The organism is Nonomuraea sp. B19D2 (assembly GCF_040137845.1).
Classification (GTDB): domain Bacteria; phylum Actinomycetota; class Actinomycetes; order Streptosporangiales; family Streptosporangiaceae; genus Nonomuraea.
In genome coordinates, this window is sequence record NZ_JBEFAK010000014.1 from 224,944 (window position 1) to 270,744 (window position 45,801).

Below are 45,801 nucleotides of genomic sequence, written 5' to 3' on the forward strand. Positions count from 1 at the left end.
AAGGAGGGGGTTACATGCGGGCGTCGCAACAGATGGCACTGCGGACACGCTGGAGGTCGACGTGGCGTCGACCGACGAGCATGGGGTCCGCTGGCATACCTAAGAAGATACTCGGGCCGTCCCGTATGTCCAAGACGGGGTCCAGAGTGTGGGACTGTCCAGTGTTTCATGGCCTTTCATGGCGTGCGCGCGCCGGTAGAGTGCCGGGCATGCCAGAAGCCGCGCCGTCGCCCGTGACCGCCGAAGACCTCGACGAGGCCGTACGGCTGGCCGTCGCCACCCTGCGGGAGGCGCCCGAGAGCGCCTGGGACGGCAAGGCCGGATCGCTGGAGTGGACGTGCTGGGAGACGGTCGAGCACCTGGCGGACGACCTGTTCGCCTACGCCGCCCAGCTCGGGATCAGGACGCCGCCGGTGGACACCTACGTCCCGTTCGTCCTGGAGGCCCGCAGGCCGGAGGGCCCCGCGAACACCATCCACGCCGACCGCGAGGCCGGGCCGGCCGGGCTGCTGCAGGTGCTGGAGGCGTGCGGCGCGCTGCTGGTCGCGATGGTACGCACCGCGCCGCCGCAGATCCGCGCGCACCACGGCTTCGGCGCGGCCGACCGCGAGGGCTCGGCCGCGATGGGCATCGTGGAGACGCTCGTGCACACCCACGACCTGGCAGAGGGCCTCGGTCTCGCCTGGGCTCCACCGGCGGGCATGTGCGCGCGGGTGCTGGCCCGGCTGTTCCCCGACGCCCCGCGCGACACGGATCCGTGGACGACCCTGCTGTGGGCCACCGGGCGCGCCGAGCTTCCCGGCCGCCCGCGCCTCACCGAATGGCGCTGGTACAGCGCGCCGCGGCCGTAGGGGTCACGGCCGCGCGCGCCTCAGGCAATGAGGTCGTCGAACTCGCCGTCCTTGGCTCCGAGGACGAACGCGGTGATCTCCGCCTGCGTATAGACCAGCGCGGGACCTTCGGGAAAACGTGAGTTACGCATGGCTATCTCCCCCGTGGGCAAGTTCGCGACTTCGACGCAGTTGCCGTTGGGGTTGCTCCGCTTGCTCTTGCGCCAGACGACAGGAAGGCGGCCGGCGGGCGTTCCGTTCCGGAACTCATGCATGGGGGGCAGCTCCTCGCGATCTTACGGATGCACGTGCATCCGCGTTTGCGAGGAGACAATACGGTAACGCGTGGATCTCCATATAGCGGACGACCAAAAAACCCTGTATTGGGTGGCTCGCAAGGATGTCGGCAGCTCATCGGGAAAGCAGGTGTTCCAGGAAGCGCCTGGTCTCCTTCGGCTCCTCGGCCTGGAGGCTGAGCCGGTCCATGACCTCCATGTAGTGGTCGGAGTCGGCGGGTTTGTCCAGGTAGAGGGCGCTGGTGAGCTGCTCCATGTAGACGACGTCGGGCAGCTCGGGCTCGGGGAAGCGCAGGATGCTGAACGGGCCGCCCGCCGCGGCGTGGCCGCCGCGGTCGAACGGCATGATCTGGATGGTGACGTTGCGCTCCGCCGTGAGGTGGAGGAGATGGGCGATCTGCTCGCGCATGATCTCGGGGCTGCCGAGTGTGCGGCGCACGACGGCCTCGTCGATCACGGCCCAGACCATGAGCCCGTTCTCCAGCCGCTTCTGCCTCGTGGTGCGCACCGCCACGCGCCGGTCGAGCTCCGCCCTCGGGGCCTTCTCGTGGGCCAGCTCGATCACGGCCCTGGCATAGGCGGGGGTCTGGAGGAGGCCGGGCACGAACTGGTTCTCGTACGTCCGCATGCCGGAGGCCGCGCCCTCGAGGCCGATGTAGACCTCGAACCAGGACGGCAGCACGTCGCTGTACTTGTGCCACCAGCCCGGGGCGTTGGCCTGCTTGGCCAGGGCGAGCAGCGGCTCGCGCTCGGCGGGGTCGGTGACGCCGTACAGGGTCAGCAGGTCGGCCACGTCCCGCTGCTTGAAGCTGACCTGGCCGAGCTCCAGCCGGCTGATCTTCGCGTGAGATGCGCGAATCGAGTATCCGGCGTCCTCGCGCGAGATACCCTTCTCCGTGCGGAGCCTGCGCAGCTGGGTTCCGAGCAGGATCCGCAGCACCGTCGGGCTTCCCGGCGCATGGCTGAGAAGTTTCCCCTCCGCGCGCTCTGCGCTCACTGCACCGCTCCTAGATCATCTGCACGTGCAGATGCGATCGGCATCCGTAAACGACGAAAAGTCTTGCATCGGTAAGCACTCCCCGTAAAGATGGGCATTGGATCACCAGACCGCGCTTCGGGGGCCAGAATGACGACTTTCGACGCTCGGCCGCAAGCCGCCATCGGTTCCCGGCCACCAGGATGGCTCTCGTCCATCCTGGTGGAGGGACGCGCTTGGGAGTGCGACGCGGTGTTCCCCTTCCATCAGCGCGTCGCGCTGGAGCCGGCGTGCGTGGCGACGGCCCGGCGGTTCGTCGACCAGACATTGGCCGCCTGGGACGTGCTGGGGCTGGCCTATGACGCTCAGCTCGTGGTGTCGGAGCTGGTGACGAACGCGATGCGGCACGGCGGCGGGGCGGCGCAGCTGCGGCTCCTGTCGCATGAGGCCGAGCTGGCGTGCGTGGTGACCGACCACAGCTGTACGGTGCCGGTGGCCGCGGCGCCCGACGTGTTCTCGGAGTTCGGGCGGGGGCTGCGGCTGGTGGACGCCCTCTGCACCGCCTGGGGCTGGCTGTCTCCTGGCGGCGCCCGCAAGCTGGTCTGGGCCGTACTCGCCGGCTGACGCCGTCCCCCTCAGCGCCCCGCCTTGCTCAACAGCTCCAGTACGTCGGCGTCGCTGAGCTGGTCGAAGCGCTCGTACCACTGGCCGACCGCCCGGAAGTCGACCGGCGTGCGCAGCACGACCACCTCGTCGGCCTCCTGCCGCAGTGAGGTGACCGTCTCGCCGGCGCCCACCGGCACGGCCAGCGTCACCTTGGCCGGCTTGGCCGCGCGGACCGCCCTGAGCGCGGCCCGTGCGGTGCCGCCGGTGGCCAGACCGTCATCGACCACGATCACCTCCCGTCCTTCGAGCGGGGGCAGCGGGCGGTCGCCACGGTAGGCGCGTACCCTGCGGGCCAGCTCGGCCCGCTCCCTCTCGACCACGTCGGCGACGGACTCGGGCGTCATGCCCAGGCGGCGCAGCAACGTGTGGTCGAACACCGGCTCACCGCCCTCGGCTATCGCCCCCACGCCCAGCTCCGGGGTGGGCGGATAGCCGATCTTCCTGGTCACGAGGACCTCGAGGGGCACGTCGAGCCTGCGCGCGATGGGCTCGGCCACCGCCACGCCGCCGCGGGGCAGGGCGAGCACGACGGGGTCGTGCGCGTCCTTCAGCCGCTCGGCGAGCAACCCCCCTGCCTCGGCCCGGTCTCGAAAGAGCTCCATGACCTGTGCCTACCCGCTCACACGCGCTACTCGCCTCTTCCCCTGCGCCGGTCCCTGGCCGGTCCGTGAGCCCGGATCCGTGGCCGTCCCGGTGACGGCCACGGATCCGGTCAGCCTGGCCGCCATCGGGCGCACGGCGTCCTCACGCGTGAGGCGTCAGGGGCGGGGGCGGCCTGTGCGGCGCATCTCCTTGGTGATGAGCTTCCACCGGTTCTCCTGCTCCTTGCGCAGCCGCGCATCGGTGCGTGAGGCCATCCAGGCCGCCTCCCGCTGCAGCTTGCGCCAGCTCTCCAGCCGCCGCTCCGGCAGTTCCCCGCTCTCCAGGGCGGCCAGCACCGCGCACCCGGGCTCGCTGGAATGCCCGCAGTCGCCGAAGCGACACTGCGCCGCCAGTGCGTCGATGTCGGAGAAGACCCGGTCAACCCCTTCGGCCATGTCGTAGAGGCCGATGCGCCGGATCCCGGGCGTGTCGATGACCAGCCCGCCGCCGGCCAGCGGGATGAGCTCCCGGTGCACGGTGGTGTGCCGGCCGCGCCCGTCGGCGGCGCGTACCTGCTGGGTCTCCATGACGCGGTCGCCGGCGAGCGCGTTGACCAGGGTGGACTTGCCGGCGCCGGACGGGCCGAGGATGACGGCCGTACGGGAGCCGTCGAGGTAGTCGGCGACCAGCAGCACCCCGTCCCCATGCAGGGACGAGACCGCGTGCACGTCGACGCCGGGCGCGGCCGTCCGGACGTCGGCGAGGAGCTGGTCGAGGCCGTCTTCGAACAGGTCGGACTTGGTGATGAGCACGACGGGCGTGCCGCCGGACTCCCAGGCCAGCGCGACGAGGCGTTCGATGCGGCCGAGGTCGGCGAAGTCCGTGGAGTGCATGGACGGCTCGGCCACGAAGACGACGTCGACGTTCGCGGCGAGCACCTGGCCCTGGCCGTCGCCCGACAGGCCGCCCACCGAGTCGCGGCTCACGCCGCCCCGGATGAACGCGGTCGTCCGCGGCAGCACCTCGTCGAGCTCGTACCGCCCCTCGGGCAGCCATCGGAGCGCGACCCAGTCGCCGACGCAGGGCAGCGCGACGGGATCGGCGGCCGACGCCCTGCGGACGCGGGCGCCGTACTTGACGTGATGCTGGCCGTCCGCCGCGATCACCTCGGCGGCGCCGCGGTCGACGCGGGCCACGCGGGCGGGGACGGTGTCAGCGGGCAGCTCGGCGGCGCGCAGGTCGGTCCAGCCGAGCAGGGAAAGATCATGAGACAACGGAGTGAAAACCCTTTGATCGAGAAGGAGCCGGGCAGCTCAGCGGAGCCCCCGGAGGTGGAGGAACGGCACGGTGAACAGGACGACCCGCATATTCCTCACCTCCTCGATCGGTTGCAGCAGCGACTCTACGCACCCTGTCCGCAGGGATGCAATCGGATTAAGTATCGCGATCTGTTGAACCGTGCCACGGCGGCCGGCCGTACCACCTGCCGACGGACGCGAGAAAGGGGAATGATGCACACCAGCACGTATCCCCCGCCCTCGGCCGAGGGAGCCGCCCCCATGGGCAAACCGCGCTTTCGACACTGGATCCGCCGCGTGCGGCCGGATGACGGGGTGCCAAATGACGAGGCGGCAGTGTCCGCGCTCTACCGGGAATATCACAGGCCGCTCCTGGCCTTCGTGATCAGGTTGACGGCGGGCGATCGGCAGTGGGCGGAAGACGTGGTGCAGGAGACCATGATCCGGGCCTGGCGCAGTGCGGAGCACCTGGACCACGAGTCGGTCTCGCTGATGCCCTGGCTAGCCACGGTCGCCAGACGTATCGTGATCGATGACCGGCGGCGCCGGGACGCCCGCCCCCAGGAGTCGGGTGACGGGCCGCTGGAGAGCATGCCCGTGCCTGACGAGATGGAGGGACTGCTGCACCAGGTGGTCGTGTCAGAGGCGCTGAAGGCGTTGTCACCGGCACATCGCGAGATCCTGAACGAGACGATCTTGCGGGACCGGTCCGTCAACGACGCCGCCGAGGCGCTCGGCATCCCGGTCGGCACCGTGAAATCCCGGGTCTATTACGCCGTTCGCGCGCTGCGGATCGCACTTGAGGAGAGGGGGGTGACGGCGTGACTTCGAGAGTCGAGCACACGGATGTGGGCGCGTACGCGCTCGGCCTGCTGGAGGAGGACGACAGGCAGGCCTTCGAGGCCCACCTTCTCGGCTGCGCCCCCTGCCGCTCCGAACTGTCCGACTTGTCCGGCATGGCGAGCGTGCTGAGCGGGATCGGCCCGGTGGAGGAGTACGACGTGCCGTCCTCCGAGCCGGTGATCGACCTGCTCCAGCGCAAGAAAGCGGCCGATCGGCGGACGCGCAGGGGGACGTTCGTGATCGGGATGGCGGCGGCGGTCACGCTGGTGGCCGGCGGGCTGACGGTCGGCACGCAGCTCACCGCGGACTCCGCGCCCCTGATCGCGCAGGGCCACGGCGACCATATGGGGCCCGCCGAGCAGTTCTACGCCGACGGCGTCCCCATCGAGGGGAAGGGCGTCGACGGGGTGGGCGGCGGGCTGGTGGTCGAGTCCAAGGCCTGGGGCACGCACGCGGCGCTCAAGCTGGCCGGGGTGAAGGGGCCGCTCGAGTGCGAGCTGGTCTCGGTCGGCAAGTCGGGCGAGCGGCGGGTCATGACCGGGTGGTCCGTACCTCCAGCCGGGTACGGAGTGCCGGGTTCGCCCGATCCGCTCTACATGCACGGCGGCAGCGCGACGCCGCTGAAGGACATCGACCACTTCGAGGTGGTCGCCTCGACAGGTAAGAAGTTGCTCACCATCAACGCCTGACCGCCAGGCGCTCCGAGCCCTCCCGCCGCTGGTGGGAGGGCTTTTTTTGGGCCTCCGCCCTTGTGTGTAAATTTACGGATTCCTGGGTTGAACCTCCACCGGTCCCGGCCGCGTACTGCCTGCCGTACCCACCGGAGTATCAAACCGTTTAAGAGGTTTAGCCATGTTCATCCGAAAGTTCGGGATTCCCGGCACGCTGCTCGCCGCCGCCCTGCTCGCCTCGCCGGCACCTGCCCACGCCTCCGGTGACGAGGTCTATCTCGCGGCCGGCCTGCGCGGTGCGAACGAGGTGGGGGTCAAGGGTGACGCCGACGGCCGCTCGACGGTCGTGCTCAAGATCAGCGGGAACGAGGTCACGTTCGCGGTCCGCTGGAACAAGATCGACCCGCCCACCGCCGGCCATGTCCACCTGGGTGCCAAGGGCGTCAACGGGGATGTCAAGCTCGAGTTCTTCACCAAGCCGCTGCCCGCGACCGTGCTCGGCGTCACCGGCACCGTCAAGGCCGACAACGAGCTGGTCAAGTCGCTCATCGACCACCCCGGCGGCTTCTACGCCAACTTGCACGACGCCGAGCACCCCAAGGGCGCCGTACGCGGCCAGTTCCACCGGCTGAACAGGCCGGTCGACCTCAACGGCGTGCTGCAGGGCAGCAATCAGGCCACGCTCTCGGCGCGCGCCGACGCGGCGCAGGAGGTGCAGGAGAACGACGGCAAGAAGCGCGGAGACCAGGACGGCCAGGCCGTTTGGTGGCTGCGCCCGAACGGCTCGTCCATCGCCTACACCGCCTTCTGGTCGGGGCTCGGCCAGGTGAGCAACGGGCACCTGCACAAGGGCGCGACCGGCAAGAACGGCCCGGTGGTCGCGGACCTGTTCGCGGGCGCCCTGCCCGGGAACCTCACCGGCGTCGCCGGTGAGACGCCGGTCGCCGCCGCCGTGGTCAAGCGCATCGCCGCGAACCCCGGCCGCTACTACTCGAACCTGCACACGCTCGACTTCGACGGCGGTGCCGTACGCGGCCAGCTGTCCGGCCGGCCGTTCACCCACCCGCGCGCGCTCACGGCCGAGGTGCTGCGCGGCTCGCAGATCTACTCCTGCACGGCGCAGCCGTCGGGCGGGTACGCCTTCACCCAGCTCGGCGTGGCGGCCAAGCTGCGGCGCGGGATCGACCACTCCTTCGTGACGCCCGCCGCCGGCCCGCCGCAGTGGATCGCTCCAGACGGCAGCGCGGTGCGCGGCTCGGTCGTCACCAAGACGCCCAACGGCGACGGCAACATCCCCGAGCTGGTGCTCGACGCCACCCAGGCGGGCAACGAGAGCGGGCTGCTCGCGCACGCCACGCAGATCCTGCGCCTCAACACCACCGGCGGCGTCGCCCCGTCCGGCTCCTGCACCCCCGGCTCCGAGGCCAAGGTCCCGTACGGGGCCGACTACCTCTTCCTCGGCTGAGGCTCCTGGCTTCCCGAGGGGCGCTTCGGTCCCGTCCCCTCGGCAGGCCTTCCCCGGTCGCCCCCGGTCCAGCGTCCCCCGGGCCGCCGGTCGACCACGGCGAGCGAGGCACTCCGGCCCGCCCCGCTCGCCCAGAACGCCCCGCCGCACCCGGAGCCCGTGCGGCGGGGCGTTCCCGTGCGCCCGCACAGCTCAAGGAGAGCCGCCGCACAACGGTCACGGCCCACAGCGCGCCGTGATGGCGTGCTGTGGGCCGTGACCCTGGAAGCGCCGATCCCTGCTTCGTTTACAGGCCGGGAGCCGGGAACTGGGCGGTGAGCTCGCTCACCTCGCGGTGGACGCGCGTGATGACGTCCTCGGCGTCGCCCTTGGCCAGGGCGGTGACGACCTCGTCCATCCAGGCGCCGATCTGCCGCATCTCCGTCTCACCCATCCCGCGGGAGGTGATGGAGGGCGTGCCGATGCGGATGCCGGACGGGTCGAAGGGCTTACGCGGGTCGAAGGGGACCGTGTTGTAGTTGGTCTCCAGCCCGGCCCGGTCGAGCGCCTTGGCGGCCGGCTTGCCCGCGACCCCCTTGGAGGTCAGGTCGATGAGGATCAGGTGGTTGTCGGTGCCGCCGGAGACCAGGTCGAAGCCGCGGCCGGACAGCTCCTCGGCCAGCGCCTTGGCGTTGGCGACCACCTGGTGGGCGTAGGCCTTGAACTCCGGCTGCGCGGCCTCGTGCAGCGCGACCGCGATGGCGGCGGTGGTGTGGTTGTGCGGGCCGCCCTGCAGGCCGGGGAAGACGGCCTTGTTGAGCGCGGTGGCCTTGTCGTCGTCGTCGGCCATGAGCATCGCGCCGCGCGGGCCGCGCAGCGTCTTGTGCGTGGTGGTGGAGATGACGTCGGCGTGGCCGGCCGGCGAGGGGTGGGCGCCGCCCGCGACCAGGCCCGCGATGTGGGCGATGTCGGCGGCCAGGATCGCGCCCACCTCGCGGGCGATCTCGGCGAAGGCGGGGAAGTCGATGGTGCGCGGGATGGCGGTGCCGCCGCAGAAGATCACCTTGGGCCGGTGCTCCAGGGCGAGCTCGCGGACCTGGTCCATGTCGACGCGGCCGGTCTCCTTGCGCACGTTGTAGGAGACGGGCTTGAACCACTTGCCGGAGACCGACACGGGCGAGCCGTGGGTGAGGTGGCCGCCGGAGGGCAGGTTCATGCCCATGAAGGTGTCGCCAGGCTGCATGAAGGCCAGGTAGATGGCGAGGTTGGCGGGCGAGCCGGAGTAGGGCTGGACGTTGGCGTGGTTGACGCCGAACAGCGACTTGGCCCGCTCGATGGCCAGGCTCTCGATCTGGTCGATGACCTGCTGGCCCTCGTAGTAACGCTTGCCTGCGTAGCCTTCGGAGTATTTGTTGGTCAGGACGGTGCCGGTGGCCTCCAGCACGGCCTTGGACACGTAGTTCTCTGACGGGATGAGCTTGACGGTGTCGGCCTGGCGCCGCTCCTCCGCTTTGACGAGCTCGGCGATCTGCGGGTCGACGCTAGCGAGAGAACTCATGACTCTCCTGTCATCGTTGACAATCTGCGAAGACCCAGGCGCACGGCCTCCGCTCCTTTCGCTCCCCGGTGGTCGATCCCACCCAATGCGCCAGTCGCGTCTCCCACTAGACGATAGCGGATGTCACAGGGCCTTTTTCGCTGTGATCAGCTGTGTCATGACGAGGTGACGGGCGCGTTCGTGTCACCGATGTTCTTGACCGTCCATTGCAGGCGCAGCTCCGGCCGCATCGTCTTCAGCGCGACCCGCCGGCCCGCGCCGTCTTCCGCGAGGTAGACGAATCCCATGCCGCCCTCGCCGAGCTTGCGGACGAGGGTGTAGGGCCCGACCCTCTGCTGCGCCTCCATATCGGGAGGACTCTATTTGGTACGGCTCACACCCGGCCAGAGGCGATCGACTTCGGCATTCAGGATCGCCCCGATGAGCACGGCCAGCGCGGTGATGTAGAGCCAGAGCAGCAGGGCTATGGGCGCCGCCAGCGAGCCGTAGACGGAGACGGGGGAGAACCACGCGGACAGCACGGCCCGCAGCACCGCCGCGCACACGATCCACAGGATCAGCGCCAGGATCGCGCCGGGCAGCTCCCGGTACCACTTCGTCCGCACCGGCACGCTGACGTGGTAGAGCACGGTCAGGAACAGCACCGAGCCGATGATCACGACCGGCCAGTAGAGGATGTCGATGAGGACGCCGTACTGGCCCGGCAGGGCGTCCCTGAGCAGGGTCGGACCGATCACCAGGATCGGCATGACGATGATGCCGATGATCAGGCCGACGATGTAGAGGCCGAAGGACATCAGCCTGGTGCGGATGATGCCGCGCTCCTCGCCGAGCCCGTAGGCGACGGAGATGAGGTCCACGTACACGTAGAGGGCTCTGGAGCCCGACCAGAGCGACAGCAGGAAGCCCAGCGAGATGATCGACACCTTGCCCGCGTCGTCGCTGAGCACGTCGGTGATGAGCGGGTTGATCACCTTGTTGACGGCCTCGTCGGTGAACAGCAGCCCCGACTGCTCGATCACCCACGTCTTTACCTGTCCGACCACCGTGGAGCCCAGCCAGGTGCCGAGCTTGGCCAGCACGCCGATCAGGCCCAGCACGAACGGCGGCAGCGACAGCAGCGCGAAGAACGCCGCCTCACCGGCCAGGCCGGTCACCCGGTAGGCGACGCCGGCGTTGGTCGACGCGCGGACGATCGCCCACGACTTGGTGTCGAGCACCCAGCTCAGCCTGGCCCGGGCGTTGGAGACGAGTCCCCTTTTCGGCCGGGAAGGCGCATCGGTGGACGTCATGGCACCCAACGGTATTCGCAGTGACTCTTCGGCACAGCTTACGTTGGGGAACTGTCCTAGTCGTTATCGACGATGCGCGCACCCAGCGGGAGCAGGGAGACGGGGACGAGTTTGAGGTTCGCGACGCCCATCGGGATGCCGATGATGGACAGGAACAGCGGGATCGAGGTCACGACGTGGCCGATGGCGAGCCAGACGCCGGCGACCACGCACCAGATGACGTTGCCGATCAGGGAGAACGCGCCCGCGCCCGGGTCGCGTACCACGGTCCTGCCGAAGGGCCACAGCGCGTACGCGGCGATCCTGAACGAGGCGATGCCGAACGGGATCGTGACGATCAGGATGCAGCAGATGATCCCGGCCACTGCGTATCCGATGGCCAGCCAGAGCCCCGCGAAGACCAGCCAGATGACGTTCAGGATTGTGCGCATGTTCACAGCATGTCACCGGATGCGCCGTACGCGTCATCCGGCAAGTCCCTGACTTCACCCTGACCTGGGCGCCCTGCCCTTCCCCGGGGGCCCGGCGAACGCCTGGGCGATCTCCATCCAGGCCCGCGCGGGCTCGCCGGTCAGCTCGAGCGCGGTGTCGGACAGGTGGATGCGCTGGGTGACGACCAGGCAGAAGTCCAGGATCGAGCCGCGTACGGCGCTGCCGGAGTCGTCGGGCCCGGCCGTCCACAGCGTCCCGTCGGGCATGGCCAGCTCGGCGCGTACGGGGTCGGCGGGCACGGGCAGGCCGCGCACGGCGAAGCTGTAGGGGCGGGCGCGGAACCCCATCGTGGCCACGTGCCGCAGCCGGACCGTGGGCTCCCGGGTGACGCCGAGCGCGTCGGCCACGTCCTGGCCGTGCGCCCACGTCTCCATCAGCCGGGCGGTCACGAACGAGGCGGCCGACATCGCGGGCCCGAACCACGGCACCCGTTCGCGCGCGTCGAGCGCGGCGAACGCCTCCAGGCTGCGGGCACGCGCCGCCCGGAACCACTCGCGCAGCTCGGGCGGCGACATCCCGCGTGACTCCAGGGCGACGTGGTCCACGGAGCGGAAATCCTGCAGGGACGCCCGGTAGGCGTCGGGGTCGGCGGCCGCCAGGCCGGCGGCGTCGTCGAACCAGGCCAGATGGCTCACCTGGTCACGGATCGCCCACCCCTCGGCGGGGGTGGGCCGCTCCCAGTCCTCGTCCCGCAACGGCTGGAGCAGCGCTTCGAAGGACGCGGTCTCGGCACGCAGGTCGTCGAGTAACTCGGCCATGAGGTCCACGCGCGCCAGCGTAACCCGAACAACGTTCTAGGAGAATAATGCAGGCGTGATCTGCGAAAGCTGCAAGGAGAAACGTCACGAGGACTGCCGTGGCGGCTCCTGGTGCGACTGCCAGCACCAGGCGGCTGACGCGCGCAGAAAGCCGGACGAGGCGCAGACGGAGAAGCCGGAGCCGACGGTGAACTGGCTCCGTCAAGGTTGAGTGCCGCTCTGACGCTCGCGGTAACGGTGACGAGCGTCCGGGCTTCCGGTTTCGGGGGTAGGGATGTGGCGCCTGATCAGGCAGTTGTCCCGACCGGGTTCGCCAGAGCCTGGGCGTGGAGGGCCAGGCTCCGGTTCATCGGGACAACTGCATGATCACGCGATGATGGTGAGCTGCCGGGTGTGTCAGGCGGCGGAGATGCCGGCGCTGGCCGCGCGGCGCATGCGACGACGACGCTCGGAGGCGCGCTCGTCTTCGTTGAGACCGCCCCACGTGCCGTACTTCTCGGGACGGGACAGCGCGTAGTCAAGGCACTCGGTGCGGACGGGGCACTGGGCGCAGATCGCCTTGGCCTTCCGCTCACGTACGTCACGCTCGGGCTGCCGCTCCCCGTCGGGGCCGAAGAAGAGCACGAGGTCCTCACCCCGGCACGCGGCATCATCCTGCCAACCCCAGCTGGGGCGCGGGCGGGCGAGCTGCCGACGTACCTGAGACATGAGAAAACCACCTTCGTGAGAGGTATTTCGGTAATTGAGCCGCATTGGACGCTTTTGGCGTCACTGTTCCAACGCAAGGTAGGGCCGCGATGTTCCCTGTTCAGGCAAGGGCGGGCGTGGCGTACCGCACAGGCGTGAGCCTGTCCAGCGAAACCAGCCGGTAGGTGGTGATCTTCTCGGCGCAAACCGTGCCACACGGCGCTGTGAACGCCGATGGCTCAACCACAACCTGGAACCGGACGTCGCCGCAGCGCACAATGGCTTCGGTGACGTCACCGTCCGACCTGGAGGATTCCACGGCCACCGCGCCGACGGCGCACTCTCCCGTATGGGCTCGGGCGAAGTGCTCCACGGCTTGCAATGGCTCAGGGATGCCTGCGCGTCCCCGGTAGCGGTCGAGGATGACCTCGCCCGACCGGTACGCGTTAGCCGCTGCCAGTGCAGCAGCCTGAGACATGCTGCCGTAGAAAATTCCGTGTGGCAAGCACACGAGGTTGGCGGCGTAGCGATCGCCGCCAACGTGTGACGTTTCCCATACTCTGTCCGGCAGCGAATCGGCCAGCGACCGAGCGAGGGGTAGTCCAATGCGGGCGCAGCACGCATTGCGCTTGGCGTGCGTGCAGACCAGAAATACCGGCTCGTCTTCAAGTATGCAGGACTCCGGGACCACTCCCGCCGCGAGCGCGTCCAGGTCAAGATCGTCAGGACCTGCGACGACGCCGCTCGCCAACCAGGGGCGCTCTCCAACCGCGTACGCCAATAGCACCCGGATGCCCTGCTCCCGCGGGCGGGTTCGCCTTCCCGGCCGGCGGATCAGCTGGGGCCTGATACCGCGTTCGAGCGCCCGGCGCACGAGTTCGGAGATTTCTTCAGGAAGTTCGAAGCTTTCCAGGTGTGACGGCCAGGCGCCGGTGTATTCGATGAGCAGCCAGAGCCTGGCTCCCACGGTGGCGCTGGCCAAGGTGGGTACACCTCCGGTGTGGCACCCGACCGGATGCTCGCAGCCCCTCGCCAACGCCCGTTCTCCTCCCCGATCCGAATTAGGTAAGACTAACCTAACGGATAGGTGGGGTCAGGGGCGGCCCGTTCGGTCCAGAACCTCCCGTGTCGCCGCCAGCGCGCGCTCCCTGTCCTGCTTGACCAGGCCGATCCTGGTCCTCCTGTCCAGCAGGTCGCCCTCGTCGAGCGCGCCCTCGTGCCGCACCGACCAGATCAGCTCGCCCTCGGTGACGCCGAGCCCGACCTCCTCCGGGTACGCCTTGACGAGCTCGTGCACGGCCTCCGCCTCGCTGCCGTACCGCTCGGCCAGCCGGTGCGGCACCCCTGACGGCCGCGGCCCCGCCCCGACGAGCGGGATCTTCCTGGTACGGCACCGCCCCGCCGGCAACTTCGCGGACGAGACCGCTCGATCCACCGCGTCCTCGGCCATGCGCCGATATGTCGTCAGCTTGCCCCCGACGACCGTGACGAGCCGGTCATGCGACAGGACGGCGTGCCTGCGGGAGATGTCCGCCGTGCGGCCGTCGGCCGCCAGAAGGGGCCTGAGGCCCGCGTACGCGCCCGCGACCGCCTCTCTGGTCACCGGAGTCTCAAGAACGCCGTTCAGCACCTCCAGGAGCGTTCTGACGTCCTCCTCGGGCACTTCCGGGACGTCGGGCACCGGCCCGTCCACCGGTTCGTCCGTGAGGCCGACGTGGACGCGGCCGTCACGCTGGGGGAGTACGAGCGCGAATCGGCTGGTCTCTCCGGGAATGGGCACGTGCATGCCGGCGATCAGCCCGGGGAGCGTGCCCGGCGCCAGCACGAGGTGGGTGCCGCGGGACGGCCGCAGCGTCACCTCGGGGTCCAGCGTTCCCGCCCACACCCCGGCGGCATTGATCACCACCTTGGCGCGGACGTCGAACTCCTCGCCGGTCAGCTCGTCGCGTACCAGCGCGCCCCGGTCCGTCAGCCGCAGCGCGCGGCAGCGGGTCAGCACGCGGGCCCCTCGCACGGCGGCCGTCCGCGCGAGGGCCACCACCAGGCGGGCGTCGTCGAGCAGCCGGCCGTCCCACGACAGCAGCGCGCCGCGCAGGCCGTCGCCCTCCAGCACGGGCGCCAGCGTGCGGGTGCGGGCCGCGTTCAGCCGCGTGGGCCCCGGCAGCAGCCTGCGCGGCGTGCGCGCGCTGGCCCGCAGGCTGTCGCCGAGCCGGTAGCCGCTCATCACCAGGGCCGCGTGCCGCCGCGAGACCTGCTTCGTGAGCGGCATCAGGTACGGGTGCGCGGAGACGAGGTGCGGAGCGGTCGTGCGGAGCAGGATGCCGCGCTCGACCGCGCTCTCGTAGGCCACGTCCACCTGGCCCTTGGCCAGGTAGCGCAGGCCGCCGTGGATCATCTTGGAGCTCCACCTGGACGTCCCGAAAGCCAGGTCGTGCGCGTCGATCGCCGCTACGCTCAACCCCCGGGACGCGGCGTCGAGCGCGGCGCCCGCGCCGGTCGCGCCGAGCCCCACCACCAGCACGTCAAGCGGCTCCTCCGCGACCTCGCGGAGCTCACGGGACCGTCTGCGGGCGTTCAGCGAGCTGTCCAAGGTGCCTCCACGCGAGCTATCCAAGGTAGGCCTCCAGCATGGCGGCGAGCTCGTCGTCGAGCTCGTCCAGGGTCACGGGGTCGAGCATCGTGGGCGCCGACAGCAGGAACGACTGCGCCACCAGCAGCACCGCCCGCGCCTTGCGGGGGTCGCCGACCGCGCGCTCGAGTACGTCGAGCACGGCCTCCTGGCTCGCGCCCCGCCGGTCGAACAGGTACGGCAGGAGCAGCTCGGGATCGGCCTCCACGATCTTCCGCCACAACGGGTGCGCGCGCAGCCCCCGTACGCCGGCGACGACCGCGCGCACCGGGTCGGACAGGTCGAGCCCGTCGACCACCCGCACCCACTCCCTGGTCATCAGGTCCGCGACCAGTGTGCGCACGTCGGGCCAGCGGCGGTAGATCGTCATGCGCGACACCCCGGCCCTGCGCGCCACGTCCGTGAGCGTCGTCCTGCGCACCCCGTACGCCAGCACGCAGTCACGGGCCGCGTCCAGCACGTCGTCATTGTGACGATTCGACGTCATGTGTCACAGTGTAAGCGTGACTGGAGAACCGATGCTGTGGTCCGGCTGGGGCGACCCCGCCAAGGCCCGCGAGCTGCCCGAGCAGGTTCGCCGGCTGCTGCGCGACTTCCTCGGCGTGCGCGCGCCCGACACTCCGGCCGTCGCCCTGGAGTCGGTGCGCCTGCCGCCGGTCGCCCTGCCCGCACCGCTGCTCGGCGCGCTGGCCGAGGTCGTCGGCGCCGCGCACGTGCTGACCTCCCACGAGGCCCGCGTACGCCACACGCGCGGCAAGTCCACCCCCGACCTGCTGCGGATGCGCGCGGGGGACGGCTCCGACGCCCCTGACGCGGTCGTGCTGCCCGGCTCGCACGAGGAGGTGGCCGAGCTGCTGCGGGTGTGCTCGGCCGGGCGCGTCGCCGTGGTGCCCTTCGGCGGCGGCACCTCCGTGGTGGGCGGGCTCGCGGCCGCCCGCTCCGGCTTCGCCGGTGTGATCGCGCTCGACCTGGGCCGGCTCGACCGGTTGCGCTCCGTGGACATGGAGTCCCTCGTGGCCACGTTCGAGCCGGGCGTGCGGGCGCCTGAAGCCGAGCGGCTGCTCGCCGCACGCGGGCTGACGCTGGGGCACTTCCCCCAGTCCTTCGAGTACGCCACGCTCGGCGGCTTCGCGGCGGCCCGCTCCAGCGGCCAGGCCTCGGCCAGGTACGGGCGCTTCGACGACATGGTCGTGGGCCTCACGGTGGCCACGCCGTCGGGCACCCTGGACCTGGGACGCGCCCCCAAGTCGGCGGCCGGACCGGATCTGCGGCAGCTCGTGCTCGGCTCCGAGGGCGCCTTCGGCGTGATCACGTCGCTCCGGCTCCGCGTGCGGCGGGCTCCCGCCGAGCGCCGGTACGAAGGGTGGCGGTTCGGGACGTTCGCGGAGGGATCGGCGGCCGTGCGCGCGCTCGCCCAGGACGGGCCGCTCCCCGCCGTGCTCCGGTTGTCGGACGAGACCGAGACCATGATCGGCCTGGCCGAGCCGGACGCGATCGGCTCAGGCGGCTCCGGCTGCCTGCTGATCGCGGGCTACGAAGGCACGTTCGCGGCGGAGCGGCAGGCGGCCGCCTCGGCGGTCCTGGAGCGGACCGGCGGCGAGCCCTTGGGCGCGGAGCCGGGCCAGGCGTGGGAGCACGGCCGCTTCTCCGCCCCGTACCTGCGTGACTCGCTCCTCGCCGCCGGGGCCACGGTCGAGACGCTGGAGACCGCCGGCTTCTGGGCGAACCTGCCGCGGCTCAACGACGCGGTCCGGCTGGCTCTGGCGGGCGCGCTCGGCTCCCCGCTGGTCATGTGCCACATCTCCCACGTGTACGAGACCGGCGCCTCGCTCTACTTCACCGTCGTCACCGCGCAGGAGGGCGACCCCGTGGCGCAGTGGGAGCGGGCCAAGGTGGCGGCGAGCGCGGCCATCGTCGCGGCGGGAGGCACGATCACGCACCATCACGGGGTCGGGCGCGACCACCGTGACGCCTACGCGGCCGAGCTGGGGCCCGTGGGGGTCAGCGTGCTGCAGGCGGTCAAGGCCCGGCTCGACCCGGCCGGGATACTCAACCCCGGCGTCCTCGTCCCGCCGGACGGCGCGGCTCCCGGCGCCTGACGGCCGCCCGCGACGGCGCGGGTTCAGTGAGCTTCGGGCGGGGGGATCTGGTCGGCCTCCGCCATCGCGGCGGCGGCCTCGCTGTAGCGGTGCAGGGCCTCGTACACCTCGGCCAGGCGCATCAGCGAGGCCACAAGCGGCGCGCCGCCCATCGCGCGGGTGAGCGCCGCCGCCTCCCGCGCCACCGGCAGCGCCTCCACGGCCCGGCCCCGCTTCAGCAGCAGCTTCGCCATCGTGCGCAGGCTGCGTGCCAGCAGCGCCGTGTGCTCGGGGGACTCCTCGGCCAGCGCCCTGCTGCGCGCCACCGCATCGCGGGCCCTGCGGAGTGCCGCGCCGCCCCACCGGGAGCCGGTTTGTGCATATGCCAGCAGACCCTCAATTGCCTCCACATCGGAAGTGCCTCTTCGGGTGGCGTCGTCCGGGCTGTTACGGGTCATGGGAGCCTCCCCTCGGTGGTCCCAACCGCTTGCTTGGGGGGTGAGGCTACACCATTGCGAACCTTCTGTGTTTCCTGCGGTACGGAGCGTTCATGATGCGCGAAGTGAAGATCGCGGTAAAGATGTTGGCATGGTGGAAGTCGCGGCTGAGCGTGGAAAGCAGCTTTCGTCACGGGTGTCGGAGGAGGGCGCGGGATGGGCCTGTACGCAGACGGGGACGTTCGCGCAGCTCAGGCCGGATAATCATGGGTTTTCGTGGTTGAATTTGGCGACGCTGTGGCGCTCGCGTAACGACATCCTCGCCGGGTTGTTCGGGGATCCGTCAGGTCAGGTTCGGGCGCGGTGGGCGGCGGCTCAGGAAGCGCGGGGGATTGATCCGGAATTTCGCATCAAGCTACCCGTAGGGGGAAATTTCAGTTTCCTTCTGCTGGGTGATACGGGAGAGGGAGATGCGTCGCAGTATGCCGTTGTTCCGGGGATGCTGAAACTGGGGGAGGACACGGCGTTCGCCGTCATCGCCAGTGATGTGATCTATCCGACCGGATCGGGCAACGAGTACTGCGACAAGTTCTTCCGTCCGTACAAGGACTATGACGCCCCGATCTTCGCCGTTCCCGGCAACCACGACTGGTACGACGGGCTCGGCGGGTTCATGCGGGTCTTCTGCGACTCGCCGCCGCTCAAGCCGAAGCCGGACCGTGGGCTGCGCGGGCTGCTGTGGCGCAAGCCGGAGACGATCGACGAGGAGCGGCTGGCGAAGGCGCGCGAGCTCAGGGGCAAGCCGTCCCAGCAGGCGACGCAGCCGGGACCGTACTGGGCGATCGAGAGCGACAGCCTGCTGATCGTGGGCGTCGACACCGGCATCAGGAACGTCATCGACAAGGGGCAGACCGCGTGGCTGCGGCGCGTCTCGCTCGATCCGCGGCCGAAGATCCTCGTGACGGGCAAGCCCATCTACACCGGGAACGCCTACAAGCCGTCGCCCCTGGAGGAAGGCGGCACGATCGACGACATCGTGCGCGACCCGGCCCACCGGTACGTCGCGGCCATCGGCGGAGACGTGCACAACTACCAGCGTTATCCGGTCAAGGTGGGCGACCGGGTCATCCAGTACATCGTGTCCGGCGGCGGCGGCGCGTTCATGCACGCCACGCACACCATCGGCAGGGTCGGCGTCAAGGGCGTGCACGAGGACGACTTCAAGTGCTACCCGCTGCGGGGCGACTCGCTGTCCTTCTACAGCCAGCTGTACGCCCGCCGCCTGCGCATGAAGTGGATGTACCTCACGCCCTCCGAGGCCCTGTGCATCATGTCCGACCAGATCAAGAACCGGCCCGTCAGGACCCCCGAGGGGCCGGTGACGATCACCCGCAGGATGCGGTGGGCGGCCCGGCTGCTCGGGGCCTGGCCGTGGCCGTTCAGGCTGCCGGTGGACAAGGTGTTCCACCGCTACCTGTCGGAGCTGTCCGACTGGGACACCCCGCCGTTCTTCAAGCAGTTCCTGCACGTGTCCGTCACCCCGGAAGCGCTGACCCTGCGCTGCTTCGCCGCCACCGGGTGCCTGGCGCAGGAACTCGATCCGCCGCTCGAGGACGAGGTGCGCATCGCTTTGTCGTAGCCGTTTGGCACTCTTGACCCCGTGTATGTAGTGGTCGCCGGAGAGGCGCTGCTTCCGGTCGGTGGCCCGCCCCGCCGCCCCGCCGGCCTGGCGGGGGCCGTGCGCGAGCTGGAGGCGGCCGAGCGCCCGCGGTGGGTGTGGGCCGACGCCCGGGAGGTCTACCCCGGCCTGCTGAGCGCGGGCGTGCGGGTCTCGCGCTGCCACGACATCGCGCTCACCGAGGGGCTGCTGCTCGCGTACGAGGGCCGCTACGGCGAGCCGCGCTCGGCCAGGGCCGCCCACGCCAGGCTGCACGGGCTGCCCGTGCCCGAGGAGCAGCCGAGCGCGCCCGACACGCTGTTCGCGCCCGAGCCGCTCGAGGCCGAGGCGGTGGCCGCGGTGCTGGCCGACCAGCTGCGCCGGATCGAGGCGCTGCCGGAGCCGGGCAGGTTCAGGCTGCTGGTGGCGGCCGAGTCGGCGGGGGCGCTCATCGCGGCCGAGATGTCGCACGACGGCATGCCGTGGCGGCGCGACGTGCACGACGCGCTGCTGACAGAGCTGCTGGGGCCGCGGCCCGTGCACGGCATGCGGCCGGCCAAGCTGCAGGCGCTGGCCGACGAGGTGGCCGCGGCCTTCGGCCATCCGGTCAATCCCGACTCGGTGCAGCAGCTCGTCAAGGCGTTCAAGGGGGCGGGTGTGGCGCTGAAGACCACCCGGTCCTGGGAGCTCAAGCAGATCGACCACCCCGCCGTGGCCCCGCTGCTGGCCTACAAGGAGCTGGCCCGGCTGTTCAGCTTCCACGGGTGGGCGTGGGCCGACCAGTGGGTGCGGAGCGGGCGGTTCCGGCCTGAATACGTGGTGGGCGGCGTGGTGTCCGGGCGGTGGGCGACCAGCGGCGGCGGGGCGCTGCAGATCCCCAAGGTGATGCGGCGGGTGGTGGTGGCCGACGACGGGTGGGTTCTGGTAGTCGCCGACGCCGCCCAGCTCGAGCCGCGGGTGCTCGCCGCGATGGCCGGCGACGTCGGGCTGGCCAGGGCCGCCGGGGAGATCGACCTCTATTCGGCGCTGGCTCAGTCGTTCGGGGGCGAGCGGGCCAACGCCAAGATCGCCATGCTGTCCGCCATGTACGGCGGGACCAGCGGTGACGCGCCCAAACTGCTGGCGGTGATGCGGCAGCGCTTCCCCAAGGCATACCAGTTCGTGGAGGACGCGGCCAAGGCCGGGGAGGAGGGGCGGCTCGTGCGCTCGTGGCTCGGCCGCACCAGCCCGCCTCCCTCGCCCCGGTGGAAGGAGCTGGTGTCGGGGCCCGAGGGCGGCCGGGCGGCTCGCGACCGGGGGCGGTTCACGCGCAACTTCGTGGTGCAGGGCACCGCGGCCGAGTGGGCCCTGGCCCTGATGGCGGTGCTGCGCGGGCTGCTGCCCGAGCCGGCCCGGCTGGTGTTCTTCCAGCATGACGAGGTGATGGTGCACTGCCCGATCTCGCAGGCGGAGGAGGTGATCGCCGCCGTCTCGTCGGCCGCGTCGGAGGCCACCCGGCTCCTGTTCGGGGCTACGCCGGTGCGCTTCCCGATGGAGGCCGTGGCGGTCTCGTCGTACGCCGACGCGAAGTGACGGGGTTCCCGGCCGGGGCGGTGGCGGCGCAAGTGTCGCTTGGCGGGGCGGCGTTGCGTGCGGGCGGGATCAGCGGTCGGTGGCGCGCCAGGTGGCGGTGAGCCAGACGCCGGCGAGGGTGACCATGACGCCCACGACCAAGCCGAGCATGCCGTAGCCGAGCACGCCCACGATCGCGCCGGCGACGATCGTGCCCGTGGCGCCGCAGACGTTCATCAGCAGGTCCGACAGCCCCTGGACGGCCGGGCGGCGGTCGAGCGGGACGGACTCCGTGACCAGGGCGGAGCCCGCCACCAGGCCGCATGACCAGCCGAGCCCCAGCAGCACCAGCGCGGCCGTCACCTGCCACACCCGGTGCCCCGACGTGCCGGCCAGGGCGGCGGCGGCCAGCAGGAGCGCCATGCCGAGCACGAGTACGGGCACCTTGCCCGCCTTGTCGGCCAGCCAGCCCACCACCGGCGACAGCACGTACATGCCCGCGATGTGCAGGCTGATGACGAGGCCGATGACGTCCAGGTTCGAGCCGTCGTGATGCAGTTTGACCGGGGTCATGGACATGACCGACACCATCGCGGTGTGGCTGACCGCGATCATGACCAGGGCGCGGCGGGCGGTCGCAGTGGTGCGGAGGGTCTGCCAGGCGGTGCGAATCGTCCCTTTGGGGGTTCGGCCGGCGCTCGGGGAGTCGTCCAGGGAGCGGGCCAGCTTGAGCGGATCCGGGCGCAGGAAGACGAAGATGACGATCAGGGCCAGCGCGAACGCCAGCGCCGCGAACGCGAACGGCCCCGCCTTCTCCACCAGTCCCAGCCGCATGCCGATCTGGTCGGCGGGCTTGGCCAGGTTCGGGCCGGCGACGGAGCCGATCGTGGAGGCCCAGACGACCAGCGACAGGTGCCTGGCCGAGCGGCCCTGCGGCGACAGGTCCGTCGCCGCGTAGCGCGCCGCCAGGCTGCCCGCGCTGCCGCCGCCCACCAGCACCAGCCCCGCCAGCAACAGCGGCCAGTTGCCCAGGCCGATCGCCAGCACCGAGATCGCGCAGCCCGCCAGCGCCGCCACGTACGCCACCGACAAGCCCGCCCGGCGGCCGCCGCGGCCCGCCGCCTTGGCCGTCGGCAGGGCCAGCAGCGCCGCGCCGAGCACGGTGGCCGTGCCGGCGAAGCCGCTGATCACCGTGGATCCCGACAGCTCGTCCACGACCACCGAGCTGAGCGCGAGCCCGACGGCGACCCCCACGCCGCCCACGATCTGCGTCGCGGACAGGACCGCCAGGGTCCGGCGCTGGACGAGGTGAATTCGGTCAGGGGACGAGACGGCGGGCGTTGTGGGGGCACTGGTCACCTGTGAAGTCTCGCATAACCCCCAACACCGCCCCAAAGCACGAAATATCAGAGAATGGTGACTGAATCCCCTTGAGCAATGCGACCGGGCGTGTCCGGGATCAGATTGATGCCGAACCACACCTTCCCGTCCCGCTTGCGATGCCGGGAGAGCGTCCTGATGGGCTCCTTGCCCTTCGTGTACGTGGCCGTGTCGATCGTGGTCAGCACGCACCGGTCGCAACCTTTGCTGACCCGGAAGTCGACCGCGCCGATGCGTACCCGCTCCCACTTGTCCTCGGCGAACGGCGTGCCGACCCCGTCGATCACCACGTTCGGCCGGAAGCGGTGCATGGGCAGCGGCTCGGGCGCCTGCTCGCCACGCTCCAGCGCGGTCTCCACGATCCAGTCGTTCAGCTGCGCGAGCGAGGCGCCGGACGTGAGCAGCAGCGGGTAGCCGTCGGCCAGGCTCACACGGTCATCGGGCCGCCCGTACTCGGGGTTGACCGGGCGGCGGGTGGGGTCGTCCAGCCACTTGAGCCTGACCGGCCGCCCCACCAGCCCGGACAACCACCGCGCCGCGTCGTCGCCGCAGTCGGTGAGCTCCACCGGAGTGCGTCCCACGGTGACCGTGGACATCGCCTCGGCCGGCGTGACCCGCAGCGGGGCGGCGTGCGGGCCGGTCAGCGTGAGTCCGTCGCCGTCCAGCCGGGCGACGCAGGCCAGCAGGCGGGGCTCCTCACGGGCGGTGAGGACGTCGCCGCGCTCGTCGGTGACGAGGTGGCGGCGGTCCCCGGCCAGCCCCCACGGCTGCACCTCGGCCTCGCCGACCTCGTGTCCGGCGGTGGACTTGACGGGATAAAAGTGGATGCTCGCCAGCTTCATACGCGCGACGGTATCTCACTGGTCACCGCGGCCGTGGAGCGGTGCAGGGCGGCGGAAAGGGCCACGGTGGCCAGGGAGAGCACGCCGATGGCGGCGCCGATCCAGGCGACGGACGGGTAGCCGAGTCCCGCGTCGATGGCCACCCCGCCGAGCCAGGGGCCGAGGGTGATGCCGATGTTGAAGGAGGAGACGTTCACCGCGGCGGCCAGCGTGGGGGCGTCCTTGGCCAGGGAGAAGACGCGGGTGTTCAGCGCGGGGTTGGTGCCGAAGCCGAACGCGCCGAGCAGGAAGATCAGCGCGATGGCCAGCACGGGGACGGACGCGCCCAGGGCCAGCGCCACCGAGGTGACGACGAGGCCGGCCACGCCGACGTACAGGGTCGGGAACGGCCGCGCATCGGCGATCCGGCCGCCGATGGTGATCCCGATCAGCGAGCCGACGCCGTAGACCGCCAGGACCGCGGGCACCCAGTTCGATGCCAGGCCCGTGGTCTCGACCAGCAGCACGCTCAGGTAGCTGAAGGAGGCCAGCAGGGCTCCCGTGGTCAGCGCGGTCGTGCCGTACGAGAGCCAGAGCCTGGGGCTCGCCATGGAGCGCAGTTCGACGGAGACGCTCGGCGCGGTCCCGGAGGGACGGCCGCCGGGGATGGTGGCGAGCACGCCCAGGCCGGCCAGCACCGACAACGCGGCGACCGCCCAGAACGCCGCCCGCCAGCCGAGGTGCTGGCCGATGACCGTGCCGAGGGACAGCCCGATGATGGTGGCGACCGTCAGCCCGCCGGCGAGCACGCTCATCGCCTTGCCGCGGGCGTTGGCCGGCACCAGGCCGACCGCGGTGCTCGCCGCCACGGCCCAGAAGCCGGCGTACACGAAGGCGCCCACGACGCGGGTGGCGAACACCAGGCCGTAGCTCGACGTCAGGGCGCCGGCGACGTGCGACAGGACGAAGACCGCCATGAACGTCAGCAGCGCCGTACGCCGCGGCCAGCGCAGCGTGGCGACGGCCAGCACCGGAGCCCCCACCAGCATCCCCATGGCGAACGCCGAGATCAGCAGCCCCGCCTCGGGCACGGACACGTGCAGGTCGGCGGCCATCTCGGGCAACAGCCCGGCCAGCATGAGCTCAGAGGTGCCCTGAGCGAAGATTGCGAGTCCCAGTATGTAGACGGCCAACGGCATGGTCACACTCCTTTTGGATTGATCGGTTCAAAATGAGGGCGCAAAAAAGTCAGAAGACGCTCAGTGCGGTTTTCGCGATCGACTCGAGCCCGTCCCGGTCTGTCCCGCCCCGAGCGGCCACGCGCAGGCCGCTGACGGTGGCGAAGACGAAGTGCGCCAGGGCGAGCGGGTCCTTGTCCGGGTCGATCTCGCCCCGGGCGCGGCCGGTCTCGATGGCGGCACGCACCATCTGCCGCCGCCGGTCGTTGTCGCGCCGCAGCAGCGCGGCGATCTGCGGGTCGTGCGGGGCGAGCTCGGTCATCGAATTGACCACCAGGCACCCGGGCGGCTCGCCGGGATCCGGGTCGACGGCCCACCACAGCACGGTCCTGATCTTCTCCTTGAGCGGCAGGTCGGCATCCAGCAGCTCGGCGAGTGCGGCGTTGCGCTGCTCCATGTAGCGGCGCAGCGCCTTCTCGAACAGGTCGTGCTTGCTCGCGAAGGTGTTGTAGATGCTGCTGCGGCCGAGCCCGGTGGCCGCGCACAGCTCCTGTGTCGAGGTGGCCTCGTAGCCCGCGCTCCAGAACGCGCGCATGGCCGCCTCGATGGCGCGGTCCTCCTCGAACTTCCGCGGTCGCCCCATGTCCCGAACGCTAGCACGTTTTGGAACGAGCGGTGCAATACGTCAGTCCGCCCGCCGGAACGTGTCCAGGAACACCTTGCGGGCCTCCGCCTGGTCGTCCCACTTGAGCTCGGGCATGTCGAACGTGATCTTGAACGCGGTGTTGTCGTCGATCGTGACGTACCTGGTCAGCGCGTGCATGGGGACGCCGCTGGAGGTGGTGTAGGTGTACTCCCAGTCGGCGGCCCGCCAGCCGCGGTAGTCGGCGGCCTGGAGCTGCACCTGGATGTAGCCGTCGACGCCGCCCTTGGCCTCCTGCTTGCCCAGCTCGGCCAGCCCCCCGTCGGCCTGCGGGGCGGCCTTCTGCACCATGATCCGGATGCCGGAGTCCTTCGGCCCGCTGAACGTGGTCACGCCGCCCGACGTCCCCGGCTTCCAGCCCTCGGGCACGGCGGCGGCGAACCCGGCCGTGCCGTGCTCGCTGTAGCCGCTGGGTATCACCGAGGGCTCGGCGTTCAGGACCGTGGCGGGCGAGGAGGTCGCGGCCTGAGGGAGAGGCGCCACCGGCGTCGAGCCGCCCGACAGGACGACCAGCACCGCGCCGACGACCACGGCGATCCCCACGAGCGTGCTGACGATCAGGAGCGGCGTCGGCCGCCCGCCGCGCATCCACGCGCCGTCGTCCTCGGCGGGCCTGCGCCGGCCCTTGCCCGGGCGCGGCGCCGCGCTGGGCAGCGTGGCCAGGCGGCTGTGGCCGGTGTCGCGGGACAGGTGACGCGACTGCTCGCGCAGGTCGTCGGCCGAGGCCAGCGGCCACGGCGTGGGGCCGGAGGAGGACGTGCGGCTGTCCGTGGTCAGCGGCAGGATCGGCGCGGGCTGCGGGCCGGAGTCGTCCTCGTGGTCGCCGGCGATCCGGTGCGGCCCCGGCGGCGCGCTGAAGGGCTGAGGCCCCGAGGAGCTGCCGAACGCGTCGAACCTGCCGGGCGGCGGCGACAGCTGGTCGGTCCTGTGGCCGCCCGACGGGCTGTTCAGCGAGTCGTACGGCGTCGGGTGGCCGCCCGATGGGCTGTTCAGCGGGTCGTACGGCGTCGGGTGGCCGCCCGATGGGCTGTTCAGCGGGTCGTACGGCGTCGGGTGGCCGCCCGATGGGCTGTTCAGCGGGTCGTACGGCACGCGTACCGGACCCGAGGGGGTCTCCACGATCCGCGAGGGCATCGGCCCCGACGGGTGCTCCAGCGGCGGCAGGTTCCCCTGGGCGGGCAGCGTCTCGGCAGGGCGCGGCCGGACCGAGCCGTGCGCGCGCAGCACCGCTTCCAGCATCTCGATGACCTGGTCGGAGGTCAGCCGCTCCGCCGGGTTCTTGCGCAGCAGCCCTTCGATCACCGACCGCAGCGAGCCGGCCCGCTGCGGGCTGATCGGGTCCTGCGTGAGCACCGAGCCGAGCACCGCCACGGGGTCGGGCCCCTCGTACGGAGGCCGCCCCTCGACGGCGGCGTACAGCGTCGCGCCGAACGACCACAGGTCGGCCGCCTGCGTGATCGGCTGCCCGGACAGGCGCTCCGGCGGGATGTACGCGGGCGACCCCATGAGCAGCCCGGTCTGCGTGATCGTCACGTCGCCCTCGATGGCCGCGATGCCGAAGTCCGTCAGCACCACCCGGTCCGAGGTCAGCAGCACGTTGCCGGGCTTGATGTCGCGGTGCAGGATCCCGGCGGCGTGCGCGTGCCTGAGCGCGTCGAGCACCCGGATGCCGATCTCGGCCGCCTGGATCACCGGCAGCGGCCCGCTCTGGCGTACGGCCTGCTCCAGGGACCACGCGCGGACCAGCTCCATCACGATCCACGGGCGGCCGTCCTCCTCGACCACGTCGTGCACGGTCACGATGCCGGGATGCGTCAGCCGCGCGGCCGACCTGGCCTCGCGCAGCATGCGCCGGTGCGCGACCTGCATGCCCGCGCGGTCGAGCCCGTACGGGAGGATCAGCTCCTTGACCGCCACGTCCCGGTCGAGCAGGACGTCGTGGGCGTGCCACACCATGCCCATGCCGCCCCTGCCGACCGGCGACATGAGACGGTACCGCCGGCCGATCAAGCGGCCCTGGCTCTGTGGGGCGCCGCGAGGGGCGCCTCCCTCCGGGCCGGGTCCGCTGAGCAAGCGGTCGGCTGCCATCTTCCCGCCCCCATCCCGCACTACAGCAAATTAAAGTGGTTCGTCACGATATCGGCGGGAAATGCGCAAGGGAAGCTGATCAGCCCTGACAAGGGTCCCGACCTGCGGTTACGTCGCCGTTCAACTGGCCTGTTCGGCCAGCGCCAGCAGGGCGGCGGTGAACGCCTCCACCGGCGGTTCAACCAGGCCGGCGCCCACCTGTCCGGTCCCCGCGACGCGGCCCGCTATGCCGGTGTTGACCACGGGCGGCAGGCCGGTCCTGGCGACGAGCGTCACGTCGATGCCGACCGGCGTGCCGCGGAAGCCGAGCCCCGGGATCTGGTAGGCGGGGTGCTCGGCGAGCGTGATCTCGTACATGGAGCGGGTGGCCCGCACCGCGTCGGACACCTCGCCGCCCACGAACCGCACGATGGCCGGTGAGGCCGCCATCGCGAACCCGCCCAGCCCCGACGTCTCGGTGATCGTGGAGTCGCCGATGTCCGGGTTGGCGTCGTCCGGCCCGTACGTGCCCAGATAGAGCCCGTCGGGCACGCCGGCGGGGCCGGTGAACCAGCGCCCGCCCAGCCCGGAGACCTGCACGCCGAAGTCTGTGCCGTTCCTGGCCATGGCGACGACGAGGGACGAGCCGGGCACGTCGCGGGCCGCGTCGGTGCTGACCTTGGCGGCGGCCATGGCGGGGTTGAGGAAGAAGTGGTCGTTGCCGTTGATGAAGCGCAGGATCTCCGCGGCGGCGCCGGGGACGGCCTCGACCACGGCGGGGGCCAGCTCGCGCAGCAGGAGCGAGGTGGCGGCGCGGTTGCGGTTGTGCAGCTCGTCGCCCATCTGCAGGGCCTGCGCGATCAGCGAGCGCAGGTCGACGGGCCCCGTGCGCTCCAGCGTCGCCTTGAGTGCCGGGCCGAGCACCGTGTCCATCCAGCGCAGCCGCTCCAGCACCTCAGGTCCGTAGGCGCCGTACCTGAGGACCTTGCCCAGGCCCTCGTTCAGCGAGCAGTAGGCGGTGCCGCCGTGCTCCTCGTCGCGTACCTCGAACAACCACATGGACGGGCTCACGACGCCCGCCATCGGGCCCACGGTGGCGTGCTCGTGGCACGGCCGCAATGCGATCTCGCCGGCCGCCAGCCGGCGCGCGGCGTCGTGCTCGTCGGCTGCCAGGCCCTCCAGCAGCATCGCGCCGATCAGCGCGCCGCGCATCGGGCCCGACGCGCGCTCCCAGGTGATGGGCGGGCCCGCGTGCAGGAACGTCCCGTCCTCCAGCACCTCCGACGCCCGCCGCACCCCGACCAGGTGCGGGCGCGCGGAGGTGAGCCTGCCCACGGCCAGCTCGTTGGCGGCCTGCCTACGCGGGTCGGCGAGCACCTTGGCCAGGGGCTCGGCGGTGCCGGGCAGCGGCGGGCGCCAGCTGACCGGGGTGGTCTGGACGGCCTGCGCCCTGAGCGCCTCGTCGAGCAGGCCCGCGCCGACCGTGATGACGTGGGGCCCAGCGGGTGATTGGGCGGAGAGCAGGCTCATAGGAGGCTCCTGGCGTGCCTGGCGGCCTGTGCGTTGGACGTGAACACGGCCGCGCCCGCCTCCCTGAAGGCGGCGGCCTGCCGGTGCAGGTCCTGAGGGTCGCCCTCGGTGCCGATGAGAGCGATCACGACAGTGGCGGGGGTGCGGGCGACGGCGTGCGCGAGGGAGGCGGCCGGATCGGGGTCGGCGCCGTGGCCGAGCACGACGTCCATGAGCACCAGGTCGCTCTCGTGGGCGCGGGAGAGCGCTTCCACGCGGAGCGTCGGGTCGATCATGGGGTGCGCCCGGCCCCTGGTGTAGGCGTCGTCGCCGTAGTCGACGAAGTCGCCCTGGCCGGCGACCAGCGCGGCCTCCGTGCTGAGCGTCCCGCCGGAGTAGACGCCCTTGATCGTCTTGGCCCGGCTCTGCTTCCCCGACCACGCGGGCCAGGCCGGCCACTCGGGCACGGACCTGCCGAGCGCGTGCAGGGCCCGCTCGGTCGCCTCCGTGAGGTCCATGTCCGGGAGCAGCGCGAACAGCACCGGCGTGCGCAGCCGGGCAACGGAGTCCCGTACGGTCCGCGCCACCTCGGGGGACGGCGGCTTGGAGATGAGCACGATCAGCTCGGTGGCGGGGTCCTCGTCCAGCATGCGCAGGGCACGCAGCGTGGACAGGCCGCCCACCTCGGCCGACAGGTCCCGGCCGCCCACGCCCAGCACGTGGCTGACGCCGGTGCCCGCCCAGTCGAGCAGGCACGTCACCTGCTGGGCGCCGGTGCCGGAGGCGGCCACCACGCCGACGGGGCCGGGGGTGAGGACGTTCGCGAAGCCCAGGCCGACGCCGCCGATCACGGCGGTGCCGCAGTCGGGGCCCATCACCAGGACGTCCCTGGTCTCCGCGAGCTCCTTCAGGCTGCGTTCCTGAGCCACGGGGACGCCGTCGCTGAAGATCATGACGGGGAGCCCGGCCTGGATGGCGTCCTGGGCCTCGGCGAAGGCGTACTCACCCGGGGTGGAGACGAGTACCAGGTCGGCCCCGGTCCTGGTGGCCGAGCGGGTGGTCAGCGGGGGCTGGTCCGCCGGGGTGCTCTCCGGTTGCCGGACGACGGTCAGCCGGCGGTTGGCCTCTTCGACGGCGGCCTTGGTGTCGTGTGCGCGTACGGCTATGAGGAGGTCGCCCGGGCCGGCGTCCGGGAGGGTGAAGCCCAGGTCGCGGAGGATGCCGAGGTTCAGCTCGGTGGCCATGGCGACCATGGCCGCCTCCACGCCCGACATTTCGGTCAGCGCACGACTTATGCGCATGAGGGAAACGGAGTCGTGGTACGTGCCCTTCCGTACCAGCACCGTGTCGCTGCTCATCGCGGCCCGCTCAGCGCGAGGACGGCGGACACGCCGATGGCGATCCCCTGGGCGAGGTCGGCGCCCGAGGTGTGGCCGAGGCGGTGGAGCCGGCGCAGGGCCGGCTCGAGCGCCTGCCCGCCGGCGATCCCGCGCAGCACCGCGGTCACCTCGGGACTGGCCTCGCCCCTGGCGGCGCAGTGCAGGAGCGTGGCCGAGATGGGAGTGGTACGCGTGCGCGCGTCGAACGTCACGGTCGCCGCCAGCCAGTCGGCCAGCCAGACCGCCCGGTCCGCCCCGGCCGCCGCGCCCAGGTGGCGCAGCGTCACCAGCAGGCCCGCCAGGACGTCGTCGCCGCTCGGCGTGAGCCCCGGCCCCAGGCCCACGAGCTGCTCGGCCGCCGTCACCGCCCCCAGCAGCCAGCCCTTCGCACAGCTGCCGGCCAGCAACTCGACAGCCCCGTTGCCCGTCAGACCGGGTTGCGGAGGGGCGCCGAGCCGGTTTTCGCCGGGTTCCGGCGGGTGACTCAGCTGCGCGACGGCGTACTCGAGGTCTGTCCGATCGATCCGGCCCAGCGGCGGGGCGGGATCCCACCAGCGGCGGACGCTCAGGCTCAGCGGGCCCAGCTCGATGGTGCGCTCGCCCACCGAGGCGTCGTCACCCACCGTGACGTGCGGTAGCTGGGTGGCCAGCAGCACGGAGTTGGGCAGCCGCGTGGCCGCGCCCGTGATGACGGCGATCACCGAAGGCTCCAGCTCGGTTCTGACCTCGAGATACACCCCCGCCGGGAACGCGGCGAGCACGCGTGCGGGGCGGCGCGGCGACTCCAGGACGGGGCGTACCGCCGTGCTGGCCGCCCCCGTGACGTGGATGCGGGTACGCCTCGCATGAATACTGACGGTCACCTGGCCTCCCATCCGACCTTGGACCTGACCGTAGAACGGGCGGGGAACCCTCCGTACGGAGAAATTTGCCAACAGTCAGCGGGAAGGTTGGCTCTTCCTGACAGACCGCTTCTGGAGTCACAATCGTCCACATGGAACCCCCCGTCCGCCTCGCCAGCACAGGGACGATCATTCACGGTGTCTCCGTAGGAGAGGTGCTCGGCGTCTCCACCCTCGCCGACGCCAGGCTGATCGCGGGGGAGAGCGGTCTCGGCCGCATCGTGCAGCGGCTGAACGTCATGGAAGTGCCCGACATCCTGGCCTGGGTCAAGCCGCACGAGCTGCTGCTCACCACGGGCTACCCGCTGCGCAACACGCCGCAGTCGCTCGGGCGGCTGGTGGCCGACCTGGACGAGCGCGGGCTGGCGGCACTGGCGATCAAGCTCGGGCGATACGTGGACGAGCTGCCCGAGGAGATGGTCGAGCAGGCCGACCGGCTCGGTTTCCCGCTCATCCTGCTGCCGAACGACGTCGGGTTCGACGACATCCTCAACCAGGTGCTGACGGACATCCTGAACCGCCAGGCCGCCGTGCTGGCCCGCGCCGAGGAGGCGCACCGGGCGCTCGTGCAGGTGGTGCTGGCCGGCGGCGGGCTCAACGAGGTGACCGCCGAGGTGGCGCAGCTGCTCGACGTGTCGGTGGCCGCCGTGGACGGCTCGGGCCGCGTCCTGGCCACCGCGGGCGCCGCCGAACACGTGCCGGTCCTGCGCGAGTCGATCTTCCGCGAGGGCCCGCCCCTCACTGCCGCCGCATCGGGGGCGACCGAGCCGGTCGTACGGAGTGAGGCCATGAGCACGCGGTCGTTCGCCTCGGTGCCCGTGCTGGCCGGGGGTCATCACCACGGCAGGATCGTCGCCTACAGCCCGTCCGGGACGATCAGGGACAGCGACGTCGGCATCCTCGAACGCGCCGCCACCGTCGCCGCGCTCGTCGTGACCCGGCAGGAGGCGGTCAACGCCGTCGAGAGCAAGTACCGCGCCGACTTCCTGCGCGACGTGCTCACCGGCCGGGCGGGCACGGCGGAGCGGGTCACGGCCAGGGCGCGGGCGTTCGGGTGGGACCTGTCGCGCCCGGTGACCGTGCTGGTGGCCGAGCTGGACCCGGACGGCGACGAGCGCAGCGCGCAGGACCGGCTGGTGGCGTGCTGGACGGCGGCGATGCGGCGGCACGACCCGCGCGGGGCGGTCGCGGGGTTCTCGCACGAGGTGGTGGCCGTGGTGGACGCCGCGATCGACGCCACCCGGGTGGCCAAGGACGCGGCCTCGGCCTTCGCCGACGTGCCGCCCGCCACGTTCTCCACCGGCACCTCCCGGCCGAGCCCGGGGGCGGAGACGCTGCCGGAGGCGTACTCGCAGGCTCTGAAGGCGGCCCGGGTGGGCCGCCAGCTGCACGGCCCGGGGGCGGTCGCCCACTTCGACCAGCTCGGGGTCTACCGCCTGCTGTCCCTGGTGAACGACACGGAGGAGCTGCACTCGTTCGTCCGGGAGACGCTCGGGCCGCTGGCCTTCGACGACGACGCCGAGAACGCCGACCTCCGGCGCACCCTGCAGGTGCTCCTGGAGACCAACCTCAACGTGGCGGAGACGGCCCGGCGGCTGCACTTCCACTACAACACGCTGCGCTACCGGATCGGCAAGCTCGAGCGCCTGCTCGGCAACTTCACCGACGACCCCCACCTGCGCCTCAACCTCACCCTGGCCCTGCACGTGCTGCGGATGCGGGGGATCTAGGGTTGGGGCTGTGGACTTCGAACTGCGCTCCGAGTACATCCCGCTGTGTGACCTGCTGAAGTACTGCGGGATCACGGAGACGGGCGGGATGGCCAAGCAGCTGATCGCCGAGGGTCTTGTGCTGGTGGACGGCGAGGTGGAGCTGCGCAAACGGGCCAAGATCCGCGCGGGTCAGGTCGTCAGTGGAGAAGGCTTCTCGATCCGGGTGGAGTAGCGGGGACCTGTTTACTCGACGGGTCCGTTTACCACCGGCCGCAGCACTGGAACTGACCTCACACCCAAGCCGATCTCGAGTGCGCGAGCTTTTCACTGGTCCTGCGCGTAGATTTGGCAGATCATGCCCGTGTAGCACCGTCCCGGCGGGCCTAATGTGCCCGCAACGGAACGTGTCGCCAGCGAAACGCCCAGTACAAGAGGGGCTCTCATGGTTTTGGGATGGACCAAACACGGTGATGGCAAGCACCTGGCGCCCGGAGAGGTGGTCAGGCCGGACGAACGGCTGAGCTGGCCCAGGATGGTGGGGTTCGGGGCGCAGCACGTGATCGCCATGTTCGGCGCGACGTTCGTCTTCCCCCTCGTGATGGGGCTGGACCCGAACGTCGCCGTGATGATGTCAGGCGTCGCGACGATCCTGTTCCTGCTGATCGTGAAGGGCAAGGTGCCCAGCTATCTCGGCACCAGCGCGTCCTTCGTGGGCGGGGTGTTCGCCATCAGGGCGGCGGCGGGCGGTGACACCGCGGGCGCGGACGCGATCGTGACCGGCGCCATCCTGGTCGCCGGGTTCGTGCTGGCGCTGGCCGGACTGGCCATCCACTTTCTCGGCGTGCAGATCATTCACCGTATCTTCCCGCCGGTGGTCACCGGCGCGGTCGTGATGCTGATCGGGTTCGGGCTGGCGTTCGTGGTGGCGGACGTCTACTGGCCGCAGGACCACTGGGTCGCTTTCATCACGATGCTGGTCACGTTCCTGGTGATCGTGCTCTTCAAGGGGTTCACCGGGCGCATCGGGATCCTGATCGGGCTGGTCTTCGGGTTCGTGCTCTCGTGGGTGCTGGACAGGACCGCGGGGCCCATCACGTCGGTGCTGCCGGGGGCCAATCTGCGGGACGCCGCCGGGGCCAGTTGCCCCGTCGAAGGTACGTACTGCGTGGCCACGGCCTTCCCGCATGATCGGGTGGACTTCGCGTCCGTGGCGAGGGCGGAGTGGTTCGGCCTGCCGGACTTCCACGCCCCCGACTTCAAGACCTCGGCCGTGCTGCTGGTGCTGCCCGCCGTCATCGCGCTCATCGCCGAGAACATCGGGCACGTCAAGGCCGTCGGCGAGATGACCGGGGCCGACGTCGACCCGTACGTGGGCCGGGCCGTGGTGGCCGACGGCGTGGGCACCATGGTCGCCAGCGCGGTCGGCGGGTCGCCCACGACCACGTACGCCGAGAACATCGGCGTCATGGCCGCCACCAAGGTCTACTCGACCGCCGCCTACTACATCGCCGCCGTCATCGCCATCCTCTTCGGCCTCTGCCCCAAGTTCGGCGCGCTGGTCGCGGCCACGCCGGACGGCGTGCTGGGCGGCGTCACGGTCATCCTGTACGGGATGATCGGGCTCCTCGGCGCCAGGATCTGGATCGAGAACAGGGTGGACTTCGCCGATCCCGTGAACATGGTTCCGATCGGTGCGGGCATCATTCTGGCCATCGGACCTGTGAACCACTTCATCGGCGGCGACTTCACCCTGGAGGGGATCGCGCTCGGCACCATCGTGGTGCTGGGCGGATATCACCTGCTGCGGGCCATCGCCGGCCGCGCCGCCGAGCCGGTCAGGAGCGAGGCCGGGTGAAGCCGCCGCCGTTCGAGTACCACGCTCCCCGCGACCTCGGCGAGGCGCTCAGGACGCTCGCCGAGGTGGGCGGGAAGGTGCTGGCCGGAGGGCAGAGCCTCATCCCCATGCTCAACATGCGGCTGGCGGCTCCGGCGCATCTCGTCGACATCAACCGCCTCCAGGAGCTGCGGGTCCTGGAGACGACGGAAGACGGTGTCCGGGTGGGGGCGGCGGTCAGGCACGCGGAGGTGGAGCGGGCCGAGGCGCATCCGCTGCTCAGCCGGGCGCTCAAGCTGGTCGCGCACCCCGTGATCAGGAACCGGGGGACCGTGGTGGGCAGCCTCGTGCACGCCGATCCGGCCGCCGAACTGCCCGCGGTGCTGGCCGTGCTGGGCGGATCCGTACGAGTGGCCCGCTGGGAAGGCCCGGTACGCGACGTGGGCGCAGAGGAGTTCTTCGTCGGGCCCATGGAGTCGGCGGTCCAGCCGGGCGAGCTGGCCGTGTCGGCATATTTCCCGGCATTGGGGGCGCGTACCGGGGCAGCATTCGAGGAGGTGGCCAGGCGGCACGGCGACTACGCGCTGGCGGGGGTCTGCGCCGTCGTGACGCTCGACGAGGACGGCGACCTCGAAGCCGCCAGGCTCGCCTGCATCGGCGTCGGCCCCGTGCCGGTCGTCGTGGACGTGACCGACAGCCCCGCGGACGCGGCGCGGGTCGTACGGGAACGGGTCGAACCGGAGGACGACATCCACGCGTCGGCCCACTACCGCCGCCACCTCGTGGGCGTGCTGGCCGAGCGGGCGCTGCGGAACGCGACCAGGGAGGCTGGGGCTCGTGGAGCATGAGATCACGCTCGTCGTGAACGGCACCGCGAGGCGGGTCCGCGTGCCCGCCCGCCGCCTGCTGTCCGACTGCCTGCGCCACGACCTCGGCCTGACCGGCACCCACGTCGGCTGCGAGCACGGCGTCTGCGGCTGCTGCACCGTGCTGCTCGACGGCCAGCCGGTACGGTCGTGCCTGACGTTCGCGGTCAGCGTGGACGGCGCCGAGATCACCACCGTGGAGGGACTGGCTCGCGACGGGTCTGAGCGACCGAGCCGCCCCCACGGAGTGGAGGCCATGAGCGCAGTGCAGCGGGCGTTCGCCGAGTGCCACGGGCTGCAGTGCGGGTTCTGCACGCCGGGGTTCCTGTGCACGGTGACCGCCATGCTGCGGGACAACCCGGCGCCCACCGACGAGGAGGTGCTCGAGGGCATCTCCGGCAACCTGTGCCGGTGCACCGGCTACCAGAACATCGTCAAGGCCGTCCACCGGGCCGCCGAGCTGCTGGCGGAGGAAGCATGACGACGAGGCTGTTCGGGGAGCCCGTGCAACGGCGGGAGGACCCCAGGCTGCTCACCGGGCAGGGCCGCTACCTCGACGACCTCGGGCGTGACGCGCTGGCCGCCGCGTTCGTGCGCTCGCCGCACGCGCACGCCCGCATCCGGGACATCGACGTGGCCCCCGCGCTCGACGTGGAGGGGCTCGTCGCCATCTACACCTGGGAGGACCTGCCCGAGCGGGTCGGCAGGGCGCTGCCGCTGCTGATCCCGCACCCGGCGCTCACGCACGGGCGCACCGCGTACCCGCTGGCCAGGGACGTCGTCAGGCACGTCGGCGAGCCGGTGGTCATGGTCGTGGCCACGGACAGGTACGCGGCCGAGGACGCCTGCGCGCTCATCGAGGTCGACTACGAGTCGCTCAAGCCGGTCGTCGGCCCGGAGGAGGCGGTGCAGGGCGCCCAGCTCGTGCACGAGGACGTGCCGGGCAACGTCGGCGCGCACCTCGTCCAGGAGGTCGCGGGGGCCGACGGGCGCGGCGCGCGGGAGGCGATCGAGACCGCGCCGCACACGCTCGCCTTCCGCCTCGACATCGAGCGCAGCGCCAGCATGCCCCTGGAGGGGCGCGGCGTGTACGCCCGCTGGGACGGCAGGGACCTGCGCGTCTACTCCAGCACCCAGACCTCCACCAGCGTCCGCATGGCCGTGGCCGCCGCCCTGGAGCTGCCGCTGCCGCAGGTCGAGGTGATCGCGCCCGACGTGGGCGGCGGCTTCGGAGTGAAGATCGTTCACCCGTGGCCCGAGGAGGTGCTGGTGCCGTGGGCCGCCATGGCGCTCGGGCGGGAGATCAAGTGGACGGAGGACCGCAGGGAGCACTTCGTCTCGTCCGCCCACGAACGCGGCCAGGTGCAGTACGTACGGGTCGGCTTCGACGACGACGGCCGCGTGCTCGGCCTGGACGTGACGATCCTGCACGACCATGGCGCCTACACGCCGTACGGCATCATCGTGCCGATCGTCACCTCGACGCAGCTCCTGGGGCCGTACAAGATCGGGGCATACCGGGTCGAGTTCACCGCCGTCTACACCAACACCGTGCAGGTCACGCCCTACCGGGGAGCCGGCAGGCCGCAGGGCGTGTTCTGCATGGAGCGGACCATGGACAAGATCGCCCGGCACCTCGGCAAGGACCGGACCGAGGTGCGCGAGGCCAACTTCATCGGGCCCGACGAGTTCCCGTACGACCAGGGGATGACGTTCCAGGACGGGCGGCCGCTGATCTACGACAGCGGGAACTATCCGGAGATGCTCCGCATGGTCAAGGAGCTGATCGGCTGGGACTCCTTCGAGAGACGCCCCGGCCGGGGCATCGGCGTCGGCTGCTACGTCGAGGGCACCGGCGTCGGCCCGTACGAGGGCGGGCACGTGCAGGTGACCTCCGACGGGCGGGTGCACGTGTCCACCGGGCTCACCTCGCAGGGGCAGGGGCACGAGACGGCGTTCGCGCAGATCGCCGCCACCGAGCTGGGGGTGCCGATCGAGCGGGTGAGCGTGGTGACCGGCGACACCCGCAGGTTCGGGTACGCGGTGGGCACGTTCGCCTCGCGGGCGGCCGTCGTCAGCGGCAACGCCATCGCGCTGGCCTGCAGGAAAGTACGCGAGAAGGCGCTGCGGATCGCCGCCGACGCGCTGGAGGCCGACCCGGCCGACCTGGAGATCACCGACGGGATGGTGCACGTCACGGGCGTGCCGACCGCGTCCATCCCGCTGTCCACGGTGGCGGTGCTGGCCAACCCGCTGCGGTACGCCTTCGACGACGAGACCGCGAAGGCGACCCAGTTCGCCGGCACCACGTCCCCCGACCGGCCGCCGGTCGCCGAGGGCGAGGAGCCGGGGCTGGAGGGGCGCGGCTACTACTCGCCGATCAGGTCCACGTTCGCGTCCGGCATGCACGCGGCGATCGTCGAGACCGACCCGGAGACCGCTGAGGTCAAGGTGGTGCGGTACGTGGTCGTGCACGACTGCGGCCGGCTGATCAACCCCATGATCGTGGAGGGCCAGATCCACGGGGGAGTGGCGCAGGGCATCGGCGGCGCCCTCTACGAGCGCATGGTGTACGACCCGCACGGCCAGCTCGTCAACGCCTCCTTCATGGACTTCCTCATGCCGTACGCCACCGAGATCCCGCACATCGAGACCGCCCACCTGGAGACGCCCTCGCCGCTCAACCCGCTCGGCATCAAGGGCGCGGGCGAGGCCGGCGTGATCCCCGTCTCGGCGGTCATCGCCTCGGCCGTCGAGGACGCCGAGGGCATCCCCATCGACCGCATGCCGATCTCGCCCTCCGAGCTCTTCGACCTGCGCGGCTCCCGCGCGGAGTGACGTGTACGCCCTCAGCGGCTGCGAGACGAGCTGCAACCCGGGACGATGCCGCTGACCGGCTCAAGGGCGCGGGCTGGATGCTGCCGGTGACTGCGAACCTCGCCGGCGACGGGGTTCGGTCCGGGCGCGAGACGGGGCCGGACCGACGCCCTGATGCTTGTAGTGCCCCATCCTTCCGTTCCCGCTCATCCCGCCCTGCCTGGCGCCTGATGTCGGGCATCAGATCATGAAGTCAGCTGAAGAACTTGCACAAAGCGTGTCCCATCTCCGATCATGAGGACTTGTCAGACGTGATCGACAACCGGTGGATCTGGTTGGTCGAGATGCAGGGTGACTCTGTTGGGACCAATTCCCGCTAAGTGTGTGGTCCCGTCGCAGGCCGGACCGCACTTTCTCGCTTTCGTATCGTGAGAGGAATCGAGCGCTCGTGGACGAGCAGGAGGTCGAAGGCTCTCCAGGGAAGGCGGCCCCGGCTGCTCGGCCCGCGACATTCCGCGAGGTCTTCGGCGTCTCGGAATACCGCTATCTGTTCACAGCGGCAGTGTTGTCCTGGATCGGTGACTACTTCGCCAGGGTGGCTGTCGCCGTTCTGATCTTCAGTGACACCGGCTCCGCACTGCTGTCCGCCGCAGGCTTCGCCGTCAGCTACCTGCCCTGGGTGGCGGGAGGGCCCGTGCTGGCCGCGCTCGCCGAGCGGTACCCATATCGGCGCGTCATGATCCTTTGTGATGTGGGCCGGCTCGCCCTGGTCGCCCTCATGGCCCTGCCCGGACTGCCGTTGCCGGTGCTGCTCCTCCTGTTGCTCACCTCCTCGCTGCTCACGCCCCCGTTCCAGGCGGCCCGTTCGGCGATGTTGGCGCAGATCCTGACCGGAGACCGCTACGTCATGGGTCTTTCGGTGCAGAACACGGCGGGCCAGGCGGCTCAGGTGGCGGGGTATGCGCTCGGGGGAGTGATTGCCGCCGTCGATGCGCATGTCGCGCTGCTGATCAACGCGGCGACCTTCGGGGCTTCGGCGCTACTGCTATGGCGCGGTGTGCGGCCCCGTCCTGTGGGCACGACCGCGGCGCCTCGCCGGTCGCTGCTGAAGGAGACGGGTGACGGCATCAAACTCGTGTTCGGGCATCGGGTCATGCGGCCGATCGCCCTGGTGGTGTTCAGCATGGTCGCGATCCAGATCGTGCCGGAAGGGCTGGCCGCCGCATGGTCGGCAGAGCTCGGCGGCGGCTCGCACACCGCGGGCCTGCTGATGGCGGCGATGCCGATCGGCAACGTCATCGGTGCCTTCTTCGTACGAGTGATGGTGCCGGCGCGGCGGCTGAAGCTGATCAAGCCGGTACTGCTGATGAGCCCACTTTTCCTGATACCTGCCCTTGCGGATCCTCCGGCCATTGTCGTGTTCTTCCTGGGGGTCTGTACCGGTGTCACCGCCACGGTGATGGTGCCACTCAACGGGCTGTTCACGAGTGTCCTTCCGAGCGACTTCCGCGCCCGCGCGTTCGGGATCATGCAGGGGGGCATACAGATCTCGTTCGCCACCGCCGTGCTCACCTCGGGCGCACTGGCGGAAATCTTTCCGGTGCCGGTCGTGGTGGGAGTGTGGGGCGTCTGCGGCCTGGTCCTGATGGCTGTCGCGGTACGAACCTGGCCGCGGACCGTAGTCATCGACGCCGAGGTGTCCCGCGCCGCAGACCTCAACCGCCAGAGCTCTTCCCTCCCGGTCGCGTAGCGAAGCCCTGACCTCTTGCGCCGTCCGGTTGCCGGACCTCCAACCGGTACGACGAGGAACCCACGAGCCGACCACCTCGTCGGGGACGGTGGGCCAGGCCGCCAACGCGGTCCTTGCGCCTTGGCTGCTGCCGTCGACGATGAGTTCGCGGATGATCTCGTCCAGGGCGGCGAAGACGGGTGAGAAGGGCTCGAACGGCACCTTCACGGCGCGTTTCTCACCGTGATGCCAGGCAGGGGAAGGACCGATTCACCGCCCTGCAGGGCGAGCCGGCGGAAGAACCCTAGGATTCCGGCCAGCCCGGTCGCCAGCGAGGCGCCGCCAGCCTCGCCCGGATCCTTGATGAAGACCGGATGGTCGACCGGACCGGCGCTGCGCAGCAGCATCTGCACGGCAACGGCGTATGCCGCGTCCCAGCGCCGTGGATCCCCGTCGAGAACGGCGAGATCGATGAGCGCGTTGCCGATGCCGGCCGCGCCGCAGCACTGATCGAGTACGCCGATCCGGGGCAAGAAGAGCTCCATCGCCGTGCCGATGCCTCTTGCGAGGTCGGCCAGAGCCGGATCGTTGACCGCCGCGCCTGCGCGGAGCAGCGTGTGCGCTATGCCGGCCAGGCCCCGGCACCAGGAGAGAGCGAGCGGCGGCGCGGATCGCTCGCGCGCATGCCGTGCCCACATTTCGGCGTGTTCGGCCAGCCGGTCGGTGCGTTTGACGGCCTCCGCCAGCAGACGATGGTCTCCGATACGCGCACCAGCGCTGATCAGCAGCTCGATGACGCCCGCCTGGCCGTACGCCAGCCCCATTGATGAGTCGACGGACGCCCAGCGGCGCGGCGGGTCACCGTCGGCCTTCGGGCCGAGTCCGCCGTCGCTCATGGCAGACTCCGCGCATCGCCGGACGACGGCAAGATGGGCTGGGTCGGCGTCGTGCTGCGACAGCAGTAGGTGGCCGATCCCGACACCGGCGGCCCCGGTGATCAGCCCGGGCCCTTCCGGTTTCCACTCCACGCCCGGCACGTACGGACCGCGATACTCATCGGGTGGTGCGATGCCGTGGTCGCGCGCTCGGATCAGGAAGACGTCGACTCCTGTCCGGCCGTGAAACAGACCTGGTGGCAGGTGAGGAGGCATGGCACGGACAGTGACGGCCGCCAGATCGTGCACGCAGTCGGCGACACCTGGCACGTCCAGATGTTCCAGCAGTTCAAGGCCGATGCCCGCAGTCCCGTCGTGGACATCGGTGCTGTACGCGAGTGTCGGCGGGTCGGCCAGGATTCGACGTGTCTGGGCGAGCAGGTCGGTGAGAACGCTTCCGGCGATGTCCGCGGCGAGTTCGGGGGTGACGTTCGGCGGTGCAGGCAGGCGCCGGGATCGTTTCGCGCTGTCCTCGGTGGTGCGCCGGATGGAGATCTCCCCGGTCGCGAGCCGCCGCAGTGCGGTTCGGGCGGCGGCTCCGTCGCCGAGCAGGTCCGCGATGATGCCGATCAACCCGGTCGGCTCCTCGCCATAGGCGGATCGAATGGCCTGGAGCGCGCGCCGACGAGGCAGATCGAAGTCATCGCCCAGCGTGACCGGCCGCAGGAACCGCGTCGCGAACAGCAGCGTCATGGCGAGGGCGTGAAGGTCGTCGGTGTCTCGTGGCGGCTCGTCGCGCCGCTGCCGCGCCGGCGCATAGCCATCTGTCCCGCCAGGGAGGTGCAGGCCGTCGTAGCCGGCCACGCCGAAGTCGACGACGCTGACCCGGTCACCGTCGATTACCACGTTCCTCGGTGAGAGGTCGCGCATGACGACGCCGCGGGCATGAAGATCGAGGAGGATCTCGGCGAGTGGCCTGGCGAGCGTTTCGAGGGAGCGCCGATCGCCGGTGCCATGATGCGAATCGATCGGATAAGGACCGTTCTGGGCGACGTCCTCAAAGAGATTGACCGGGCCGACGTCGGAAGTCACCAAGAACTCGTCCTGGCCGTGCCGGAAGTGATCCAGAAATCGCGGGACACCAGGGCAATCCTTGAGTGCCTGCAGGACGCGGCGTTCGTTGCGCAGACGCATGCGGATGTCACCCGAGGTCGCATGTTCGTCCACCAGAGCGCGGGCCTGCTTGACCACGACGTTCGTCCCGTCGCGCTGATCGACGGCGCGGTAGACGTTGCCGCGCGCGGATTCGAAGATTCCCGTGACGACCCGGTAGTGGTGGCCGAGAACGGTCGGTTCCTCCAGGGTGGTCTCTTCACCCGCGCGCAGGCCGGTGAACGGATCGACGACCCAGGTCGGCTGTACATAGCGCAGGGCGGCGATCCCCTCGAACTCTTCGCCGCCGGGCCCATCGATCCGGGCGACGAACCGTCCTCGCGCGTCAGAATCCCCGGCCCTTTTGAAGGGGCCATATCGGTAGTACACAGGTGAGGCCTGGTCCACTCGCCGGTCGCTGAGCACTCGCGGCCCCTGGTGGCCGCGCAGGAGTTCGGCCAGCTGGAGGCCGAGCTCACGGACACGTCGCTGGTCGGGATAGATCGTGAACGCCTTGCCGACGCTCGCCGGAGCGGCGTATCCGTCGTTCAGCCTGTCGAGGACCCGGTGCGAGCGTGCGAGCTTGAACACGCAGCCCTCGGCGAGAAGCACGGGAATAAGTTTCTCGACCAGCTCCGAGTAGGTTGCCGACCGAGAGGAGACATGCAATTTCCAGCCGTGCTCGAGCAGGGGGACACCATCGGGATATACCGTGAGCCACGTCGGTCCGAGGTGTATTCGATGGCCGGTCCGTACATGCTCTCCGACGATCTTCTCGATGGCTTCGGAGTCGCCTGCCGCCATATCAGACATTGACGCCAATACGCCAGGAAAGCATGCCGGACCTCTTTCGCTAGGAGTTCAGCACGGCCTCGTCGGCCACACTCGGCCAGGTGCTGTCATCCGCTCTTGACCAGCTGCTGTCGGCTGCCAGCGACCAGCCTGAGTCGGCCTGCAGCCGCCCGTCCTGCGCCGTGACGGTCTCAGGGAAGTCGACGGTCGGCTCCAGCACGTGGCTTCCTGCTTCACGGGGTTCCAGAGTAAGCAGTTCGTTCAACGTAACTCCGTCCTCATCTGCGCCGCTCTGGCGATTTAGGCGATCTTAGCTTGTTTAGCATGTGATGATCTCTGTCTCAACGCTTGACTTTTGGAAGTCGACGTGGCGCCGCTCTCGTCACCCGCCACAGTGAGCGACCGGCCGCTCGTAAACGGCCCCCACCGCACCGGTCCCGACCGCGGGAACAGCGCTCGGGCAGCTCGTGCACACCTCTTCATGTCGCCTCGGTCATCGAGGACGGAAGGCATCGAGATCGACCACATCTTGATCTCCCCGTCCGACGTTCGAGTTGCGTACGATCAACAAGTGACCCGCGCTCCCGATACCGGTCTGACCGCTTTCCCCGCCGTCCCAGCCGACGTCCGGTTGATCGACCTGGCCTGGAACGCGCTCACCGAGGTCCCGGAATGGGTGGCCGGGCTCGCCTCACTGGAGGAGCTGCGGCTCGACGGCAACCGCCTGCGCCGGCTGCCTGATCTGTCCGGGCTCGCCGCGCTGCGGGCGCTGCACCTCGACGGCAACGAGCTGACGTCCTTCCCGAGCTGCCCGCCGCAGCTGGAGACGCTCTTCCTGTACGGCAACCGCGTCGCCACGCTCCCCGACCGGCTGCCGCCGGCGCTCCGGCACCTGGCCGTCGGCGGGAACGGGCTCACAGAGGCGCCCGCGGCGCTGTGGAAGCTGACCGGACTGCAATCGCTCAACCTGGCCGAGAACGCGCTCACCGAGATCCCCGCGGCCATCGGCTCGCTGACCCGCCTGCGCATGCTCGACCTGGGCCACAACCGGCTCACCGAGATCCCGCCCGAGCTCGGCGACCTGCGCCTCACCGACTACCTCTACCTCAGCGACAACCTGTTCACGCAGGTCCCCGAGTCGATCGGACGGCTGGACCGGCTCGCCTATCTCAACCTCACCGACAACCGGCTCACCTGCCTGCCCGGCATGATCGGCGGCATGGCCTCGCTGGTGGAGCTGCGGCTCTACAACAACCGGCTGGAGGATCTCCCCGGCACGATCGGCGGGCTGGCGCGGTTGCGGGAGCTGCACCTGCAGGGCAACCGGCTGACCAGGTTGCCCGCCGAGGTCGCCGGGCTCGGCGAGCTGCGGGTGCTGGATCTGCGCAACAACCGCCTGCGAGAGCTGCCCGAGGCGATGCCGCCCAAGCTCAGCCACCTCGACCTGCGGAACAACCGGCTGCGCGAGCTGCCGGAGTCCCTGGCCGGGCTGACCGCCCTGGAAAAGCTCGACCTGCGGTGGAACAAGCTCGACGGCGATCCCGAGGTGCTGCGGACGTTGACCGCGCGCGGTTGCGTGGTCCTGCGCTGAACCAGGACGGCAGGTCGCTGAACCGGCCCGGCAGGCCCTGCGTACCTCCGCACATGACGACATTTCCACGTCTGGCCGCTTTCGCGCTGCTGGCCGGACTGGTCGCCGGCTGCTCCTCAGAGGGCTGGGGCGACTACGTCGCAGCAGGCGATAACCAGAAGGCCGCCGCGCCCCTGACCGTCGAGCAGTTGTCCGCCAAGGTCGGCTGCAAGCCGAAGATGCAGGTCGAGGCCGCCGACCTGCGTACCGGCTACTGCAAGACCAAGGCCGGGCAGTTCTTCGTCAACACGTTCGCGAGCGAGAAGCTCAAGGACGAGTGGATGGACCGCGCGCCCGAGTACAACCCGCACCTGGTCGGCCCGCGCTGGACGGTGCTGGGGCCGCTCGAGGTGCTGGAGCAGCTGAAGGATCCGCTCAGCGGCGACCTGCACCTGATGGACCACAGGGTCTCCCAGACGCCGGCGCCGAAGTAACCAACCGGTATGGGCTGAACCGGGGTCGGGAGGCCTGCGTACCTCCGCACATGACGACACTTCCACGTCTGGCCGCTTTCGCGCTGCTGGCCGGACTGGCCGCCGGCTGCTCCTCCGAGGGCGGAGGCGGCCATGTCGCAGCACAGCGGGGCGACGCCGCCCCCCTCACCGTCGAGCAGCTCGCCGCCAAGGTCGGCTGCAAGCCGAAGATGCAGGTCAACGCCGCGGAGATCCGTACCGGCTACTGCAAGACACCCGACGGCGAGTTCTTCGTCACGACGTTCAAGAGCCAGGCGGGCAAGGACGCCTGGATGGACGCCGCCCCCGAGTACAACCCGCACCTGGTCGGCAAGCTCTGGACGGTGCTGTCCAGCCGCAAGGTGCTCGACCTGCTCAAGGAGCGACTCGGCGGCGACCTCCACCTCACCGACCACCGGACGAAGCAGATGAAGACGATCGGTTGATGAGAAAGCTGCAAAACGGACTGCCGCTACGGCCTCGGCCATGGACGACAGTGGTGCGGCAGGCTGTTGAGCAGGTTTCTTATCAATGTTTCTCTGTGCTGATCGGTTGCGACTGAGGGTAAGCGGGCGGTAATGTTCAGTCACCGCCGGGTGTCTGACTGGCGCCCGGTCCCCGCCCCCCTTGGTGTGCGCACCAACGGGACAGTGTCCGGCGGGGCGGTGGCCCAAGAGCCGCACTCCCTCCAGGAATGCGGAGTCAGGCCCCGACAGCGCGGCTTTCAACCACGGTCCGCCCGGCCCCCCGGACGGACGCGGCATCGGCTTCCACCGGATCGCATCCCGACCTCGGTCGGTACGCGACGAGGCTACGCTGATGTCCGTTTTGCTCAGGTAAACACAGGGAGCCGAAGACGCTTGAAGCCGACGCCACGCGCCTGCGCGCACATCTAGCGCAGGTCCTCGCCGAGGAAGGCCAGCTCGCGGATCCGGCGTGGCGGAAGGCAGTGGAGATGGTGCCCCGGCACCGGTTCGTGCCCGGCTTCTATCTGGATGCCGAGGAACGTACTCAGGAGGGGCTGACCATCTGGCAGCCGGTCACCGCCGAGCGCGACTATGACCGGTGGTTGGCCGCCACCTACTCCGACATCACTCTCATCACCCAATTCGATGGAGAAGAACCCGACTGGTTCACGTCCAGGGAGATGGTGTGCGGGTGATCAAGCCCTTGGACTGGTACGGGTGAGATCCATGTGACAAGAGACGGCCACTCCGTAATCCTTCGATTCGCTCACATCAACACGAAGGGGACGAAG

The 45,801-nt window shown here is 70.6% G+C and carries 44 protein-coding genes and 1 riboswitch; of the genes, 19 read left to right on the forward strand and 25 right to left on the reverse strand.

From position 1 onward, the window contains the following. Positions 1-10: 10 nt before the first annotated feature. A complete protein-coding gene (locus tag ABN273_RS59630) occupies positions 11-97 on the reverse strand; it encodes a putative leader peptide (protein WP_357600959.1) in 87 nt (28 codons plus the stop codon). A gap of 112 nt (positions 98-209) precedes the next feature. Here ABN273_RS59630 and ABN273_RS26195 point away from each other — a divergent pair, with 112 nt between their 5' ends. Next, positions 210-851, forward strand: coding sequence for a maleylpyruvate isomerase N-terminal domain-containing protein (locus tag ABN273_RS26195; RefSeq protein WP_349451648.1), 642 nt, complete (start codon positions 210-212; stop codon positions 849-851). Positions 852-871: 20 nt separating this feature from the next. On the opposite strand, the gene ABN273_RS26200 is transcribed toward ABN273_RS26195, so the two are convergent. Further along, on the reverse strand, positions 872-1,105 hold the full coding sequence (locus tag ABN273_RS26200) for a DUF397 domain-containing protein (RefSeq protein WP_349451649.1): 234 nt from the start codon (positions 1,103-1,105) through the stop codon (positions 872-874). A 136-nt stretch (positions 1,106-1,241) separates the two neighbouring features. After that, positions 1,242-2,123, reverse strand: a complete 882-nt coding sequence (locus tag ABN273_RS26205; RefSeq protein WP_349451650.1) for a Sco1979 family transcriptional regulator — start codon at positions 2,121-2,123, stop codon at positions 1,242-1,244. A 201-nt stretch (positions 2,124-2,324) separates the two neighbouring features. Here ABN273_RS26205 and ABN273_RS26210 point away from each other — a divergent pair, with 201 nt between their 5' ends. Continuing rightward, a complete protein-coding gene (locus ABN273_RS26210; protein ID WP_349451651.1) occupies positions 2,325-2,726 on the forward strand; it encodes an ATP-binding protein in 402 nt (133 codons plus the stop codon). A gap of 11 nt (positions 2,727-2,737) precedes the next feature. On the opposite strand, the gene ABN273_RS26215 is transcribed toward ABN273_RS26210, so the two are convergent. Continuing rightward, complete coding sequence (locus tag ABN273_RS26215) at positions 2,738-3,370, reverse strand: phosphoribosyltransferase (RefSeq protein WP_349451652.1); 633 nt, start codon at positions 3,368-3,370, stop codon at positions 2,738-2,740. 156 nt (positions 3,371-3,526) lie between these two features. After that, the gene (gene rsgA / locus ABN273_RS26220) at positions 3,527-4,624 is read right to left on the reverse strand and encodes a ribosome small subunit-dependent GTPase A (protein WP_349451653.1); all 1,098 of its coding nucleotides are present in this window, start codon (positions 4,622-4,624) and stop codon (positions 3,527-3,529) included. Positions 4,625-4,639: 15 nt separating this feature from the next. Here rsgA and ABN273_RS26225 point away from each other — a divergent pair, with 15 nt between their 5' ends. The 3 genes from ABN273_RS26225 to ABN273_RS26235 all read left to right on the forward strand — a co-directional run bounded on the left by ABN273_RS26225 (position 4,640) and on the right by ABN273_RS26235 (position 7,627). Next, positions 4,640-5,473 (forward strand): sigma-70 family RNA polymerase sigma factor, encoded by an 834-nt coding sequence (locus ABN273_RS26225; protein ID WP_349451654.1) that lies wholly within the window; start codon positions 4,640-4,642, stop codon positions 5,471-5,473. Beyond that, positions 5,470-6,180, forward strand: coding sequence for an anti-sigma factor family protein (locus tag ABN273_RS26230; protein WP_349451656.1), 711 nt, complete (start codon positions 5,470-5,472; stop codon positions 6,178-6,180). Before ABN273_RS26225 ends, ABN273_RS26230 begins: the two co-directional genes overlap by 4 nt. Before the next feature lie 163 nt (positions 6,181-6,343). After that, the gene (locus tag ABN273_RS26235; RefSeq protein WP_349451657.1) at positions 6,344-7,627 is read left to right on the forward strand and encodes a CHRD domain-containing protein; all 1,284 of its coding nucleotides are present in this window, start codon (positions 6,344-6,346) and stop codon (positions 7,625-7,627) included. A 286-nt stretch (positions 7,628-7,913) separates the two neighbouring features. Here ABN273_RS26235 and glyA read toward each other — a convergent pair whose 3' ends face one another. The 9 genes from glyA to ABN273_RS26280 form a co-directional block, all read right to left on the reverse strand. Then, a complete protein-coding gene (glyA, locus tag ABN273_RS26240) occupies positions 7,914-9,188 on the reverse strand; it encodes a serine hydroxymethyltransferase (protein ID WP_502911137.1) in 1,275 nt (424 codons plus the stop codon). Position 9,189: 1 nt separating this feature from the next. Beyond that, a riboswitch (ZMP/ZTP riboswitch) is annotated at positions 9,190-9,272 on the reverse strand. 47 nt (positions 9,273-9,319) lie between these two features. Then, positions 9,320-9,511, reverse strand: coding sequence for a hypothetical protein (locus ABN273_RS26245; protein WP_349451659.1), 192 nt, complete (start codon positions 9,509-9,511; stop codon positions 9,320-9,322). Between the two features lie 12 nt (positions 9,512-9,523). After that, the gene (locus tag ABN273_RS26250) at positions 9,524-10,456 is read right to left on the reverse strand and encodes a YihY/virulence factor BrkB family protein (protein ID WP_349451660.1); all 933 of its coding nucleotides are present in this window, start codon (positions 10,454-10,456) and stop codon (positions 9,524-9,526) included. Between the two features lie 56 nt (positions 10,457-10,512). Next, positions 10,513-10,887 carry a YccF domain-containing protein gene (locus ABN273_RS26255; RefSeq protein ID WP_349451661.1) on the reverse strand — a complete coding sequence of 125 codons (375 nt, stop codon included), beginning with the start codon at positions 10,885-10,887 and terminating at the stop codon, positions 10,513-10,515. Between the two features lie 54 nt (positions 10,888-10,941). After that, on the reverse strand, positions 10,942-11,706 hold the full coding sequence (locus ABN273_RS26260) for a TIGR03084 family metal-binding protein (RefSeq protein WP_349451696.1): 765 nt from the start codon (positions 11,704-11,706) through the stop codon (positions 10,942-10,944). 396 nt (positions 11,707-12,102) lie between these two features. Continuing rightward, complete coding sequence (locus tag ABN273_RS26265) at positions 12,103-12,414, reverse strand: WhiB family transcriptional regulator (protein ID WP_101784355.1); 312 nt, start codon at positions 12,412-12,414, stop codon at positions 12,103-12,105. Between the two features lie 100 nt (positions 12,415-12,514). Next, positions 12,515-13,375 (reverse strand): sucrase ferredoxin, encoded by an 861-nt coding sequence (locus tag ABN273_RS26270; RefSeq protein WP_349451662.1) that lies wholly within the window; start codon positions 13,373-13,375, stop codon positions 12,515-12,517. Positions 13,376-13,486: 111 nt separating this feature from the next. Then, positions 13,487-14,983: a glycerol-3-phosphate dehydrogenase/oxidase gene (locus ABN273_RS26275; RefSeq protein ID WP_349451663.1), complete on the reverse strand. Its 1,497-nt coding sequence runs from the start codon at positions 14,981-14,983 to the stop codon at positions 13,487-13,489. Between the two features lie 16 nt (positions 14,984-14,999). After that, positions 15,000-15,509, reverse strand: a complete 510-nt coding sequence (locus ABN273_RS26280) for a TetR/AcrR family transcriptional regulator (protein ID WP_349451664.1) — start codon at positions 15,507-15,509, stop codon at positions 15,000-15,002. A gap of 31 nt (positions 15,510-15,540) precedes the next feature. On the opposite strand from ABN273_RS26280, the gene ABN273_RS26285 reads away from it, so the two are divergent. Next, the gene (locus ABN273_RS26285; RefSeq protein WP_349451697.1) at positions 15,541-17,121 is read left to right on the forward strand and encodes an FAD-binding oxidoreductase; all 1,581 of its coding nucleotides are present in this window, start codon (positions 15,541-15,543) and stop codon (positions 17,119-17,121) included. 23 nt (positions 17,122-17,144) lie between these two features. Here the strand turns inward: ABN273_RS26285 and ABN273_RS26290 are convergent, their stop codons facing one another. Further along, the gene (locus ABN273_RS26290; RefSeq protein ID WP_349451665.1) at positions 17,145-17,558 is read right to left on the reverse strand and encodes a hypothetical protein; all 414 of its coding nucleotides are present in this window, start codon (positions 17,556-17,558) and stop codon (positions 17,145-17,147) included. 175 nt (positions 17,559-17,733) lie between these two features. On the opposite strand from ABN273_RS26290, the gene ABN273_RS26295 reads away from it, so the two are divergent. Together ABN273_RS26295 and ABN273_RS26300 are read left to right on the forward strand one after the other, a co-directional pair. Beyond that, on the forward strand, positions 17,734-19,176 hold the full coding sequence (locus tag ABN273_RS26295) for a metallophosphoesterase family protein (protein ID WP_502911138.1): 1,443 nt from the start codon (positions 17,734-17,736) through the stop codon (positions 19,174-19,176). Positions 19,177-19,197: 21 nt separating this feature from the next. After that, complete coding sequence (locus ABN273_RS26300) at positions 19,198-20,766, forward strand: bifunctional 3'-5' exonuclease/DNA polymerase (protein WP_349451666.1); 1,569 nt, start codon at positions 19,198-19,200, stop codon at positions 20,764-20,766. Positions 20,767-20,835: 69 nt separating this feature from the next. Here ABN273_RS26300 and ABN273_RS26305 read toward each other — a convergent pair whose 3' ends face one another. From ABN273_RS26305 to ABN273_RS26340, 8 genes are all read right to left on the reverse strand, one after another. Continuing rightward, positions 20,836-22,104, reverse strand: a complete 1,269-nt coding sequence (locus ABN273_RS26305) for an MFS transporter (RefSeq protein WP_349451668.1) — start codon at positions 22,102-22,104, stop codon at positions 20,836-20,838. 47 nt (positions 22,105-22,151) lie between these two features. Further along, on the reverse strand, positions 22,152-22,967 hold the full coding sequence (locus ABN273_RS26310) for an MOSC domain-containing protein (RefSeq protein WP_349451669.1): 816 nt from the start codon (positions 22,965-22,967) through the stop codon (positions 22,152-22,154). After that, positions 22,964-24,145 carry a Cmx/CmrA family chloramphenicol efflux MFS transporter gene (locus ABN273_RS26315; protein ID WP_349451670.1) on the reverse strand — a complete coding sequence of 394 codons (1,182 nt, stop codon included), beginning with the start codon at positions 24,143-24,145 and terminating at the stop codon, positions 22,964-22,966. Before ABN273_RS26315 ends, ABN273_RS26310 begins: the two co-directional genes overlap by 4 nt. A gap of 49 nt (positions 24,146-24,194) precedes the next feature. Next, complete coding sequence (locus tag ABN273_RS26320; RefSeq protein ID WP_349451671.1) at positions 24,195-24,767, reverse strand: TetR/AcrR family transcriptional regulator; 573 nt, start codon at positions 24,765-24,767, stop codon at positions 24,195-24,197. 42 nt (positions 24,768-24,809) lie between these two features. Beyond that, positions 24,810-26,813 (reverse strand): serine/threonine protein kinase, encoded by a 2,004-nt coding sequence (locus tag ABN273_RS26325; protein WP_349451672.1) that lies wholly within the window; start codon positions 26,811-26,813, stop codon positions 24,810-24,812. Between the two features lie 222 nt (positions 26,814-27,035). Further along, the gene (locus ABN273_RS26330) at positions 27,036-28,424 is read right to left on the reverse strand and encodes a YlbE family protein (RefSeq protein WP_349451673.1); all 1,389 of its coding nucleotides are present in this window, start codon (positions 28,422-28,424) and stop codon (positions 27,036-27,038) included. Further along, entirely contained in the window at positions 28,421-29,761 is a 1,341-nt protein-coding gene (locus ABN273_RS26335) for an AllF/FdrA family protein (RefSeq protein WP_349451674.1), read from the reverse strand. Before ABN273_RS26335 ends, ABN273_RS26330 begins: the two co-directional genes overlap by 4 nt. Further along, complete coding sequence (locus tag ABN273_RS26340) at positions 29,758-30,645, reverse strand: oxamate carbamoyltransferase subunit AllH family protein (protein ID WP_349451676.1); 888 nt, start codon at positions 30,643-30,645, stop codon at positions 29,758-29,760. Before ABN273_RS26340 ends, ABN273_RS26335 begins: the two co-directional genes overlap by 4 nt. Before the next feature lie 131 nt (positions 30,646-30,776). Between ABN273_RS26340 and ABN273_RS26345 the strand changes: the two genes are divergently transcribed. The 7 genes from ABN273_RS26345 to ABN273_RS26375 all read left to right on the forward strand — a co-directional run bounded on the left by ABN273_RS26345 (position 30,777) and on the right by ABN273_RS26375 (position 39,663). Continuing rightward, on the forward strand, positions 30,777-32,414 hold the full coding sequence (locus ABN273_RS26345) for a PucR family transcriptional regulator ligand-binding domain-containing protein (protein ID WP_349451677.1): 1,638 nt from the start codon (positions 30,777-30,779) through the stop codon (positions 32,412-32,414). A gap of 10 nt (positions 32,415-32,424) precedes the next feature. After that, on the forward strand, positions 32,425-32,628 hold the full coding sequence (locus tag ABN273_RS26350) for an RNA-binding S4 domain-containing protein (RefSeq protein WP_349451678.1): 204 nt from the start codon (positions 32,425-32,427) through the stop codon (positions 32,626-32,628). 210 nt (positions 32,629-32,838) lie between these two features. Continuing rightward, positions 32,839-34,251, forward strand: a complete 1,413-nt coding sequence (locus ABN273_RS26355; RefSeq protein ID WP_349451679.1) for a uracil-xanthine permease family protein — start codon at positions 32,839-32,841, stop codon at positions 34,249-34,251. Beyond that, positions 34,248-35,078 carry an FAD binding domain-containing protein gene (locus ABN273_RS26360; RefSeq protein WP_349451680.1) on the forward strand — a complete coding sequence of 277 codons (831 nt, stop codon included), beginning with the start codon at positions 34,248-34,250 and terminating at the stop codon, positions 35,076-35,078. The genes ABN273_RS26355 and ABN273_RS26360 overlap by 4 nt, the downstream gene beginning before the upstream one ends. Continuing rightward, the gene (locus ABN273_RS26365) at positions 35,068-35,577 is read left to right on the forward strand and encodes a (2Fe-2S)-binding protein (protein WP_349451681.1); all 510 of its coding nucleotides are present in this window, start codon (positions 35,068-35,070) and stop codon (positions 35,575-35,577) included. The genes ABN273_RS26360 and ABN273_RS26365 overlap by 11 nt, the downstream gene beginning before the upstream one ends. Then, a complete protein-coding gene (cutA, locus tag ABN273_RS26370; RefSeq protein WP_349451682.1) occupies positions 35,574-37,934 on the forward strand; it encodes an aerobic carbon-monoxide dehydrogenase large subunit in 2,361 nt (786 codons plus the stop codon). Before ABN273_RS26365 ends, cutA begins: the two co-directional genes overlap by 4 nt. A gap of 427 nt (positions 37,935-38,361) precedes the next feature. Further along, positions 38,362-39,663: an MFS transporter gene (locus ABN273_RS26375; protein WP_349451683.1), complete on the forward strand. Its 1,302-nt coding sequence runs from the start codon at positions 38,362-38,364 to the stop codon at positions 39,661-39,663. 203 nt (positions 39,664-39,866) lie between these two features. Here the strand turns inward: ABN273_RS26375 and ABN273_RS26380 are convergent, their stop codons facing one another. Both ABN273_RS26380 and ABN273_RS26385 read right to left on the reverse strand, forming a co-directional pair. Beyond that, entirely contained in the window at positions 39,867-42,473 is a 2,607-nt protein-coding gene (locus tag ABN273_RS26380) for a class III lanthionine synthetase LanKC N-terminal domain-containing protein (protein WP_349451684.1), read from the reverse strand. Between the two features lie 49 nt (positions 42,474-42,522). Then, positions 42,523-42,726 carry a hypothetical protein gene (locus tag ABN273_RS26385; RefSeq protein WP_349451685.1) on the reverse strand — a complete coding sequence of 68 codons (204 nt, stop codon included), beginning with the start codon at positions 42,724-42,726 and terminating at the stop codon, positions 42,523-42,525. A gap of 306 nt (positions 42,727-43,032) precedes the next feature. Here ABN273_RS26385 and ABN273_RS26390 point away from each other — a divergent pair, with 306 nt between their 5' ends. From ABN273_RS26390 to ABN273_RS26405, 4 genes are all read left to right on the forward strand, one after another. Beyond that, positions 43,033-44,052 (forward strand): leucine-rich repeat domain-containing protein, encoded by a 1,020-nt coding sequence (locus ABN273_RS26390; RefSeq protein WP_349451686.1) that lies wholly within the window; start codon positions 43,033-43,035, stop codon positions 44,050-44,052. Between the two features lie 53 nt (positions 44,053-44,105). After that, a complete protein-coding gene (locus ABN273_RS26395) occupies positions 44,106-44,525 on the forward strand; it encodes a hypothetical protein (RefSeq protein ID WP_349451687.1) in 420 nt (139 codons plus the stop codon). 50 nt (positions 44,526-44,575) lie between these two features. Then, complete coding sequence (locus ABN273_RS26400; protein ID WP_349451688.1) at positions 44,576-44,989, forward strand: hypothetical protein; 414 nt, start codon at positions 44,576-44,578, stop codon at positions 44,987-44,989. A 503-nt stretch (positions 44,990-45,492) separates the two neighbouring features. After that, positions 45,493-45,705 (forward strand): hypothetical protein, encoded by a 213-nt coding sequence (locus tag ABN273_RS26405; RefSeq protein ID WP_349451689.1) that lies wholly within the window; start codon positions 45,493-45,495, stop codon positions 45,703-45,705. The last annotated feature ends 96 nt before the right edge of the window (positions 45,706-45,801 follow it).

Coding starts and splice junctions, on each gene's coding strand:
- ABN273_RS26310 (WP_349451669.1), bottom strand. CDS start 22,967: ATGAAGCTGGCGAGCATCCACTTTTATCCCGTCAAGTCCACCGCCGGA.
- ABN273_RS26280 (WP_349451664.1), bottom strand. CDS start 15,509: ATGACGTCGAATCGTCACAATGACGACGTGCTGGACGCGGCCCGTGAC.
- ABN273_RS26265 (WP_101784355.1), bottom strand. CDS start 12,414: ATGTCTCAGGTACGTCGGCAGCTCGCCCGCCCGCGCCCCAGCTGGGGT.
- cutA (WP_349451682.1), top strand. CDS start 35,574: ATGACGACGAGGCTGTTCGGGGAGCCCGTGCAACGGCGGGAGGACCCC.
- ABN273_RS26255 (WP_349451661.1), bottom strand. CDS start 10,887: ATGCGCACAATCCTGAACGTCATCTGGCTGGTCTTCGCGGGGCTCTGG.
- ABN273_RS26400 (WP_349451688.1), top strand. CDS start 44,576: ATGACGACACTTCCACGTCTGGCCGCTTTCGCGCTGCTGGCCGGACTG.
- ABN273_RS26380 (WP_349451684.1), bottom strand. CDS start 42,473: ATGGCGGCAGGCGACTCCGAAGCCATCGAGAAGATCGTCGGAGAGCAT.
- ABN273_RS26315 (WP_349451670.1), bottom strand. CDS start 24,145: ATGCCGTTGGCCGTCTACATACTGGGACTCGCAATCTTCGCTCAGGGC.
- ABN273_RS26355 (WP_349451679.1), top strand. CDS start 32,839: ATGGTTTTGGGATGGACCAAACACGGTGATGGCAAGCACCTGGCGCCC.
- ABN273_RS26335 (WP_349451674.1), bottom strand. CDS start 29,761: ATGAGCAGCGACACGGTGCTGGTACGGAAGGGCACGTACCACGACTCC.
- ABN273_RS26285 (WP_349451697.1), top strand. CDS start 15,541: ATGCTGTGGTCCGGCTGGGGCGACCCCGCCAAGGCCCGCGAGCTGCCC.
- ABN273_RS26330 (WP_349451673.1), bottom strand. CDS start 28,424: ATGAGCCTGCTCTCCGCCCAATCACCCGCTGGGCCCCACGTCATCACG.
- ABN273_RS59630 (WP_357600959.1), bottom strand. CDS start 97: ATGCCAGCGGACCCCATGCTCGTCGGTCGACGCCACGTCGACCTCCAG.
- ABN273_RS26395 (WP_349451687.1), top strand. CDS start 44,106: ATGACGACATTTCCACGTCTGGCCGCTTTCGCGCTGCTGGCCGGACTG.
- ABN273_RS26245 (WP_349451659.1), bottom strand. CDS start 9,511: ATGGAGGCGCAGCAGAGGGTCGGGCCCTACACCCTCGTCCGCAAGCTC.
- ABN273_RS26260 (WP_349451696.1), bottom strand. CDS start 11,706: ATGGCCGAGTTACTCGACGACCTGCGTGCCGAGACCGCGTCCTTCGAA.
- ABN273_RS26235 (WP_349451657.1), top strand. CDS start 6,344: ATGTTCATCCGAAAGTTCGGGATTCCCGGCACGCTGCTCGCCGCCGCC.
- ABN273_RS26290 (WP_349451665.1), bottom strand. CDS start 17,558: ATGACCCGTAACAGCCCGGACGACGCCACCCGAAGAGGCACTTCCGAT.
- ABN273_RS26195 (WP_349451648.1), top strand. CDS start 210: ATGCCAGAAGCCGCGCCGTCGCCCGTGACCGCCGAAGACCTCGACGAG.
- ABN273_RS26250 (WP_349451660.1), bottom strand. CDS start 10,456: ATGACGTCCACCGATGCGCCTTCCCGGCCGAAAAGGGGACTCGTCTCC.
- ABN273_RS26215 (WP_349451652.1), bottom strand. CDS start 3,370: ATGGAGCTCTTTCGAGACCGGGCCGAGGCAGGGGGGTTGCTCGCCGAG.
- ABN273_RS26200 (WP_349451649.1), bottom strand. CDS start 1,105: ATGCATGAGTTCCGGAACGGAACGCCCGCCGGCCGCCTTCCTGTCGTC.
- ABN273_RS26320 (WP_349451671.1), bottom strand. CDS start 24,767: ATGGGGCGACCGCGGAAGTTCGAGGAGGACCGCGCCATCGAGGCGGCC.
- ABN273_RS26325 (WP_349451672.1), bottom strand. CDS start 26,813: ATGTCGCCGGTCGGCAGGGGCGGCATGGGCATGGTGTGGCACGCCCAC.
- ABN273_RS26345 (WP_349451677.1), top strand. CDS start 30,777: ATGGAACCCCCCGTCCGCCTCGCCAGCACAGGGACGATCATTCACGGT.